45 protein-coding genes and 1 pseudogene (2 of these 46 only partly in view) are annotated in these 57,671 nt (G+C 72.8%); 18 read left to right on the forward strand and 28 right to left on the reverse strand.

The window, feature by feature from the left end; all coding sequences use genetic code 11:
- The 5 genes and pseudogenes from ABD785_RS11645 to ABD785_RS11665 all read right to left on the reverse strand — a co-directional run.
- A pseudogene (locus tag ABD785_RS11645) lies at nucleotides 1–463 on the reverse strand (TIM barrel protein) (its annotated part extends 1,133 nt beyond the left edge of the window); the annotation flags it as partial.
- A gap of 57 nt (nucleotides 464–520) precedes the next feature.
- Complete coding sequence (locus tag ABD785_RS11650) at nucleotides 521–1,186, reverse strand: TetR family transcriptional regulator (RefSeq protein WP_344826046.1); 666 nt, start codon at nucleotides 1,184–1,186, stop codon at nucleotides 521–523.
- Between the two features lie 53 nt (nucleotides 1,187–1,239).
- On the reverse strand, nucleotides 1,240–2,028 hold the full coding sequence (locus ABD785_RS11655) for a citryl-CoA lyase (RefSeq protein ID WP_344826049.1): 789 nt from the start codon (nucleotides 2,026–2,028) through the stop codon (nucleotides 1,240–1,242).
- A complete protein-coding gene (locus ABD785_RS11660) occupies nucleotides 2,025–3,182 on the reverse strand; it encodes a CaiB/BaiF CoA transferase family protein (RefSeq protein WP_344826052.1) in 1,158 nt (385 codons plus the stop codon). Before ABD785_RS11660 ends, ABD785_RS11655 begins: the two co-directional genes overlap by 4 nt.
- Before the next feature lie 46 nt (nucleotides 3,183–3,228).
- Nucleotides 3,229–3,990, reverse strand: a complete 762-nt coding sequence (locus tag ABD785_RS11665; RefSeq protein WP_344826055.1) for an IclR family transcriptional regulator — start codon at nucleotides 3,988–3,990, stop codon at nucleotides 3,229–3,231.
- A gap of 199 nt (nucleotides 3,991–4,189) precedes the next feature.
- Here ABD785_RS11665 and ABD785_RS11670 point away from each other — a divergent pair, with 199 nt between their 5' ends.
- From ABD785_RS11670 to ABD785_RS11710, 9 genes are all read left to right on the forward strand, one after another.
- On the forward strand, nucleotides 4,190–5,668 hold the full coding sequence (locus ABD785_RS11670; protein WP_344826057.1) for an aldehyde dehydrogenase family protein: 1,479 nt from the start codon (nucleotides 4,190–4,192) through the stop codon (nucleotides 5,666–5,668).
- Nucleotides 5,668–6,648, forward strand: coding sequence for a zinc-dependent alcohol dehydrogenase (locus ABD785_RS11675; protein ID WP_344826060.1), 981 nt, complete (start codon nucleotides 5,668–5,670; stop codon nucleotides 6,646–6,648). Before ABD785_RS11670 ends, ABD785_RS11675 begins: the two co-directional genes overlap by 1 nt.
- Nucleotides 6,645–8,387 carry a thiamine pyrophosphate-binding protein gene (locus ABD785_RS11680; RefSeq protein ID WP_344826063.1) on the forward strand — a complete coding sequence of 581 codons (1,743 nt, stop codon included), beginning with the start codon at nucleotides 6,645–6,647 and terminating at the stop codon, nucleotides 8,385–8,387. The genes ABD785_RS11675 and ABD785_RS11680 overlap by 4 nt, the downstream gene beginning before the upstream one ends.
- Complete coding sequence (locus tag ABD785_RS11685; protein WP_344826066.1) at nucleotides 8,384–8,758, forward strand: cupin domain-containing protein; 375 nt, start codon at nucleotides 8,384–8,386, stop codon at nucleotides 8,756–8,758. Before ABD785_RS11680 ends, ABD785_RS11685 begins: the two co-directional genes overlap by 4 nt.
- Nucleotides 8,759–8,804: 46 nt before the next feature.
- Nucleotides 8,805–9,944, forward strand: coding sequence for an ABC transporter substrate-binding protein (locus ABD785_RS11690; protein WP_344826069.1), 1,140 nt, complete (start codon nucleotides 8,805–8,807; stop codon nucleotides 9,942–9,944).
- A 64-nt stretch (nucleotides 9,945–10,008) separates the two neighbouring features.
- Nucleotides 10,009–10,878, forward strand: a complete 870-nt coding sequence (locus tag ABD785_RS11695) for a branched-chain amino acid ABC transporter permease (RefSeq protein ID WP_344826072.1) — start codon at nucleotides 10,009–10,011, stop codon at nucleotides 10,876–10,878.
- Entirely contained in the window at nucleotides 10,875–12,701 is a 1,827-nt protein-coding gene (locus ABD785_RS11700; protein WP_344826075.1) for a branched-chain amino acid ABC transporter ATP-binding protein/permease, read from the forward strand. Before ABD785_RS11695 ends, ABD785_RS11700 begins: the two co-directional genes overlap by 4 nt.
- Entirely contained in the window at nucleotides 12,701–13,414 is a 714-nt protein-coding gene (locus ABD785_RS11705) for an ABC transporter ATP-binding protein (RefSeq protein ID WP_344826078.1), read from the forward strand. The genes ABD785_RS11700 and ABD785_RS11705 overlap by 1 nt, the downstream gene beginning before the upstream one ends.
- 90 nt (nucleotides 13,415–13,504) lie before the next feature.
- Entirely contained in the window at nucleotides 13,505–14,443 is a 939-nt protein-coding gene (locus tag ABD785_RS11710) for a cyclase family protein (RefSeq protein WP_344826081.1), read from the forward strand.
- Here ABD785_RS11710 and ABD785_RS11715 read toward each other — a convergent pair.
- The 5 genes from ABD785_RS11715 to ABD785_RS11735 are packed head-to-tail and all read right to left on the reverse strand — an operon-like array spanning nucleotide 14,421 to nucleotide 31,125.
- Complete coding sequence (locus ABD785_RS11715) at nucleotides 14,421–14,642, reverse strand: MbtH family protein (protein ID WP_344826084.1); 222 nt, start codon at nucleotides 14,640–14,642, stop codon at nucleotides 14,421–14,423. The genes ABD785_RS11710 and ABD785_RS11715 overlap by 23 nt on opposite strands.
- Nucleotides 14,639–18,523, reverse strand: a complete 3,885-nt coding sequence (locus ABD785_RS11720; protein ID WP_344826087.1) for an amino acid adenylation domain-containing protein — start codon at nucleotides 18,521–18,523, stop codon at nucleotides 14,639–14,641. Before ABD785_RS11720 ends, ABD785_RS11715 begins: the two co-directional genes overlap by 4 nt.
- 1 nt (nucleotide 18,524) lies before the next feature.
- Nucleotides 18,525–18,917: an MmpS family transport accessory protein gene (locus ABD785_RS11725; RefSeq protein WP_344826089.1), complete on the reverse strand. Its 393-nt coding sequence runs from the start codon at nucleotides 18,915–18,917 to the stop codon at nucleotides 18,525–18,527.
- Nucleotides 18,914–20,350, reverse strand: a complete 1,437-nt coding sequence (locus ABD785_RS11730; RefSeq protein ID WP_344826093.1) for a condensation domain-containing protein — start codon at nucleotides 20,348–20,350, stop codon at nucleotides 18,914–18,916. The genes ABD785_RS11725 and ABD785_RS11730 overlap by 4 nt, the downstream gene beginning before the upstream one ends.
- On the reverse strand, nucleotides 20,347–31,125 hold the full coding sequence (locus ABD785_RS11735; protein WP_344826096.1) for an amino acid adenylation domain-containing protein: 10,779 nt from the start codon (nucleotides 31,123–31,125) through the stop codon (nucleotides 20,347–20,349). The genes ABD785_RS11730 and ABD785_RS11735 overlap by 4 nt, the downstream gene beginning before the upstream one ends.
- 263 nt (nucleotides 31,126–31,388) lie before the next feature.
- On the opposite strand from ABD785_RS11735, the gene ABD785_RS11740 reads away from it, so the two are divergent.
- The gene (locus tag ABD785_RS11740) at nucleotides 31,389–32,372 is read left to right on the forward strand and encodes an NAD-dependent epimerase/dehydratase family protein (RefSeq protein WP_344826099.1); all 984 of its coding nucleotides are present in this window, start codon (nucleotides 31,389–31,391) and stop codon (nucleotides 32,370–32,372) included.
- Here the strand turns inward: ABD785_RS11740 and ABD785_RS11745 are convergent.
- From ABD785_RS11745 to ABD785_RS11755, 3 genes are all read right to left on the reverse strand, one after another.
- Complete coding sequence (locus ABD785_RS11745) at nucleotides 32,369–32,680, reverse strand: winged helix-turn-helix domain-containing protein (RefSeq protein ID WP_344826102.1); 312 nt, start codon at nucleotides 32,678–32,680, stop codon at nucleotides 32,369–32,371. The two genes, ABD785_RS11740 and ABD785_RS11745, sit on opposite strands and share 4 nt — an antisense overlap.
- Complete coding sequence (locus tag ABD785_RS11750; RefSeq protein ID WP_344826105.1) at nucleotides 32,677–33,585, reverse strand: hypothetical protein; 909 nt, start codon at nucleotides 33,583–33,585, stop codon at nucleotides 32,677–32,679. Before ABD785_RS11750 ends, ABD785_RS11745 begins: the two co-directional genes overlap by 4 nt.
- A 155-nt stretch (nucleotides 33,586–33,740) precedes the next feature.
- Nucleotides 33,741–35,957, reverse strand: coding sequence for a M4 family metallopeptidase (locus tag ABD785_RS11755; RefSeq protein ID WP_344826108.1), 2,217 nt, complete (start codon nucleotides 35,955–35,957; stop codon nucleotides 33,741–33,743).
- 163 nt (nucleotides 35,958–36,120) lie between these two features.
- Between ABD785_RS11755 and ABD785_RS11760 the strand changes: the two genes are divergently transcribed.
- A complete protein-coding gene (locus tag ABD785_RS11760; RefSeq protein ID WP_344826111.1) occupies nucleotides 36,121–37,035 on the forward strand; it encodes a helix-turn-helix domain-containing protein in 915 nt (304 codons plus the stop codon).
- 57 nt (nucleotides 37,036–37,092) lie between these two features.
- On the opposite strand, the gene ABD785_RS11765 is transcribed toward ABD785_RS11760, so the two are convergent.
- Together ABD785_RS11765 and ABD785_RS11770 are read right to left on the reverse strand one after the other, a co-directional pair.
- Nucleotides 37,093–38,061: a TerC family protein gene (locus ABD785_RS11765; protein WP_344826113.1), complete on the reverse strand. Its 969-nt coding sequence runs from the start codon at nucleotides 38,059–38,061 to the stop codon at nucleotides 37,093–37,095.
- An 87-nt stretch (nucleotides 38,062–38,148) separates the two neighbouring features.
- Nucleotides 38,149–38,736, reverse strand: a complete 588-nt coding sequence (locus tag ABD785_RS11770; RefSeq protein ID WP_344826116.1) for a TetR/AcrR family transcriptional regulator — start codon at nucleotides 38,734–38,736, stop codon at nucleotides 38,149–38,151.
- A 154-nt stretch (nucleotides 38,737–38,890) separates the two neighbouring features.
- Here ABD785_RS11770 and ABD785_RS11775 point away from each other — a divergent pair, with 154 nt between their 5' ends.
- Nucleotides 38,891–40,138, forward strand: coding sequence for a cytochrome P450 (locus ABD785_RS11775; protein WP_344826119.1), 1,248 nt, complete (start codon nucleotides 38,891–38,893; stop codon nucleotides 40,136–40,138).
- Between the two features lie 26 nt (nucleotides 40,139–40,164).
- Here ABD785_RS11775 and ABD785_RS11780 read toward each other — a convergent pair whose 3' ends face one another.
- The gene (locus ABD785_RS11780; RefSeq protein ID WP_344826122.1) at nucleotides 40,165–40,737 is read right to left on the reverse strand and encodes a TetR/AcrR family transcriptional regulator; all 573 of its coding nucleotides are present in this window, start codon (nucleotides 40,735–40,737) and stop codon (nucleotides 40,165–40,167) included.
- 87 nt (nucleotides 40,738–40,824) lie between these two features.
- Between ABD785_RS11780 and ABD785_RS11785 the strand changes: the two genes are divergently transcribed.
- The 3 genes from ABD785_RS11785 to ABD785_RS11795 are packed head-to-tail and all read left to right on the forward strand — an operon-like array spanning nucleotide 40,825 to nucleotide 44,236.
- Entirely contained in the window at nucleotides 40,825–41,970 is a 1,146-nt protein-coding gene (locus ABD785_RS11785; protein ID WP_344826125.1) for a hypothetical protein, read from the forward strand.
- Complete coding sequence (locus tag ABD785_RS11790; RefSeq protein WP_344826128.1) at nucleotides 41,967–43,028, forward strand: hypothetical protein; 1,062 nt, start codon at nucleotides 41,967–41,969, stop codon at nucleotides 43,026–43,028. Before ABD785_RS11785 ends, ABD785_RS11790 begins: the two co-directional genes overlap by 4 nt.
- Nucleotides 43,025–44,236 (forward strand): sulfotransferase family protein, encoded by a 1,212-nt coding sequence (locus ABD785_RS11795; protein ID WP_344826131.1) that lies wholly within the window; start codon nucleotides 43,025–43,027, stop codon nucleotides 44,234–44,236. The genes ABD785_RS11790 and ABD785_RS11795 overlap by 4 nt, the downstream gene beginning before the upstream one ends.
- Here ABD785_RS11795 and ABD785_RS11800 read toward each other — a convergent pair.
- The 11 genes from ABD785_RS11800 to ABD785_RS11850 form a co-directional block, all read right to left on the reverse strand.
- On the reverse strand, nucleotides 44,221–45,615 hold the full coding sequence (locus ABD785_RS11800; protein WP_344826134.1) for a sensor histidine kinase: 1,395 nt from the start codon (nucleotides 45,613–45,615) through the stop codon (nucleotides 44,221–44,223). The two genes, ABD785_RS11795 and ABD785_RS11800, sit on opposite strands and share 16 nt — an antisense overlap.
- Before the next feature lie 257 nt (nucleotides 45,616–45,872).
- The gene (locus ABD785_RS11805; RefSeq protein ID WP_344826136.1) at nucleotides 45,873–46,148 is read right to left on the reverse strand and encodes a YciI family protein; all 276 of its coding nucleotides are present in this window, start codon (nucleotides 46,146–46,148) and stop codon (nucleotides 45,873–45,875) included.
- 53 nt (nucleotides 46,149–46,201) lie between these two features.
- Nucleotides 46,202–47,047, reverse strand: coding sequence for a fumarylacetoacetate hydrolase family protein (locus tag ABD785_RS11810; RefSeq protein ID WP_344826139.1), 846 nt, complete (start codon nucleotides 47,045–47,047; stop codon nucleotides 46,202–46,204).
- An 18-nt stretch (nucleotides 47,048–47,065) separates the two neighbouring features.
- Nucleotides 47,066–48,169, reverse strand: coding sequence for an XdhC family protein (locus ABD785_RS11815; RefSeq protein ID WP_344826142.1), 1,104 nt, complete (start codon nucleotides 48,167–48,169; stop codon nucleotides 47,066–47,068).
- Nucleotides 48,162–49,079, reverse strand: coding sequence for an amidohydrolase family protein (locus ABD785_RS11820; RefSeq protein ID WP_344826145.1), 918 nt, complete (start codon nucleotides 49,077–49,079; stop codon nucleotides 48,162–48,164). Before ABD785_RS11820 ends, ABD785_RS11815 begins: the two co-directional genes overlap by 8 nt.
- On the reverse strand, nucleotides 49,060–50,259 hold the full coding sequence (locus ABD785_RS11825) for a vWA domain-containing protein (RefSeq protein ID WP_344826147.1): 1,200 nt from the start codon (nucleotides 50,257–50,259) through the stop codon (nucleotides 49,060–49,062). Before ABD785_RS11825 ends, ABD785_RS11820 begins: the two co-directional genes overlap by 20 nt.
- Entirely contained in the window at nucleotides 50,246–51,115 is an 870-nt protein-coding gene (locus tag ABD785_RS11830; RefSeq protein WP_344826150.1) for an AAA family ATPase, read from the reverse strand. Before ABD785_RS11830 ends, ABD785_RS11825 begins: the two co-directional genes overlap by 14 nt.
- Nucleotides 51,112–52,128, reverse strand: coding sequence for a xanthine dehydrogenase family protein molybdopterin-binding subunit (locus ABD785_RS11835; RefSeq protein WP_344826153.1), 1,017 nt, complete (start codon nucleotides 52,126–52,128; stop codon nucleotides 51,112–51,114). The genes ABD785_RS11830 and ABD785_RS11835 overlap by 4 nt, the downstream gene beginning before the upstream one ends.
- Before the next feature lies 1 nt (nucleotide 52,129).
- Entirely contained in the window at nucleotides 52,130–53,509 is a 1,380-nt protein-coding gene (locus ABD785_RS11840) for a xanthine dehydrogenase family protein molybdopterin-binding subunit (protein WP_344826156.1), read from the reverse strand.
- Nucleotides 53,509–54,015 (reverse strand): (2Fe-2S)-binding protein, encoded by a 507-nt coding sequence (locus ABD785_RS11845; protein ID WP_344826159.1) that lies wholly within the window; start codon nucleotides 54,013–54,015, stop codon nucleotides 53,509–53,511. The genes ABD785_RS11840 and ABD785_RS11845 overlap by 1 nt, the downstream gene beginning before the upstream one ends.
- Nucleotides 54,016–54,038: 23 nt before the next feature.
- A complete protein-coding gene (locus ABD785_RS11850; protein WP_344826162.1) occupies nucleotides 54,039–54,839 on the reverse strand; it encodes an FAD binding domain-containing protein in 801 nt (266 codons plus the stop codon).
- 119 nt (nucleotides 54,840–54,958) lie between these two features.
- On the opposite strand from ABD785_RS11850, the gene ABD785_RS11855 reads away from it, so the two are divergent.
- Nucleotides 54,959–55,684, forward strand: coding sequence for a GntR family transcriptional regulator (locus ABD785_RS11855; protein ID WP_344826165.1), 726 nt, complete (start codon nucleotides 54,959–54,961; stop codon nucleotides 55,682–55,684).
- Here the strand turns inward: ABD785_RS11855 and ABD785_RS11860 are convergent.
- Nucleotides 55,667–56,317: a TetR/AcrR family transcriptional regulator gene (locus ABD785_RS11860; protein WP_344826168.1), complete on the reverse strand. Its 651-nt coding sequence runs from the start codon at nucleotides 56,315–56,317 to the stop codon at nucleotides 55,667–55,669. The genes ABD785_RS11855 and ABD785_RS11860 overlap by 18 nt on opposite strands.
- 166 nt (nucleotides 56,318–56,483) lie before the next feature.
- On the opposite strand from ABD785_RS11860, the gene ABD785_RS11865 reads away from it, so the two are divergent.
- Both ABD785_RS11865 and ABD785_RS11870 read left to right on the forward strand, forming a co-directional pair.
- On the forward strand, nucleotides 56,484–56,798 hold the full coding sequence (locus ABD785_RS11865; RefSeq protein ID WP_344826171.1) for a hypothetical protein: 315 nt from the start codon (nucleotides 56,484–56,486) through the stop codon (nucleotides 56,796–56,798).
- On the forward strand, nucleotides 56,795–57,671 hold the 5' portion of the coding sequence (locus ABD785_RS11870; RefSeq protein WP_344826174.1) for a spirocyclase AveC family protein. Its footprint extends 296 nt past the window's final position; only the first 877 of its 1,173 coding nucleotides appear in the window; it begins with the start codon at nucleotides 56,795–56,797; its stop codon lies beyond the right edge, outside the window. The genes ABD785_RS11865 and ABD785_RS11870 overlap by 4 nt, the downstream gene beginning before the upstream one ends.

Here is a 57,671-nt window from a genome sequence, read left to right on the forward strand (position 1 = left end):
CCATCTCCACGATCCGCCAGGAGTGCCGGTAGTCCGCCACGTGCCGGCCCCAGGCCAGGGCCTCGTAGGCGATCCGCACCCCGTGCTCGCTCGCGAGATCGGCGAGCCGGTGGAGCTGCTCGGCGGCGAGAGCGTCGTCGTCGATCGTGGGGCCGGAGACGTTCGAGCAGACCAGGAGGGTCGTGGCGCCGAGCCGCTCCATCACGCCGAACTTCTGCGCGGCCCGGCGCATCACCCGCTCGAAGTGCTTTTCCGGCAGCGCCTCGGCGTCCCGGAACGGCTGGTAGAGGTCGATGGACAGGCCGAGGTCGCGGGCCTGGTCCCGGATCGCCTCCGGTCCGAGCGGGCAGGTGAGCAGGTCGTTGTCGAACAGCTCGATCCCGTCGAAACCCGCGGCGGCGACGGCCGTCAGCTTCTCGACCAGGGTGCCGCTGAGCGAGACGGTGGCGATGGACCTGCGCACGAATGCCTCCAAAGGTACTAACTGGTTCGTACATTAGAGGCCCGCGGAAGCCGCCGTCTAGACGACCGGACGCCCCACGCCCGTCAGGTAGGCGACGACCATCTCGCCGATCATCGTCCGGTAGTGGGCGCGGCGATCGGCCCCGGCGAGATCGCGGTCGAACAGCGTCTGGAACGTGTGCCGGTTGGCGACGCTGAACACGCAGAACGAGCTGATCATCATATGGACGTCGATGGCGTCGACGTCGGTGGTGAAGCTCCCGTCGGCCTTGCCCGCGGTGAGGATCCTCGTGATCAGGTCGATGGCGGGGGCGCCGAGGTTCGCCAGGACCTCGGACGTGCGCAGGTGCTGGGCCTCGTGGACGTTCTCGATGCTGACCAGCCGGATGAAGTCCTGGTGGTCGAGGTGGTGGTCGTAGGTGAGCTCGGCCAGCCGCCGGATGGCGTCGAGGGGCGCGAGGTGGTCCACGTCGATCGCGGCCTCGGCCTTCCTGACCTCGGTGTAGGCGCGTTCCAGGACGGCCACGAACAGCTGCTCCTTGCCGCCGAAGTAGTAGTAGATCATCCGCTTGGTGGTGCGGGTGAGGGCGGCGATCTCGTCGACCCTCGCTCCGTCGTAGCCGAGGCGGGCGAACTCCCTGGCCGCCACGTCGAGGATCTCGGTCCTGGTGCGCTCGGGGTCCCTCTGCCGTTCCGGTGCGGACGCGGGTCGTGCGGCGGTCATGAGACTCCCCGTGTGGCCGTTGCGGTTCAGCGGCACAGTGTAGTCCGGGGCGTTCAGGGGCTGAGGCGGGCGGGCAGGACGGCGCGGGGGATCGGCCCCTTGTTGCGCGTGCCCTGCCCGGTCTCCTCCCAGGCGTGGGCGAGGATGCCGACACTGCGGCTGAGTACGAACAGCCCCCGGGCCAGCGGGGCGGGGAATCCGAGCTCGGCATAGATGATCGCTGTGGCGCCGTCGATGTTCATGGGGACCGGGCTGCTGCGGGCGGCGTCCAGGTGGGCCTCGACCGCGAGCCCGGCGCGCAGATGGCGTCCGGCGACCACGCCGTCGGCCGCGGCGCGCTCGGCGAGGGCCATCAGCGGATCCCGGCGGGGGTCGCGCGGGTGGAACCGGTGCCCGAACCCGGGCACGTACCGGGGGCCCTCGGCGACGGCGCGCGCCGCGGCCTCCGCGAGCGGCGCTCCCTCGTCCTCGAGCAGCAGGACCCGGTCGAGCAGCTCGACGCACTGCTGCCCGGCGCCGCCGTGGGCGTCGCCGAGCACGTTGACGCCGCTCGCGATCGCGCTGTTGAGCCCCACCCCGCAGGTGGCGGCCATCCGCGCGATCGCGATCGAGGGGGCCTGGGGGCCGTGGTCGACCCCGGCGACGAGCGCGGCCTCCAGCAGGGCCGCCCGCGCCGGTTCCGGCAGCTCTCCGCGGATCATCAGCCAGATCATCGACGCGAGGCCGGTGGTCCCGATCAGCTCCTGGACCGGACGGCCCCGCAGCTCGACGACGCCCGGTTCCATGTGCGAGACGTCGGTGGCCCACCACCGCGCGACGGCGCCCGTCGGATCGATCGTCATGACGCCGCCTTCCACAGCGGCTTGCCGGTGTGCTCGCCGAGCAGCGGCGGGGGAGCGCCGGGCCGCAGCGGGAGACCGTCGTGTAGGACCCCGCCGCCGCTGACCCGCAGGGTCCCGGGGCGATCGCCGGGGAAGGGCAGCTCGGTGAGGAATCCCCGGTGGGCGAGCTGCTCCAGCTCGAGGGCCTGCGGAACGGTGACGATCCGGGCCGAGGGCACCCCGGCCGCCGTCAGCTCGACCTCCCACTCCAGCGCGGTTTTCGCGGCGAGCGCCAGGTTGATCTCGGCGTTGAGGGCGTCCCGATGCAGCTTGCGGTCCTCCCGCTCGCGGAAGCGGGGGTCGGTGGCGAGGCCGGGCCGTCCGATGAGGCCGCAGAGCGCGGTGAACTGCTCCTGGCGGTTGGCGGCGATGTTCAGCGGGCCGTCCGCGGCGTGGAAGGTGCCCGAGGGGGCGGCGGTGGCGTTCTGGTCGCCCATCGGGACGGGCTCCACGCCGCTGACGAGGTAGTTCGAGACGGTCCAGCCCATGGCGGAGATCGCGGCTTCCAGCATGGAGACGTCCAGGAAGGTCCCCTCGCCGGTGCGCTCCCGTCCGGCCAGCGCCGCCGCGATGTGCAGGGCCGCGGTCATGCCGCCGACGGTGTCGCAGACGGGGAAGCCGACCCTCAGGGGCACGGTGTCCGGGGTCCCGGTCACCGCCATCATGCCCGACAGGCCCTGGATGATCTGGTCGTAGGCCGGAGCCCGGCTCATCGGGCCGGACTGCCCGAACCCGGAGATCGCGCAGTAGACCAGCCGGGGGTTCAGCCCGCGCAGCCGGTCCCAGCCGAAACCGAGCCTGGCCAGCACCCCGGCCCGGAAGTTCTCCAGCAGGACGTCGGCCCGGCACACGAGGTCCTCGAACTCCGCGCGGCCCTCCGGCGACTTCAGATCGATCTCGACGGACTTCTTGCCGGCGTTCTGCGCCAGGAAGGACGCGCCGAGACCGTCCCGGTTGAGGCCGGCGTCGGGGCCGAGCCGACGGGCGAGGTCCCCCTGGCCGGGCACCTCGACCTTGACGACCTCCGCGCCCAGGAGCATCAGCTGGTAACTGCAGTAGGGCCCGGCGAGCACGTTCGTCAGGTCGAGCACTCTGACACCGCTGAGCGGGGGCATCGCTTCTCCTCTTCGTCCGACTTGCCGAGGGGTACCGGGACGTCCGCTAGCCGGTGCTGAGCGGGTGGTCGAAGCCGCGCTCGGAGATCTGCCGGCCCACGTCCCCGAGGTCGGCGGCGAACCTGGCGACGGCCTCGTCCCCGAAGCGGACGGTGGGTCCGCTGAGCGAGAGCGCCGCGACGACCGCGCCGGAGCGCCCGATGACGGGCACCGCGACGGCGGACAGGCCCTCCTCGCGTTCGCCGTGGCTGACCGCCCAGCCGTCGTGCGCGGCCTCGCCGATCCACTCCCGCAGCCGCTTGACGTGGCCCTCACCGTAGGGGGAGGTCCTGGCGATCCTGGTCAGGAGCGCCTCGGAGGCGTCGCGGAGCAGGACCTTGGAGGAGGCTCCCGACCACAGCGGCAGCTCGTCGCCCACATGGACGACGTGCCGCAGCGGCTGCGGGCTCTCCTGCTGGGCCACGCAGACGCGGAAGACGTCGCGCCGCATGTAGAGGTTGACGGTCTCGCGCTGCCGGGAGCCGAGGTCGCGCATCTGCCGGCGGGTCTCGGGGGGAAGCTCCCAGCTGCTGCGCGCCAGATGGGTCCAGCGCCACAGGCCCGGGCCCGCCATGTACCCGCTCCGGGTCCCCCACAGCAGGCCGTTCTGCTCCAGGGTCTGCACCAGCCGGATCACGGTGGTCTTCGCCAGCCCGGTCGCCTCGGTGACGTCCCGGATCGACACCACGGGACGGTCCTCGGTCAGCAGCGTGAGGATGTCCAGCGCCCGCTGGACGCTGCGCACGCCGCCGTCGTTCTCAGTGCTCACCGACCGTACGTTACACAAGGTCCGCACAGCGGGCCAGCAGATCCGCTGAGCGGTCCGTACGGGCCGATGCCAAACCGTTGCCGGAGGGCCCTTCCCTCCCGCCGAAGAGGAAACTAGAACTAACTCACCAGTTCGTACATTATGGGTTCAGGGTCTCAGACGGCCTCGACGGTGTGGTCCTGCGGTGCTGGGAGGGTTGATGCTCGAGAAGATCCTGGGAATGTCCGCCGCGGCGGAAAGGGTGGAGGCGGCCGCGCTGGTGGCCGGAGCGTGGGTCGGCTCGGGTCCGCAGAACGAACGGATCGGACCGTTTTCGGCCCGGGTCGTCTCGTCCGCGCCCCGGGCGACGGCGGGGGACGTCGTGGCCGTCCGCGCCTTCGCCCGGGAGAACGCCGCCGGCGTCGCCCGCATGTCCCCCGCATCGAGGGCGGACGTGCTGGAGCGGGCGGCCGTCGCGGTCGCCCGGCACCGCGACGACCTCGCCCGGCTGCTCGCCCTGGAGCTGGGCAAGCCGGTCAAGGACGGCCGGGGAGAGCTCGACCGGGTGGCCGACACCTTCGCCGTGTGCGCCGCGGAGGCCCGGCGGATCGGCGGGGAGAACCTGCCCGTCGCCGGATGGGCCAGGGGAGCGGGGACCACCGCGCTGACCTTCCGGGCGCCGGTCGGCGTCGCGCTGGTCATCACCCCGTTCAACGCGCCCGCCAACCTGCTCGCCCACAAGCTCGGCGCGTCGTTCGCGGCGGGCAACACCACGATCGTCAAGGCGCCGCCGCAGGCGCCCGCGATCTCGACCGCCCTGGTCGCGCTGCTGGTCGAAGCGGGCATGCCCCTCGGCGCGGTGCAGCTGCTGCACGGTGGCGGAGAGGTCGGGGCCGCGCTGTGCGGCGCGCCCGAGGTGGCGGTGATCAGCTTCACCGGAAGCCCGGAGACCGGCGCGGCGGTGGCCCGGGCGGCCGGCGCCAAGCGGCTGGTCCTGGAGCTGGGCGGCAACGCCGCCACGATCGTCTGCGAGGACGCCGACCTCGAGGCCGCCGCCGAGGTGTGCGCCCGCACCGGATACAGCAACTCGGGGCAGAGCTGCGTCTCGGTGCAGCGGGTCTACGTCCAGGAGACGCGGTTCGAGGAGTTCCTCGCGCTCTTCCGCGACCGGGTGGCCGCCCTCAGGGTGGGGGATCCGCTGGATCCCGCGACCGACGTCGGCGCCATGGTCGACGAGAACGCCGCGGAGAGGGTCGTCGACTGGAGCGCCAAGGCCGCCGCGGACGGGGCACGGATCCTGATCGGCGGCACCCGGGAGGGCGCCACCGCGGCGCCCACGATCGTCGCCGACCCCGATCCGGCGGCCCTGGTCGTCACCGAGGAGGTCTTCGGCGCGCTGGTGGCGGTGCTGCCCTACCGCGGCTTCGCCGAGGTGATCGAGACCTGCAACTCCGGCCGCTACGGGCTCCAGGCGGGCCTGTTCACCCGGGACCTGGAAAGGATCATCACCGCCTGGCGGGACCTCCAGGTCGGCGGCGTGATCGTCAACGGGTCGTCGAACTTCCGGCTCGACCACATCCCCTTCGGGGGTGTCAAGGACTCCGGATTCGGACGCGAGTCGCCGCGCTGCATGATCGGGGACTTCACGCACGTCAAGACCCTCATGCTGCGCGGCACCTCGATCTGGGGCGAGAACTGATGCGGGCGGTCACCCTGCGCGCCCCCGGGCGGATCGAGGTCGACGAGAACTGGCCGGAACCGCTGCTGCGGCCCTCGGAAGTGCTCGTCGACGTCCGCGGGGTCGGGCTGTGCGGATCGGACGCCTCGGTCGTGGCCGGGCACCGGGCCGTGCCCGAACTCCCGTGGGTGCTCGGCCACGAGGCCTACGGGGTGATCAGCCGGGTCGGCTCGGCCGTCGCCGACCGGCACGAGGGCCAGACCGTGGTCATCGAGCCGAACTATCCCTGCTTCGCCTGCGACGCCTGCTCCGCAGGGGCGACCTCCGGCTGCCCGAACCGGCGGATCGTCGGGATCTCCGAACCGGGGATGCTGGCCGAACGGGTCGCGGTGCCCGCCGGGTTCGCCTGGCCGGTGCCGTCGGGCTGGGCGGCCGAGGACATCGTCTGCGTCGAGCCGCTGAGCGTCGCCTTCAACGCCGTCGGCCTCGCCGGGATCCGGCCGGGCGGCCGGTGCCTGGTGCTCGGCGCCGGATCGCAGGGCCAGTTCGTCTGCCTCGCCGCACGGCAGGCCGGGGCGGACGTCCATGTCATCGACCCGCACCCGGGACGGCTCGCGCTGGCCCTCGACCTCGGCGCCCGTCCCGACGACGGCGGCGACCACCCCGTCATCATCGAGACCTCCGGCGCGGTGAGCGCCTTCGAGCAGGCCGTCGACCGCGCCTCCCACGGCGGGATCATCGTCGTCGTGGGGCAGAGCAGGACCCCCGCGACGGTCTCGACCTTCCGCATCGTGCAGCGCCGCCTCACCATCCGCGGTTGCCTCATCTACGACCATCCGCAGGGCTTCGCCCGCACCATCGCCGCGATGACGGGCTCCGGCCTGCGCCCCGGCCGCGTCCTGCGGGCCAGGTACGGCCTCGAGGACGCCTCCCGCGCCTTCGCCGAGTCCGCCGGCAACCCCGGCAAGACCTGGATCAGCCTCGAGGAGAAGCCCGCATGACCCCATCGCATCCCACCGCCGCCGAACTGCTGGTCTCGCAGCTGGAGTCCTACGGCGTCGAGTACGTCTTCGGCACCTGCGGCCACACCAACATCGCCCTCCTGGACGCTCTCGGACGCAGCCCGGTCGAGTTCGTCATCGCCCGGCACGAGCAGGCCGCCGCGCACGCCGCTGACGGCTACGCCCGTGCTTCGGGCCGGCCCGGCGTGGTCCTCCTGCACGTCGGCCCCGGCATGATGAACGCCGTCACCGGCGTCGCCACCGCGGCGCTCGACTCGGTGCCGCTGATCGCGATCTCCGGCGACGTGCCGTCCTACTACTACGGGCGCCACCCGCACCAGGAGGTCAACCTCCACGCCGATGCCGACCAGACGGCCATCTACCGGCCGTTCGTGAAGCGCGCCTGGCACGTCCACCGGGCGGAGGACCTGGCCCGGTTCACCGAGCGCGCCTTCTGGACGGCGACGTCGGGACGGCCCGGCGCGGTCCTGATCAATGTGCCGATGGACCTGTTCTCCCGCCGGATCCCGGCCGTGGAGTTCCCGCTGCCCGCCGTCACCGCCGCACCCGCCCTGCCCCGCGAGACCGCCGAGCGCATCGCCGCCCGGCTGGCGGGAGCCGAACGCCCCCTGCTCTATGTCGGCGGTGGCCTGCGGGGACGCGCCTCCGCGCTGCTGGCGATCGCCGAGCACCTGGACATTCCCATCGTCCACTCGCTGATGGCCAAGGGCACCGTCCCCGACGCCCACCCGCTGCTGCTCGGCATGCCGGGCTTCTGGGGCCTGAAGACCACCAACGACCGCACCCGCACCGCCGACGTCGTCCTGGCCCTGGCCACCCGGTTCGCCGAGACCGACGCCAGCTCCTGGGACCCGGCCCACACCTGGGACTTCGCCCATACGGCGCTGCTGCAGATCGACCTCGACGCCGCCGAGATCGGCCGCAACCACCCCGTCGAGATCGGCGCCGTCGCCGACGTCGGCCTCGCGCTGGAGGCCGTCGCCGAGGCCGTCGCCGCCCATCCGGTGGTGGACCGGCCGGAGCTGCGCGAGGAGATCGGCTCCGCGCGGGCCGAGCTGTTCGCCGGCTCCCGCGAACGCGGCACCAGCGACCGGTTCCCGCTGCGACCGGAGCGGATCCTGGCCGACCTGCGTGCGGCGCTGCCCGCCGACGCCGTCCTCGTCACCGACGTCGGCTGGAACAAGAACGGCGTCGCCCAGTGCTACGAGCTGCCGGAGGAGGGCCGCTTCATCACCCCCGGCGGGGCCTCGACGATGGGGTTCGGCCCGGCCGCGGCCGTCGGCGTCCAGATCGCGCAGCCGGACAGGACCGTCGTCGCGCTGGTCGGCGACGGCGGGATGAGCGCCCAGCTCCCGGCCGTCCCGATGGCCGTCGAACGCGGCGCTCCGGTGATCTTCGTGGTGATGAACAACCGCGCCCACGGGACCATCGCGGATCTGCAGACCGGTCACTACGGAGCCGGGTACGGCTGCGAGTTCACCACCCCCGGCGGGGAGCCCTACAGCCCCGACTTCGCCGCTTTCGGGCGGGCCTGCGGCGCCGACGGGCACACGATCGGCGCCCCCGGGGAACTCCTCCCGGCACTCGCCGCCGCGATCCGGAACCGACGGCCGGCGGTCCTGGACGTACCGATGGTCAACGAACCGGTGCCCACACCCGGGCACTGGAACATCAAGGACATCTACCAGGGTGTCTTTCCCGAGGAGAGGATCCCATGATCCACGTCATCGACCCGTTCGCCGTGGAGAGACCGCTGTGGCTCGGTCTCGACGACGAGGGTCACCGCCGCAAGGTCTACAAGGTCGTCGACGAGCGGCTGCGCGGTGCGGAGTTCCTGACCGGCGGTCTTACGATCTTCGAACCCGGCGAGGCGAGCTCGCTTCACGATCATCCGGAGTCGGAAGAGATCAACTTCATCGTGAAGGGGAGCGGGGAGGTGGTCACCGAGGAGGGCGAGCGCACGCCCTTCGGGCCGCACACCTTCATGTACATCCCCAAGGGCGTCAGGCACCAGCACGTGAACACGGGGCGCGAACCGCTCTGGCTGGTGTTCGTCTACGGCCCGCACGGCACCCTCCCGGCCACCTGATTTCCCCGTCCCCCTTTCACCACCACCCCCCCCTGAAGGTGATGCAATGCCCAGAATGTCCGCCGTCGCCGCCCTGCTGGCCACGGTCCTCACAGCCTCCGCCTGCGGTTCGCCCGGCGGGTCCGACGAGAAGAAGGACCCCGGCACGGGCCCCATCAAGATCGCCGTCGTCAACGCGCAGAGCGGCCAGCTCAGCTCGCTGGGCGCCTGGGAGTACAAGGGCGCCAAGCTCGCCGCGGACGAGTGGAACAAGAACGGCGGGATCAACGGCCGCCAGATCAAGCTGGACGTCTTCGACGACCAGGGCGACCCCACCGTCGGCACGAACCTCGCCCGCAAGATCGACAGTGAGGGCTACATCGCGATGATCGGGACGGCGGAGAGCGCCGTCACCCTCGCGATGGCGCCCAGCCTCAAGGACGCCGAGATCCCGAACATCACCTCGGGCCAGTCGCCCGCGATGCCCGCCCTGGGCACCGGATTCCTCTTCCTCAACGGCCCGACCAGCACCACCTACGACGAGACGCTCGCCAAGCACATCGTCGACGACAAGGGCATCAAGAAGATCGCGGTGATCACCAACAACGGGTCCTACGGCAAGGGCGAGCACACCGCCTTCCTCGAGGCGCTGAAGAAGCGGAACGTCACCCCGGTCGCCGACCAGGTGGTGACGACCGACCAGAAGGACTTCTCGGCCGCGCTCACCGACATCCGCTCCAAGAAGCCCGAGCTGATCTTCCTCGGCGCCGAGGAGGTCGAGTCGGGCCTCATCGTGAAGCAGGCGCGGGACCTGGGCATCAAGGTGCCGTTCGCGGGGGCCGCCCCGCAGGGCACCCCGGTCTTCGCCGAGACCGCCGGCAAGGCGAACGTCGAGGGCACCATCGTCAGCACCCCCTATCTGAGCAACGAGGCCGGTGACGCGGCGAAGAAGTTCGCCGCCGCGTACAAGGCGGCCTACAACGAGGACGCCGAACTCCACGGCGCCAAGGCCTACGACGGCACCAACATCGTGCTCACCGCGCTGAAGACGTCCAACGTCGCCACCGGCAAGGACCTGGCCGACGCCATCCGCGCGACGAAGTACAAGGGCCTGCTCGGCGACTTCGCCTACGACCAGACCGGCGTCGGGATCTTCGCCACGCAGATCGGGGTCATCAAGGACGGCGCCCTGACGGCCGTCGGCTGACCAGCGTCTGCGACGGGCCGCCGGAACCTTGCCCCGGCGGCCCGCTCCAGTACCGAGGAGAACCATGCAAGTCTTCCTGCAGACCCTGGTCGGCGGCCTCAGCCTCGGCGCGATCTACGCACTGGTCGCGATGGGGTTCTCGCTCGTCTACCGCACGATGGGCCTGGTCAACTTCGCGCACGGCAACGTCGTGATGATCGGCGCGTACGTGGCCTCCACCTTCTACCTGACGGTCAAGCTCCCCTTCGTCCCGGCCATGGTGATCGCGCTGGTGATCACCGCGGGCATCGGCCTCGTCATCGAACGGGTGCTGCGGCCGCTGGAGAACAAGGACTTCGACCTGATGCTCATCGGGACGATCGGCTTCGGCATCGTCCTGGAGGCCCTGGCCACCCTGATCTGGGGCGCCACCGGCCGGGCGGTGCGGAACCCCGTCCAGACGGCGCCGCTGGACGTCCTCGGCGTCCGGATCCGCACCTACGATCTGGTCGTCCTCGGCGTCACCGCGCTCGCGATGGTGCTCCTGGTGCTGTTCCTCCAGCGGACCAAGCGCGGTGCCGCCATGCAGGCCGTCGCCATGGACCACGAGGCCGCGACCGCGGTCGGCATCCACGTCGGGCGCAGCAACGCCATCGCCTTCTCCATCGGGGCGGGCCTGGCCGCGCTGGCCGGCGGGCTCGCCGGGCCGCTGCTGTACGTCAGCCCGACCATGGGCGGCTCCCTCGGCATCAAGGGGTTCGCCGCCGCGATCCTCGGCGGCTTCGGCAGCATCCCCGGCGCCATCGTCGGCGGCCTCGGTATCGGCGTCCTCGACTCCTACTCCGCCGGCCACTTCGAGGGCTACTCCGACCTCGTCACCTTCCTGGTCTTCACCGCCGCCATCATGATCCGGCCGACCGGGATCTTCGGAGAGAGAACGGTGAACCGCGCATGACCTTCCGCTCCCGGCGCACGCTCCGGCTCGGCTCCCTGGCCGCCGCGGGCGTCCTGCTGTACGCGCTGCCCTACGGGCTCGGCTCCTACGCCATCCACGTGGTCGACGTCGCCATCATCTTCGCGCTCCTGGCCATGGGCCTCGGCCTGGTCATGGGCATCGCCGGGCAGGTCAACCTGGCGCAGATCGCCTTCTTCGGCGTCGGCGCCTACGCCACCGCGCTGTTCACCACCCAGGCGGGCTTCGGGTTCTGGGTCTCGGCGGTCCTGGCGATGCTCGCCGCGGTCGTCGCGGGTCTCGTGGTCGGGTTCCCCGCGCTGCGCGTCCAGTCTCACTACCTGGGGATCGTGACCCTCGGCCTGGCCCTGGCCTTCCTCAACTGGATCATCAACACGCCGATGGCCGGGGGAGCCGACGGGATCTCCGGCATCCCGGTGCCCCCGCTCGGCGCCGTCGACCTGCGCGACGAGTACCTCTACTACTACCTGGAGATCGTCGCCTTCCTGATGGCGCTCGGCTTCGGCCTGTTCGTCGTGCGGACCCCGCTCGGGCGCCGGATGAAGGCGATGCGGGACGATCCGCTCGCCGCGGGCGCGATCGGCGCGGAGATCCCCAACCTCCGGATGACGGCGTTCGTGCTCGCCAGCCTCTACGGCGGCCTCGCGGGCGTGCTCTACGCCGGGCTGATCCGCTACGTGGCGCCCGAGAGCTTCAGCATCGCCAACATGTTCCTGCTCCTGGCGATGGTGATCGTCGGCGGCCGGCAGAGCCTGTGGGGGTGCGTCGTCGGCGCGGTCGGCCTGTCGCTGATCCGCGAGTGGCTGGTCGACTTCTCCACCTACGCCCAGCTCGGCTATGGACTGGTCGTCGTCCTCATGGTCGTGTTCGCGCCGACCGGCCTCGCCGGGGTGCCCGTCCGGGTCGCCGAGCGGATCGACCGCAGGCGCTCCGCCGACCGGGCCGTTCTGCGGCCGTTCCGGCCCTACGAGCCCCTGGACGGTGCCGAGCACGCGGGGCCCGAGGTCGTGGGGCTCGAGGTCGTGGGGATCAGCAAGCACTTCCGCGGGGTCAAGGCGCTCAGCGAGGTCGCCTTCACCGTGGAAGCCGGCGCCATCCACGGGGTGGTCGGCCCGAACGGCTCGGGCAAGACGACCCTGTTCAACGTCATCAGCGGGCTGTACAAGGCGACCGCGGGACAGGTCGTCATGGACGGCCGCCGGATCACCGACGCCCGTCCCTACCGGCTCTCCCAGGCGGGGATCGCGCGCACGTTCCAGAACCTGCGGCTGTTCGGCGCGCTGACCGTCCGCGACAACGTCCTGGTCGCCCTCGACCGGACCCGCACCCGGTTCATCTGGCGGTACGCGCTGTGGCCGGTCGGCGTCTGGCGCTACGACCGCGAGCTCCGGCACCGGGCCGACGCCCTGCTGGACCGCTTCGGCCTGGCCGACTACGCCGGCGCGACGCCCGGCGCCCTGCCCTACGGCATCCAGCGGCGCATCGAGATCGCCCGCGCGATGGCCTGCGCCCCCCGGCTGCTCCTGCTGGACGAGCCCGCCGCCGGGCTCAACGGTGAGGAGGTCCGCCAGCTCTCGGAGATCGTGCGGTCGATCCGTGACAGCGGCGTCACCGTGATCGTCATCGAGCACAACATGGGATTCGTGATGTCCCTGTGCGCCCGGGTGACCGTCCTGTCCGGCGGCCGGGTCATCGCCGACGGCACCCCCGCAGAGGTGGTGGCCACCCCGGCCGTCATCGAGGCCTACCTCGGCGACGAGTCGATGTCCGACGCGCCGCTGGACCTGCCCACGGAGGTGAAGTGATGATCGGCGAGTACTCCGTCAGGGACCTGTCGGTGCACTACGGCGGCGTCTGCGCGGTGAAGTCGATCAGCTTCACCGTCGCGGAGGGACAGTCGATCGGGGTGATCGGCGCCAACGGCGCGGGCAAGAGCTCCACCCTGCGCGCCCTGATGGGCCTGGTGCCGCGCAGCTCCGGCACCGTCACCTTCGACGGCAAGGACATGTCGGGGGTGCCGGCCAGGAACATGGTCCGGCACCGGATCGGCTACGTCCCCGAGGGACGTCATGTCTTCGGCGGGCTGCCGGTGGAGAAGAACCTGCTGCTCGGCGCCTATGCCCGGAAGTGGAACGCCGAGACCCGCGCGAGCCTCGAGGAGGTCTACGCGCTGTTCCCGGTGCTCGGGGAGATGAGCGACCGGCTCGCCGGCGCCCTGTCCGGCGGCCAGCAGCAGATGCTCTCCATCGGCCGCGCGCTGATGGCGGGGCCCCGCCTCCTCCTGCTGGACGAACCCTCGATGGGGCTGTCGCCCAAGCTCGTGGACGACATCCTCGCCGCCCTCCAGAAGCTCCGCGACCAGGGTCTCAGCCTCCTGCTCGTCGAGCAGAACGCGAAGCTGACCTTCGAGGCCACCAGCGAGTGCCTGGTGATGGAGAACGGCGAGGTCGCCATGACGGGCACCTCAGAGGAGCTCCGCAAGGACCTCCGGGTCCGCAAGATCTACCTCGGCCTGTGAGGCGGGCGAGGGTGCCGGGCCCCGTGGGGCAGGATGGGGTGCGTCCCATGCCGAAGAGGGGGTCGATGCGAGATGGCGGCAGAGCGGCGCGTGCCGACGCAGGATGACGTGCTCGGGTACTTCGAGACGCTGTCGAACTGGGGGAGGTGGGGCGAGGAGGACGAGCGCGGCACGCTGAACCACGTCACCGACGAGGTGCGGCTGGCGGCGGCGCGGGCCGTGCGCCACGGCAGGAGCGTGTCGTGCGCGTGGGAGGTGGCCGTGCCGGGGGAGATGGAGCGCTCGACGATGAGCTGCCCGTGCGCCGCCGACATGCCGGGCGCCGAGAACATGCCGTCGCCCGTGTTCGCCAACGACCGGCGCTGGGGCTTCTCCTCCGAGCGGCTCGGCCTGACCTTCCACGGCAACACCGTCACCCACCTCGACTCGCCCTGTCACCTCTTCTGGGACGGCCTGATGTACAACGGGCGGCCCCACGCGCTGGTCGACCCCGAGAAGGGATCGGCGTGGGCGGCCGTCACGGCGGCGGCCGACGGGATCGTCACCCGGGGCGTCCTGCTGGACGTCGCGGCCGTCCGCGGTGTGCCGTGGCTGGAACCGGGGGAGGCCGTGCACCCCGGCGATCTGGAGGAGGCCGAGCGCCGCCAGGGGGTACGGGTGCGCTCCGGTGACGCCGTCCTCCTGCGCACCGGCCATGGCCGTGCCCGGCACGAGGCCGGTGCCTCCGGCGGGTTCACCCAGGCGGGGTGGCACGCCTCCTGCCTGCCGTGGCTGCACGAACGGGAGGCCGCGCTGATCGGCGCCGACACCCCGCAGGACGTCCAGCCGTCGGGGTACGACGACGTGCTGATGCCGGTCCACGCTGTGAGCCTCGTCGCCATGGGCCTGTGGCTGCTCGACAACTGCGACCTGGAGGCCTGCGCCGCGACGGCCGCCGAGCTCGGCCAGTGGGACTTCCAGCTCGCCGTCGCCCCCGTCCGCTTCGCCGGAACCTCCGGCAGCCCGGTCAACCCGATCGCCACGTTCTGACCGCGATATCCCGCCAGGCTGATGGGTGCAGGCCGGTCCAGGTCCGTTCGACGTAGGCGAGGGCGTTCTCGCGGGTGTCCTCGTGGTGGGCGACGGTCCAGCCGGCGGGGACGTCGGCGAACGCGGGCCACAGGGAGTACTGGCCCTCGGCGTTGACCAGGACGAGGAAGCGGCCGGGCGGGTCGTCGAAGGGGTTCATGGTTTCCTCTCCTGGGGGTGCGGCTCGGGGCGGATCTTCCGCGCGATCACTTCGGCGATCACGGCGAGGGACGCGGGCTCCATCACGAGCCGGTGCTCGACGTCCAGGTCGTGGTTCTCGACGGTTCCGCCGATCAGCGGGCCCCAGTCGTCCGCGCCGGCCGGGGAGCCGGGGGCGCGGCCGCGCAGGGCCGTGAAGAACACGATGTCGCCGTCGGCGGGGCCCGGTGTGTAGGCGTCCGCGATGCGGAGGCCGTTCTCGTAGTTGCGGTACATGGCGACGAGGCCGTCGTCGTCGAGGCTCGCGAAGACGCTGCCCCTGTCGCGCAGCGCCGCCATGATCCGGGGGACGTCCGTGGCGGCGGGGTCGCCCGCGATCTCCTCGGAGATCCCCGCGGCCTCCAGCAGTTCCGGGACGATCTCCCGGTGCGCGGCGTCCAGGTCCTGGGAGTGGAAGGCGTCGATCAGCACCAGCAGGGCGACCTCCTCGCCCGCCGCCCGCAGCTGACGGGCCGCCTCGTAGGCGAGCAGGCCGCCGAGGGAGTAGCCCGCCAGATGGTAGGGGCCGCGGGGCTGGACGCTCCGCAGATGCGCGACGTGGTCGCGGGCGGCGTCCTCCACCGACGTGTGGAGCGGCTCACCGGGGTCGGCGAACCCGCGTCCCTGGAGGCCGTAGACCGGCTGGCCCCCGGGGAGGTGCGGGAGCAGACCGAAGTAGGGCCAGGCCAGGCCGCCCGCGGGATGCAGGCAGAACAGCGGGGGCCGGTCGCCCTCGGCGCGGATCGGCAGCAGCACGCCCGTGCCCGCCTCCGCCCCGGTGGGCGCGGCCGCCAGCGCGGCCACGGTCTGGTGGGTGAAGATCGCCCGCGGGGTCAGCTCGAGGCCGTCCTGCCGGGCCAGCCCGGCCAGCCGCATCGCCGCGATGGAGTCGCCGCCGAGCTGGAAGAAGCTGACATCGGCCGGGACCGACGGCCGCCCGAGGGCCCGGGCGAACAGCGCGGCGAGCCGCTCCTCCGCCGCCCCCTCGGGGTCGCGGCCCGCCGGCCCGCCGCCGGGGGCGGGCAGCGCCCCGCGGTCCAGCTTGCCGGTGGGGGTGAGCGGGAACCCGGGCAGGAACACCGACGCCGACGGCACCATGTACGACGGCAGCCTCGCGGCGGCGAACGCGTGCAGCTCCGCCGCGAACTCCCGGCCGGTCTCCCGGCCCAGCACCGGCACGACGTAGGCGACCAGCCTGCGCTCACCCGGCCGGTCCTCGCGGGCGATGACCGCGCTGCGGGCGACGCCGGGATGCAGGTCGAGACACGTCTCGATCTCGCCGGGCTCGATCCGGAAGCCGCGGATCTTCACCTGGTGATCGGCCCGTGCCACGTACTCCAGCAGTCCGTCCCCGGTCCGGCGGACGAGGTCGCCCGTCCGGTACATCCGCTCGCCGGGCGCCCCGTACGGATGGGCCACGAACCGTTCCGCCGTCAGCCCCGGACGCCCCGTGTACCCGCGCGCCAGGCCGTTCCCCGACAGGTACAGCTCGCCGGTGACACCGGCCGGGACGGGCCGCAGCGCCTCGTCGAGCACATGGGCACGGCGGCCGTCCAGCGGGGTTCCCAGCGGGACGCTCTCCCCGGCCCCCTCGCGCACCGGATGCAGGGTGGCGTAGGTGGTGGTCTCGGTCGGCCCGTAGGCGTTGAGCAGCTTCAGTCCCGGGCAGGCGGCCAGCACCGCGCGCACGGCCGTCGGTGAGGCGGTCTCGCCACCGGTGTGGACGGTCCCGAGCGGGGCCAGGGCGGCGAGATCCTCGGCCGCGATCAGGTTGAACAGCTGGGTCGTGATGAGGGCGAGGCCGACCCGCTCCCCGGCGAGCAGCCGGGCCAGATCGGTGACGTCGGGATCGCCGGGCGGGGCGACCACCGCGACCCCGCCGTTCAGCAGCGGGGCGAACATCTCGAAGGTGGAGGCGTCGAAGGCGTGCGGAGCGGAGACCAGGACGCGTTCCGGACCGGAGCAGACCCTCGGGTCGGTGACGAACCGGACGACCTCGCCGTGCACCAGCCCCACGGCCTTCGGCTCGCCCGTCGACCCCGAGGTGAAGAGCTGGAGCGCGAGCTGGGAGGGGTGCACGTCGACGCCGGGCGGATCCGAGGGAAACCCGGCCAGGGCCGGGTCGGCGTCGACGACCACGACATGCGCAGGACGCCGGAGCCGGCGGCCGCTCATCGCCCGGTCGGTGAGCAGGACCGCCGCGCCGGTCCGGTCGAGGATCCGCCCGATCCGCTCGGCGGGATGGCCGTGGTGGAGCGGGACGCAGCAGCCACCGGCCTTGAGGACCGCCAGCGACGACACGAGCACCTCGGGCCCGCGCTCCTGGAGGATCGCGACGGCGCTCTCCCGGCCGACGCCCAGCCCGATCAGCCGGTGGGCCAGCCGGTTCGCCCTGGACTCCAGCTCGGCATAGGTGATCGACCGGCCGTCGGACCTGATCGCGACCTCCCCCGGACGGGCGGCGGCGATCTCGGCGAACCGGGTGACGACGCTCTGGCCGCCGGGGAGCCGGACGGCCGTGTCCCCGCCGGAGACCACCGGTTCCCGCTCCCCGGGATCGAGCAGATCGACCCGGGCGACGGGCGTCTCCGGATCGTCGGCGATGGTACGGAAGGCCCGCTCCAGCCGCCGGACCAGGCGCCGTGCCTGCCCGGCGTCGAACAGGTCGGGCCGGTATCCCAGGCGCAGCGACAGCCGCTCGCCCGGGACGGCGGCCAGCGCGACCGGGTAGTGGGTGGCGTCGTGGCCGCCCGCGCCCCTGACCTTGAGGCCGTCGAGGTCGGTGGCCTCGGCGGCGGGGTCGTAGGGGTAGTTCTCCAGCACCGTGATCGTGTCGAACAGGACGCCCGCCGGGGTGAGCCGCTGGATCTCGGAGATCGCGAGATGGTGGTGGGACATCAGCCGGGCCTGCTCGTCCTGGAGCCGCGTCAGGGCCTCCCCGAGGGTGTCGGACGGCCGCACCCGGACCCGGACGGGCAGCGTGTTGATGAGCAGGCCCACCATCGAGGCGACCCCGGGCAGCTCGGGCGGGCGCCCCGACACCACGCCGCCGAAGATCACGTCGGTTCTGCCGGTCTCGCATCCCAGGACCAGCCCCCAGGCGAGCTGCAGGACCGTGTTCAGGGTGACGCCCGCGGCACGGGCGCGGGCGGTGAGCGCGGCGGTGGTCCGCGCGTCCAGCAGCAGCTCGGCGGTCTCCGGCCGGACGGCGGGCCCGGACGCCCTCGGCCGGATGAGCGTGGGCTCCTCCACTCCCTCCAGCGCCCTGGTCCAGGCGGCGACGGCGGCCGCACGGTCCTGTCCGGCGACCCAGGCCAGAAAGGACTTGTAGGGAATGAGCGGCGGCAGCCCGGCGTCGTCGCCGGCACTGAGGTAGAACGCGAACAGCTCGGTGTTGAGGATCGGGGTCGACCAGCCGTCCAGCAGGAGATGGTGGTGGGTGCAGATCAGCTGGTGCTCGTCCGGCGCGACCCTGGCCAGGACGAACCGGAGGAGCGGCGGCCTGGTGAGGTCCCACCGGTGCCCCTTCTCCCGCTCGACCAGCCGCGGCAGCGCCTCGGGATCGTCCGAGAGGTCGACCTCCTCCCAGGGCGCCCGGACCTTCCGGTGCACGACCTGCACGGGGTCGCCCTGTCTGCGCTGGCGGAAGGAGACCCGCAGGTTGGCGTGGCGGCGCAGCACCGCCTCGACCGCGGACCGCAGCCGCGCCGGATCGAGGGGGCCCGTCAGTTCCAGGACGAGCTGGGCGGAGTAGACGTCCGCCGCGCCGTCGTAGAGGGCGTGGAAGTACAGGCCCTGCTGGAGCGGGGCCAGCGGCAGCACGTCCTCCAGGTTGGTGGCCATCTCAGCGGGTCACGGCCGAGGAGCCGAGCCTCCAGTCGCAGGTGGCGAGGGCCGATCTGCCGTCGCCGGTGGACCGCTCGACGATCTTCCCGTCGACGGCGATCGAGCAGGAGACCGTCCCGGCGTCGCGGGCGGTGATCGACACCGACACCGGGGAGCCGGTCTTCAGCTCGAAGCTCTTCTCCCAGGGGAGGGCGGCGTCCTTCTCCTTGCCGACGCCGCCCGCCGTCCAGAAGGAGACCGTGCCGCCGGGAGCGGTGCCCTCCGCCCGGTAGACGACGTGGTGCAGGGCGTTCGCCGGCTTCGCGGGCGGAACGGGTTCCGGTTCCCCGGATCCTCCTCCGCAGCCGGCGAGGACCAGGGCGAGCAGGACGAGGGGGAGGTGACGGTTCACGAGAGTTCTCCTGGAAGGGCCGGATGCCGGCTCGGTCGAACGTGGAGGTCGTCGCTCGCGACCACGAAGGCCTGCGCCACGAGCGGATGGCGCTTCAACGTCTCCTCGATCTCGCCGGGCCCGATCAGCGGGCCGCGCAGCGGTGGCGGGTCGAGGGAGGCCAGCGGCCGGCCGGGATCGGCGACGGACGCCCGCAGGAACCGTTCGACTCCGGCCAGCAGCGCGGCGGCCTCGGCCCCGGTGAGCAGGCCGGCCCGGTGGTGCAGGCGCAGCGACGGCCGGGAGCCGGGAACGACCACGAACGCGATCGGGAAGGCGAAGGAGTCGTGGGTCTCGGAGCCGGTGATCCGCAGGCCGCCGGGAGATCCGTCGAGGGTTCCGAGGCCGGACGTCCCGTCCTCCATGACCATGAGCGTGTCGAAGAGCCCGGCTCCGCCGGAGGCCGGCCGGACGCGGGAGGGGCCGAGCGGGTGGTGGGGCAGCAGTTCGGCCTGCTCTTCCTGGAGCCGTGCCAGGAGCCCGGCGAGGGTGTCGCCGGGGCGGATCCGGACCCGGACGGGCAGCGTCCCGAGGAACGCCCCGATCATGTTCTCGACGCCGGGCAGGCCGGGCGGACGTCCGGAGACGGCCTGGCCGAACACCACGTCGTCGAGGCCGGTGAGCCCGCCGAGCACCACCGCCCAGGCCGCCTGGAACAGCGTGTTGACCGTCACGACGAGGCGGCGTGCCAGAAGGGTGAGCCGCCGGGAGAACCCCTCGTCCAGGTCGAGGCGGGCCTGCCGCCGCGCCCCCGGAGGCGGGCCTGCGCGCCTCCGGACGGCGAGGGTCGGCCCGCCGAGCCCGGCCAGCGCCCGCCGCCAGGCGGCCTCGGCGGCCCGGCCGTCCTGGCGGACCAGCCACGCCGGATAGGTCCGGTACGGGACGGGCTCGGGCAGCGTCTTACCGGATCCGCCCGCGAGATAGAGGGCGAACAGCTCGGCGACCAGGAGCGCCCTCGACCGGCCGTCCATGAGGATCTGGTGGTGGGTGAGGATCAGCCGGTGCCGGTCGCTCGCCGAGCGCAGGAGGGCGAACCGGAGCAGCGGCGGCCGTGCCAGGTCGAACCGGCGGGACCGCTCCGCCGCAGCGTGGAGGCCGGCGTCCCGGCCGGCGAGCTCGATCTCGGTCCAGTCCGGAGGGACCTCGCGCGGGATCAGCTGGACCGGACGGCTGATGTCGCGGTCGGTGAAGGCCGCACGCAGGTTCGCGTGCCTGGCCGGAAGCGCCTCGGCCGCCAGGCGCAGCGTCGCCGCGTCCAGGGGGCCCGCCAGGTCGAGGACGAGCTGGGCGATGCCGCCGCCGTCCTCGCGGCCGTCGTCGAGGAAGAGGTCCCGCTGGGCCGGGGAGAGGGGAAGGATGTCCAGCAGGTCCCTGCCGTCCGCCGTCCCGCTCATGTGTCACCTCCCCTCTTGCGCCAGGTCGCCTGCAACGCGTCGATCTCGGACTGCTCCAGTTCGACCAGGAGGTCGGAGCTGGTGAAGGTGCTCGCCGCGCCGTCCCGGGCGTGGGCGGCCAGGCCGCGCAGGGCGGCGAACCAGGCGTCGGCGAGCCCGGCCACCTCCTGCTCGGTGAACAGCCCGCCCGGCCAGGTCCAGATGACGGTCAGCTCGGGGCCGCCGGGACCGTCGTGGACGATCGCGCCGATCTCCAGCGGGTGGGCGGCGGGCAGCGCGGGGTCCTCTCCGGAGGGGAGCGGCTCGGCGGCGGGGCTCCAGCCGGACGCGTCCCTGGCGACCCGGCCGAGGTAGTTGAAGGCGATCTGCGCTCGCGGGAGATCGGCCAGCTCCTCGGCGGTCTCCTCGTTCAGGTACCGCAGGAGGCCGAAGCCGATCCCGCCGTCCGGCACCCGCCGCAGCTGCTCCTTCACCTTCTTGACGGCTCGTCCGGCGGCGTCGCCGCCCGCGAGGATCTCGGCCCATTCGGCCCGCCCGGGGTCCAGCCGCACAGGGTGCAGCGAGGTGAACCATCCGACGGTCCTGGACAGGTCCATGCCGGGGAACAGCTCCTCGCGGCCGTGCCCCTCCAGATCGATCAGCACGTCGGTGCCGCGCCCGCCCCGGACCCGGCGCCAGTGCGCGACGGCCAGCGCGAGGCCGGTGAGCAGCACGTCGTTGACCCGGCCGTGGAACGCCGCCGGGACGGTCGTCAGCAGCGGTTCCGTCGTCCCGGCGGGCAGGCTCACGGTGAGGTGGACGGCGGTGTCGGCGGTGTCGGTCCTGGCGTCGAGCGCCCGTCCGGCCAGGCGCGGGTTGGGTCCCTCGACCAGTTCGAGCCAGGTGTCGAGCTCCCCGGTCCGCCCGGGGCTCGCCGCCTCGGCGGTGAGGCGCTGCGCCCAGCGGCGGAAGGAGGACGGGACCGGCTGGAGGTCGAGGCCGACCAGGGCACCCACGAAGTCGGGCAGGACGATCCGCCAGGAGACCCCGTCGACGACCAGATGGTGCAGGACGAACAGCAGGCGGCCCTGCTCGTCGTCGGCGTCGAACCAGATCAGGCGGCCGGTGCGCCCGGCGGCCGGATCCAGCCGGGCCGCCGCGGCGCCGGCCTCGGCGTGGATCACCTTCAGGAGGGTGGCCTGGTCGAGTCCCGCGACGCGGACCCGGGTGACCAGGCCTTCGGCGGAGGCCTCGGCGGGGATGACGGGGCGGCCGTCCTCGAGACGGAGGCGGAGCACGTCGTGGTGGTCGAGGACCTTCTGCCAGGCGGCGGTCAGGGCGGCGACGTCCTGGCCCGGTGGGGTCCGCAGGAGCATCGACTGGTGGAAGCCTTTGGAGGAGCCGCCGCGTTCCCGCAGCCACGCCATGATCGGGGTGAGGGGGACGGGGCCGGTGCCCGCGCCCTCGGGTTCGGTCTCGATCTGCTCGTCGGCGGTGTCGCGGGCGTGGGCGGCCAGCGCGGTGACGGTCTGGTGCTGGAACACCTCGCGGGGGGTGATGAGCAGGCCGGACTGGCGGGCCCGGGCGACGAGCTGGATGGCGATGATGGAGTCGCCGCCGAGGTCGAAGAACCCGTCGTCGGCTCCGGCGCGGGCGGGCAGCGCGAGGACCTCGGTGAACAGGTCGGCGAGGAGTTCCTCGCGCTCGCTCGCCGGGGCTCGGCCGGAGGCCCCGACCGTGATCTGCGGGGCGGGCAGGGCACGGCGGTCGAGCTTGCCGTTGCCGGTCAGCGGGAGGGCGTCGAGGAGGACGACCGCCGAGGGCACCATGTGCGCGGGCAGTTCCGCCGCGGCCAGCGCCCGGACGGCCTGGGCGTCCAGGTCGTCATCGGCGGGCACGACGTAGGCGACCAGGCGCCTGTCGCCGGGACGGTCCTCGCGGTCGATGACGGCGACGTCGCGGACGGAGGCGTGCCGGGAGAGGACGGCGTCGATCTCGCCGAGTTCGATCCGGAAGCCCCGGATCTTCACCTGGAAGTCCGAGCGGCCGAGGTACTCCAGTTCGCCGTCGCGCGTCCACCGGGCGAGGTCACCGGAGCGGTACATGCGCGTGCCCGGGGCGCCGAACGGGTCGGCGACGAACCGTTCGGCGGTCAGGGCGTGCCTGCGGTGGTAGCCGTGGGCGAGTCCCGCTCCCGCGACGTACAGCTCGCCGGTCACGCCCGCCGGGACCGGCTGGAGACGTTCGTCGAGCACATAGGTCCGCAGATCGGGGAGGGCGGCGCCGATCACCGAGCCGGGCGCGGTCTGGCAGGCCACCTCGTCGAGCGCGATGTGGGAGACGTGAACCGTGGTCTCGGTGATCCCGTACATGTTGACGAGGACGGTCCCGGGGCGGCGGGCGGCGAAGGCGGTGAGGCGCTTCAGCTCGAGCGCCTCGCCTCCGAAGATCACGAAGCGGAGGGAGAGGACGGCGGGGGCGGCGGCGTCGGCGGCCATGAGCTGGTAGAACGCCGACGGCGTCTGGTTGAGGACCGTCACCCGCTCGGCCTCGAGCAGCTTCAGGAACTCCACAGGCGAACGCGAGACCCCGTAGGGGACCACCACGAGACGGCCGCCGTACAGCAGAGGACCCCACAGCTCCCACACGGAGAAGTCGAAGGCGTAGGAGTGGAAGAGCGTCCACACGTCGTCCGGGCCGAAGGAGAACCAGTGCTCCGTCGAGGTCATCAGCCGGATGACGTTGGAGTGCGGGATCACCACGCCCTTCGGCTTCCCGGTCGACCCCGAGGTGTAGATCACATAGGCCGGGTCCGCGGGATCGATCACCACGCCCAGGTCCGAGCCGTCGGTCTCGGCGGCCTCCGCCAGCACGCCCTCGTCGACGGTCAGCACCGGGGCGGCGTCCTCGAGCGTGGAGGCGATCCGCTCGGCCGGGTAGCCCGGATCGATCGGCACATAGGCCGCGCCGGTCTTCAGGACCGCCAGCACCGCCATGACGAGCTGTTCCGAGCGGGGCAGCCGCAGCGCCACCGACGTCCCGGGGCCCGCGCCGAGGACGCGCAGATGCCGGGCGAGCCGGTTGGCCGCCGCGTTGAGCTCGCCGTAGGTCAGGGACGCGCCTTCGAAGGTGACGGCGGGGGCCCGCGGATCCCTGGCGGCCTGGGCCTCGAACGCCGCGACGATCGTCGGCGGCAGCGTGGCGGGCGCGTCCGTCGCCGGCGCGCTCCAGCCGGTCAGGACGGTCTCCCGCTCGGCGGGGGTGAGCAGGCTCGTCGCGCCGAGCGGGGCGTCGGGCGCGGCCAGCAGCGCGTCCAGGATCCGGGCGAAGCGGCCGAGGAACCCGGCCGCCGTGGCCGGGTCGTACAGGTCGAGCGCGTACTCCAGTTCGCATCCCACCCCGGCGGGGGCGCCGTCGGCGGAGAACCGCTCGGTGAGGATGAGGAGCTGGTCGAAGCGGGCGACGCTTCCCGGCAGCGGCTCGATCTCCGCGGTGAAACCGTCGTGCGACAGGCGGGCGGCGGGGTTGTTCTGGAAGGTGAGGCCGTTCTGGAACAGCGGGTGGCGGCCCATGTGGCGCTCGGGGTTGAGGACGTCGACGAGGCGTTCGAACGGCAGGTCCTGATGGGCGTAGGCGGCCAGGTCGGTGTCCCTGACGCGGGCGACGAGCTCGCGGAAGGTCGGGTCTCCGGAGGTGTCGGTGCGCAGGACCAGCATGTTCACGAACATGCCGACCAGGTCGTCCAGTGCCTCGTCGGTGCGGCCCGCGATCGGCGAGCCGACCGGGATGTCCGTCGCACCGGACAGCTTCGCGAGGAGCGTCGCGTAGGCCGCCTGGGCGACCATGAACGGCGAGGCTCCGCTCGCGCGGGAGAACTCCAGGAGCCGGGCGTGCGTCGCGGCGGGCAGGTCGAGACGGGCGGTGCCGCCCCGGTAGGAGGCCTGTTCGGGGCGGGGCCGGTCGGCGGGCAGGTCGAGCTGCTCGGGCAGCCCGGCCAGCGCCGCGCGCCAGTAGGCGATCTGGCGGTGGAGCGGGCTGTCCGGATCGTCCTCCGCGCCGAGCAGCTCCCGCTGCCAGAGCGCGTAGTCGGCGTACTGGACGGGCAGCGGCTCCCAGGCGGGGGCCGTTCCGCCGAGCCGGGCGGCGTAGGCGGTGAACAGGTCGCGCGCCAGGGGCGCCATCGACCAGCCGTCGCCCGCGATGTGGTGCAGGACCAGCACGGCGACGTGCAGTTCGGGCGCGAGCCGGAACAGGTGGACGCGCAGCGGAGTCTCCACCGCGAGGTCGAACCCGTACCCCGCGGCCCGGGCGAGGGCGACCGGAAGATCCTCCGCACCGATGCCGGCCGCCTGGACGTGCGGAACGGCCGCCGCCGCGTCGAGGATCTGCTGGCGGGGCGTCCCGCCGGAGTCCGGGAAGATCGTCCGCAGCGACTCGTGCCGTCCGACCACGTCCGCGAGGGCCGCCTGGAGCGCGGCGGCGTCCAGTGGTCCCGTCAGCCGCAGCGCGATCGGCAGGTTGTAGGTCGCCGAAGGGCCCTCGAACCGGTTGAGGAACCACAGCCGCCGCTGGGCGTAGGAGAGCGGCAGCACCGCGGGGCGCTCCGCGGCGGCGAGCGAAGGCCGCTCCGCCCGTGCCGCGTCCTCCAGCAGGGAGGCGATCGCCGCGACCGTCGGACGCTCGAACAGCGCTCGGATCGGCAGCTCGATCCCGCGCGCGCGGCGCAGCCTCGCGGCCAGCCGGACGGCGGCCAGCGAGTCCCCGCCGAGGGCGAAGAAGTCGTCGTCGAGACCGACCCTGTCCCGGTCGAGCAGCTCCGCGAGAACGTCGCAGAGCAGGCGCTCCGTCGTGGTCACGGGGGCCCGGTATCCGGAGACCGCGATGGTGAGCCGCGGCTTCGGCAGCGCCGTGGTGTCGACCTTGCCATTGGGGGTCAGCGGCAGGGCGTCCACGACCATGAACACGCTCGGGACCATCGAGGCGGGCAGATGCGCCCGGGCGTGGGCCCGCAGCTCCTCGGCGTCGATGGCGGCGTCGGGGGCCGCGACGACATAGGCGACGAGCTGCCGGTTCTCTCCCCGAGGCCGTGCGGGCGGGGCGGCGGCGGCCAGGGCGTCGAGGGCGGTGCGCAGCGCGGCGGGGATCTCGGGGGAGAACGCGGCGAGGGGACGATCGAGGCCCTCCGCGGCGGCCTCGACCAGCGTCCTCAGGACGTGCAGAAGCCCGCCCGCCGCCTCGGCCGTGAACAGGTCGGCCCGGTACTCGAGCCTGAGCTGGAGGGTCCTCCCCGGGATCGCGAGCAGGGTGAGGGGGTAGTGGGTGGCGTCCTCGAGGTCGGCGCGGACCAGGCGGACGCCGTCGACGGCGCCGTCCATCGCCGAGGCGTCCAGCGGGTAGTTCTCGAACACCGTCATCGTGTCGAACAGGACACCAGTGCGGAGCAGGTTCTGGATCTCGCCGAGGCCCAGATGGTGGTGGTCGAGGAGGCCCGCCTGCTCCTCCTGGAGCCGGGTCAGCGCCGACAGCAGCGACTCCCGCGTCCGCGGGCGGAACCGGACCGGCAGCGTGTTGATGAACAGGCCGACCATGCCCTCGACGCCGGGGAGCTCGGCCGGGCGGCCGGAGACCGTAGCGCCGAACACGACGTCGTCGCGGCCCGTCAGCCGGGCGAGCACCAGCCCCCACAGCCCCTGGACCAGGGTGTTGGCCGTGAGCTGGTGGCGGCGGGCCTGGTCCAGGAAGGCCGTGGACAGCTCCTGCGGCAGGTCCAGGACGAGCCGCTCGGGCGGGGCCGCGCCCGTCATCGGAGCGCCGGGGGCCAGGACGGTCGGTGCGGGCGGCCCGGACAGGGCCTCCCGCCAGGCCGTGGCCGCGGCGTCGCGGTCCTGTGCGGCGAGCCACTCCAGATAGCCCTCGTAGGAGGGGACGGCCGTGGGCTCGATCCCCGCGTAGAGGGAGAAAAGCTCACCGGCCAGGGTCGGTGCCGACCAGCCGTCCAGGACGATGTGGTGGCTGGTGACGAGCAGCCGGGTGCGGCCGCCGCCGGGCCGGAGCAGAAGGAACCGGATCAGAGGCCCGTCGGCGAGGGAGAACGGCCGGATCCGCTCGGCCGCGGTCGCCTCCTCGAGGTCCGCCTCGGTGGTCTCGGCGACCGTGAACGGCATCTCGACCCGTCCCGGGACGAGCTGGACGGGGCTGCCGTCGCGGAGCTGCCCGAACCGGGCGCGGAGCGGGGCGTGCCGGTCCAGCAGGGTCTGCGCGGCGGCCCTGAGCCGGTCGTGGTCGGGTTCACCGTCCAGATCGAAGATCAGCTGCCCGGTGTAGACGTCGGTTCCGCCGAGATTGAGCAGGGACTGGAAGAAGAAGCCGTACTGGAGCGGGGTGAGCGGCCAGATCTCGGCGAGGCCGGGATCGGCCGCCTCCAGCTCGTCCACGTCCTCCTGGGTGAGCCGGACCAGCGGGAAGTCCGACGGGGTGCGTCCGCCCTCGGCGTCGGACAGCTCGGCGAGCGCGTGCTCCCAGGCGTCGGCCAGCTCAGCGGTCCGCTCCTGCGGCCACAGGCGCTCGGCGTGGACCCAGGTGATCCGCAGCCGCGGGCCCTCGGCGGTGTCGTGGACGATCGCGTTGATCTCCAGGGCGTGGCCGAGCCGCGCGTGCGGCGCGGCTCCGCCGGCGGCCGCGCTGACCGACCAGTCCCCCGAGTCCTCGATCGGGGCCCGGCCGAGGTAGTTGAACACGATCCCGGGAGCGGGCAGGGCGGCGAGCTCGGGGCCCGCCTCGGGGTGGAGATGGCGGAGCAGGCCGTAGCCGACGCCGTCGCCGGGCACCCGCCGCAGCCGCTCCTTCACGAGCTTCACCGAGGCGGCGGCGCCGGCGGCTCCGATGCTCAGGCGCACCGGATAGAGGCTGGTGAACCAGCCGACCGTCCGCGACAGGTCGACGCCGGGAGCGAGCTCGTCACGGCCGTGGCCCTCCAGGTGCAGCAGCAGGTCGCCGTCGCCCTCGGCGGAGCGGAAGGCCCGGGCGAGGGCGGCGAGCAGCACGTCGGTGGTCCGCCCGTGGAAGGCGGCCGGGACCGGGCCGAGCAGGGCGCGGGTGAGCCCGACGGGCAGCTCACGGACGACGCTCCGCGCCGTGGCGGCGGTGTCCGGCGGACCGGGGACGGCGGAGGCGACGGCGGGCCCGGTCAGGGTCTCGCGCCAGGCGGGCAGCTCGCCGGTCCGCCGCGCGGCCTCCTCCCGCAGCAGGCCCGCCCAGCGGCGGAAGGACGTGCCGACCGGCTCCAGGGTCCCGCCGGCCAGCGCGGTGACCAGGTCGGGGAGCAGGATGCGCCAGGAGACGCCGTCGATGACCTGGTGGTGGGCCAGGAGGAGGAGCAGGCCCTGGTCGTCTCCGGCGTCGAACCAGACGAGCTGGATGTTCCGGGCCGTGGCCGGGTCGAGCCGGTCCCTGGCCGCATCGGTGGCCTCGGCGACCGCCGACGCGCGTTCGGCGGCCGTCAGCGCGGAGACGTCGACCCGGTGGCACAGCGGGGCGGCGTCGATCGCGGGCAGGACCTCGTAGCCGCCGTCGCGCCGGGCCAGCCGCAGCGCGTCGTGGTGGTCGACGACCGCGGCCAGCGCGCCGGTCAGGTCGCCGAGCCCGGCCGGGGTGCGCACGAGGACGCTCTGGTGCAGGCCCTCACCGGCGCCGGACTCCTCCGACCAGCGCAGGATCGGGGTCGCGGCGACCGGTCCGACACCGGCCCCCGCGGGCTCGGCCGGGAGCTCCGTCTCGGCCGGGGTGCGGGCGGCCGTGGCGAGGCCCGCCGGGCTCTGGTGGCGGAAGACGTCCTTCGGGGTGATCACCAGGCCGTGCGCGCGGGCGCCGCTGACCAGCCGCATCGCGGTGATCGAGTCGCCTCCGGCATCGAAGAAGGCGGCGTCGGCGCTGACCCGCTCGAGGCCGAGGATCTCGCCGAACAGCGCGCAGAACACCTCCTCGCGGGGGTCGCCGGGAGCCCGGTGGGCGGCCGCCGTGAGCGCGCCGAAGTCGGGGGCGGGCAGCGCCGCCCGGTCGAGCTTGCCGTTGGGGTTGAGCGGCATCTCCTCGAGCACGACGACGGCGGCCGGGACCATGTGGTCGGGCAGGCTCCGGCCCACGTGCTCGCGGAGCTCGGCGGCGAGCCCGTCGGCCCGCTCGGCGACCACGTAGGCGACGAGCCGGGCGGCACCGGTGCCCTCGGTCCGCGCCATGACGACCGACCGTGCGACGGCCGGATGCCGGTCCAGCACGGACTCGATCTCGCCGGGCTCGATCCGGAAACCGCGGACCTTCACCTGGTGGTCGAGCCGGCCCAGGTACTCGATCGTCCCGTCGTCCCGCCAGCGGGCGAGGTCGCCCGTCCGGTACATCCGCTCGCCGGGCCCGGCCGCAGGGAACGGGCAGGCGACGAACCGCTCCGCGGTGAGCGCGGGACGGTCGTGGTAGCCCTGGGCCAGCGAGGCGCCCGCCAGGTAGAGCTCGCCGGGAACGCCGGGCGCCACCGGGCGCAGGGCCGCGTCCAGGATGTAGGCGCGGGTGTTGCGGAGCGGGCGGCCGATCGGCGCCTCGCCCTCGGGGTTGCCGTCGTCGCGCCAGCCGACGGTGTAGACGGTCGCCTCGGTCGGCCCGTAGATGTTCCAGATCCGGGCCTTCGGGGAGACCTCCCGCAGCCTGCGCACGAGCCGGGCGGGCAGTGCCTCCCCGGCCAGGACGACGTCTCCGGCGTCCAGGTCCAGACCGGGTTGCGCGAGCAGCACCGCGACGGCCGAGGGGACCCCGCTCATCAGCGTGCCGCGCCAGCCGCCGCGCTCGGCGATCTCCAGCAGGTCCCGGACGATCTCGATCCGGCCGCCGACGGTCAGCGGGGCCAGCCACTCGAACACCGAGACGTCGAAGTTCAGCGACGTCGACCACAGGACGTGCGCGAGGCGTTCGGGCCCGAAGTCGGCGCGGGCCCACAGGCAGAAGTCCGCGACGGCGGCGTGGGAGACCACGACGCCCTTGGGCCGCCCGGTCGAGCCGGAGGTGTAGATGATGTAGGCCGGGTCCCGGGGATGGACGGAGCGGCCCCGTTCGGCGGCGGTGAGCGGGGCACCGGACAGGCCGTCCAGCGGGCCGATCCCGCCACGGAGCACCGCGGACGGCGCCGCGTCCGCGATGATCATTTCCTGGCGGTCCCGCGGATAGGCGGGGTCGACCGGAAGGTAGGCGGCGCCGGTCTTCAGCACCGCCAGGGCGGCGACGGCCAGGTCGGCGGTGCGCGGCAGGCAGAGCGCGACCGACGTGCCGGGACGGGCGCCGCCGGCGATCAGGCGGCGGGCCAGCCGGTTGGCGCGGGTGTGGAGCTCGGCGTGGGTCAGGGTGCCGTGGGCGTCGGTGACGGCGGGCGCGTCCGGGGCGGCCTCGGCCTGGGCGTCCAGCAGGTCCAGGACGGTGCCGGAGGGAGGCTCGGCGGCGGTGTCGTTCCAGGTGCGCAGGACCAGTTCGCGTTCGCCCGCGCCGAGCAGGTCGATCTCACCGAGCGGGGTGGACGGGTCGGCCGCCGCCATGGCGGTGAGCAGCCGGACGAACCGCTCCTGGTGGGTCTCGACCTCCCGCTCGGTGTACAGCTCGGAGTGGGCGTCGAAGTCGACCCGGGCGCCGCGGCCCCGGTCGTCGTCGTAGATGACGATGGACAGGTCGTCGACGGGACCGTTGCCCAGGTTGTGCTGGACCGTCGTCACGCCCTCGAACTCGGGCGCGAAGTCGTAGGCCATGATGTTGACGGTCGGCCCGTGGATCCGGCGGCCCACCAGCTTCAGGTCGCGGATCAGGTCCTCGCGCCGGTAGCGCTGGTGGCGCAGGAGCCGGGCGGCGGCCCTGGACGTCCGCCGGGTGAGCTCCTCGACCGTCATGCCCGGCCGCACCGTCACCCGCAGCGGCAGCACCGTGGACATGTGGGTGAGCGTCTCGCGGGCCAGCGGGGTGACCCGGCCGGTGACGGCGACGCCGAGGACCACGTCCTCGGTCCCGGTGGACTTGGCGACGAAGGCGGCACAGGCGGCCAGCGCCAGCCCGGGGGTCGCGGTCCGCAGGCGGCGGGCGCCCGCGGCCAGCCCCGCGGTCGCGGCGTCGCCGAGCCTGACCGTCCGGCGGCGGAAGTCGCCGGTCGGCGGGGCGGTCCGGTCGGTGAGGCTCACGACGTCGGGACGGTCGGCGAACCGCTCCGTCCAGTAGGCCCGGTCGGCCGCGTACCCGGCGGACTCGCGGTAGGCGGCGTCCTCCGCGAGCAGCGCCCGGTAGTCGCCCTGCCGCCGGGGACGGTAGTCCTCGCCCCGCGCCAGCATCGAGTAGATCTCGGCGGCCCGCCTGCCGAGCATCGCGCCGGAGTAACCGTCGATGAGGATGTGGTGGGCGCGCAGGAACCACCAGTGCAGCTCGCGGCCCAGCCGCAGGATCCGGGCGGTGTAGAGCTCGCCGTCCGCCAGGTCGATCGGCCTGCGCCGCTCCGCCTCGATCCAGGCCTCGGCCGCGGCCCGCGGATCCGGCTCCCCGCTGAGATCGATCTGAACCAGCTCGGCCCGCGGCGCGTCCTCCAGCACCTGGAACGGCAGGCCGTCCCGCTCGCCGAGCCTGAGGAACAGCGCCTCGGCCTCGTGCGCACCGATCTCGGCGGCCCTGTGCAGCAGCTCCGGCTCGAACGGCCCCTCGATCTCGACGTACTGGGCCACGCAGATCGAGGTCGCAGGACTGAGTTGCTGCGCGTACCAGACGCTCTGCTGCGCCGACGACAAGGGAAGGGGACCTGAGAGAGGCATGTGGGGTGCTTTCACGCTGGCAGCGGCCGTCGCTGATACGATGAAACACTAAATGCATCTGTGTTTCATCACGACGGACCCATGAGAGCACACGGGGCTGAGGCCCGCAAGCCCCTGCCGCACCTGCCCCGATCGCCCCTCGGGCTTGCGGGCGGCTCGGGCGTTGTGGGAACGTCGCCGGGCCGGAGGGAAGATCCAATTCGGCCGTCCGTGGTGTGGGCGTGAGGCGAGGAGCCGGCATGAAGGTGCTGATCACCGGTGGTACGGGGTTCGTCGGATCCCATGTGACGCGGGAGCTTCTGGGGGAGGGGCACGAGGTGCGGCTCCTCGTGCGGGATCCGGCCAAGGCCGGCCGGGTGCTGGGCGGGCTGGAGGGCCCGGCGGCGGAGATCGTGGTCGGCGACATGACCGACCCCGCCGCCGTGGCGCGGGCGCTGGAGGGATGCTCGGCCGTGGTGCACTGCGCCGCCGAGATCGGGGTCGCTGGGGGAGGGACGCCGCGCGGCACCGCGAACGTCGACGGTGCGCGGACCGTTCTCGGGCAGGCCGCGGAGCTGGGGCTCGATCCGATCGTGTACACATCCAGCATCGCGGTGCACCTGCCGACGCCCGACCCGGTGCTGACCGTCGGCTCCGCGCTCGCCGAGCCCCTGTCGGAGTACGGCGCGCAGAAGCGCGACGTCGAGCTGCTGGCCGCCGACCTGCAGAAGCGGGGCGCCGCGCTCACGGTCCTGGTCGTCGGCGGCGTCTACGGCCCCGAGAGCCCGCATCTGAACGACAGCCACATCGCCCTGCTCGCGGCCCTGGAGACGGGGATGGTCGCCCCCGAGAGCGGGCTGGGCGTCCTGGACGTCCGCGACCTGGCCACCGTCATCGCGGGCTCGCTGCGTCCCGGCCTCGGCCCGCGCCGCTTCCTGGTCAGCGGCCGCTACGTCACCTGGAAGGAGTGGGCGGAGCACCTGTCCGAGGCGTCCGGCCGCGACGTCCCCTACACGCCCGTCACCGCCGAGGAGATGATCGAACTGGGCCGCCAGTTCGACCACCTCCGCGCCTCCGGCGAAGACGTCCCGCCCCTCTCCGAGGAGGCCGCCGTCATCATGTCCGAGGGCCGCCCCGCCGACGACACCGCCACCCTCCGCACCTTCTCCCTCACCTACCGCCCCACCACCGACACCTTCCGCGACACCCTCACCTGGCTGACCAGAGAGGGCCACCTGGCCTAGGGTGTGCGGTCCTCCAGGGGCGGGCGGAGAGGGCGGCCGACGAGGGCCTGGAGATGGGTGACATAGGTGTCGAAGGCGTCGCGGCCTTCTTCGGTGAGGGAGAACCAGGTGCGGGAGCGGCCGGCGAGGGTGCGTTTGCGGATCTCGAGGTAGCCGGCGGACTCGAGGGCGGCGGCCTGCTTGGACAGGACCGAGTCGCTGACGTTGATGTGGTCGCGCAGGAAGGCGAACTCGGCCTCGGTCAGCGGATACAGCAGCGACATCAGCTGGAGGCGGTTGGGGGCGTGGATGACGGGATCGAGGGTCATGCCGGTGTCTTGGCCCTGGTCCTCAGCCTGTTCTCCAGGCGGCCCAGCGGAGAGGCGATGACCATGACGAGTGCCGTGGTCACCAGGTAGGTGAGGACGGCGGGGAGCGGTGCCCGAAGGGCCGAGAAGGCCCCGGGCAGCGCCTGGACGCAGAACAGGGCGACGAAGATCCAGGCCATGCCGGCGAGGCGCGCGGTCAGCGGCATCCCGGGCAGCGGACGCCGGATCTGCGGGGTCCGCCGGACGGCGAGCACGAGGACGAGGGCGAACAGCGGGATCAGCAGGGCCCCGTAGGCGAGCGCGGGCAGCAGGTCGTCCTGGCCGACCGCGGTCTCGACGAGCATCAGGGCCAGGATCGTCAGCGGCCAGCTCCACAGCGGGATCCCGAGGGGCCGCAGGGAGATATCGCGGGTGCGCTCGATCTCGGCCAGGGCGTCGGCGGGCGACAGCTCGTTCAGTGACGCCCCCTCGAGGCGGACGTCCGGCCGGGGTCCGGCCCGGGGAGCGGGCACGGGCCGGGCGCCGAGCCTGGCCTTGAGCCGGTCGAACGGCCCCGTCGCCGCGGCAGCCGACCCGATCAGCACCAGCCCCGCGAGCACCGCGGGCACCGGCAGCCCCAGCGCGTCGAAGCCCCGGGTCAGCCCGACGACCGAGCCCACCAGGACGCCGATCCAGACGGCGAAGGCCAGCAGCAGCCCGGCCCGCGGCATTCGCGGCTGCGGATCACGCCTGGACAGCCGCGCGAGCGGCCCGACCACCAGGCCCGCCAGCAGCAGTTGCGCGAGCGGCATCAGCACCAGCCAGCCCGTGTCCTCCCGCTCGAGCGCCACCTCGTGCATCACCACGGCCACCACGAGCAGCGCCCAGCTCCACACCCGTGTCCGTCCGGTACCGAGCTCTTCCACGAGACCTCCCCATCATGACTTTCCCTCATGGAAAGTGAAGCCCATGACTTTCCATGATGTCAAGTCAGCACCGCAGGGAACCGTCCCGGGGTCCGGCCCGGTGACAGGGAGAACCCGCGGGCCCCGTGATGGGGAGGCCCGCGGGTCGTGGAGTGCTACAGGTCGATGGTCCAGGTGTTGAGCCTGCCGGTGTCGATGCTGGCGTTGTCCCTCACGCGGAGGGTCCAGGTGCCGTTGGCGGTCTCGGAGGAGAGGTTGACGGTGAAGGTCTGCTTGACGTTGTCGGTGCTGCCGCCGCTGCCGTTGGCCTTCAGGTTGTAGGAGGTGCCGTCAGGGGCGATGAGGTCGATCGAGAGGTCGCCCTTGTAGGTGTGGTCGATGTCGACCGCGACGGTGGAGGTCGCCGAGGCGTTGCCGGAGCATCCGGTGACGGCGATCGTGCTGTTGATCGTCGTCAGGTCGGGGATGTTCTGCGCGGTCGCGTTGGTGAACGGCGGGCAGCCCGGGGGCGCGGTGCCCACGGTGAGGGTGTAGGTGGCGGTCCGGTCGACGGTCGCGCCGTCGGCGGTGACCGTCAGCGTGTAGGTCCCGCTCGCGGTGCCCGCGGGAACGTTGACCGTCATGGCCGAGGTCTGACCCGAGGTGATCGAGGCGGGGGAGAACGAGGCGGTCGGGCCCGCCGGTGAGCTGGTCGCGGACAGGGCCACCGACTGCGCGCTGCCGCCGGTGACCTGGGTGGTGACCGTGGCCGTCGCCGAGCCTCCCGCCTGGGCGCTCCCCGAGGCGGGGGAGAGCGTCAGGGAGAAGTCGTTCTGCTGGGAACCGCCGCAGGCGGCCTCGCCGGACTGCGCGGGCACGCTGACCGCGGCCCAGGCCGCCTTGACCGCGTTGCACTCGGTCGCCGAGCCCGGGTAGAGCGCGTTGGCCGCGTTGACGGTCTCGATGCGGGCCCTCGCGTGGCTCCACGCCGTCACCTTGCGGTTCAGGCCGCCCTGGAAGATCGCACCGGCCTTCTGGATGCCGATGCCGGTCACGGTCGTGCCGTTGCAGGTCGGGCTGGACGGCTTGCCTCCTCCGGGGTTCGAGCCCTCGGCCAGCAGGTAGAACCAGTGGTTCTGCGGTCCGGCCGCCGCGTGCACCTCGGTGCTGGGGATCGAGGAGGTGTAGCAGTTCGGGTCGCCCACGGCCGACGGGTTGTACATGTTGCGGATCGGGCCGCCGCCGACGAGGTCGACCTCCTCACCGACCAGGTAGTCCGGCGGGTCGAGCGCGGCCGGTTCGTTGGCGTAGTGCTCGGTCAGCGCGCCGAAGATGTCGCCGGCCGACTCGTTCATGCCGCCCTTCTCGTTGCCGCTGCCGCCGCTGGAGCCGCCGGGAGTGGTCTGGAAGATCGCATGGCCGAACTCGTGCGCCACGACGTCCACCGAGGTGGCCTGACGGGTGTTGGCCTGGTTGTGGCCGAAGTTGGTGTAGCTGCCGTTCCAGTAGGCGTTGACGTCGGCGAGGCCGACCCGGGCGGGGAAGCCGCTGCCGCTGCCGTTGATGCCGCTGCGGCCGAGCCACGCGCCGAGCATGTTCCACTCGGTCTGGACGGCGTACAGCACGTCGACGCAGGCGGTCTCCAGGTTGGTGCCGCTCCCGTTGCCCCAGGCGCTGTCGGTGCCGGTGTAGGTGCTGCCGTTCTGGCCGCCGCACCGGATGCCGGATCTGGCCGGGTCGGCCATCGAGGTCGCCTGGGTGCTGAGGTCGACGGTGCCGTGGTAGTAGCTCACGTCGTCGGCGGCGTCCTGCACCTCGTCCCACGTGCCGGCGACCTGGCCGCCGGCCGCGTCGACGAAGACGTGCAGCTTGCTGGGCCGGGTGCCCTTCGCACCCGAGACCACGGTCTCGTACACCAGGCGTCCGGTGCCCTCGGCGAGCACCGTCAGCCGGGCCTCGGACGCCTCGTCGACCCGGGTGAGCTGGTCGCGGGAGGTCTGGACGGCGGCGGACGCCTGCACCTTCGGCGTCGTGGCGACCGACAGGGGAGCGGCCTGGGAGACCGAGGTCCCCAGCACACCGCCGGTCGCGTTGGTCGTCACGACGAAGTCGCCGCCGTACACGGGCAGGCCCGCGTAGGTGCGCTCGTACGAGACGTACTGCAGCCCGCCGGCTCCGGACACGACGTCCTTGCGGGCGATCCTGTCCTTGCCGGACACGCGCAGCCGGGCGGGCTTGGTCGAGACCAGGCGGTCGGCCGCGGCGGCGGCCTGCGCTCTGGGCTCAGGGGGGGTGGGTGCGGAGGGGGCGCTCGCGCCGAGGGCGGGGGTAGTGATCGCGACGATCAGGCCGGCGGCGATCGCCAGGGCCCCTGTCACGGTCGGGTGTTTCACTACGGCACTCCTTTGCACAGGCGGGTCTTGCAACGGAGTTGATCCCGTGCGAAAAATGATGTCAATGCCGCAGTTGATACTGAATTTTCAGGAACGTTCCCTCAACTACTGAAAGGTTTTCGACGAGGGCGGCAGCGGAGATCTACGGCTTCCTGGAGTGACGGTGCATCAGATCCACGGGCCGGGGGCGACGCTCGACGACGTGCTGCGCACGGGCCCCTTCCACCGCGCGCTCCACCTGGCGATCCAGGCGCGCGGACTCACCCTTGAACGTCTTCACGCCCGGCTGCGCGGCCAGGGTCTCCAGGTGAGCGTGTCCAGCCTGAGCTACTGGCAGCGCGGCCGGTGCCGACCGGAACGCGCCACCTCGCTGCGCGCCGTACGGGCGCTGGAGGACATTCTCGAATTGCCTTCCGGATCACTCATCGCCCTGCTCGGTGCCGGCGCCGACCGCATTCCCGGCTCGCTTTCCTACAGCGACGTCTGCCCCGTCCACGCCGAGCTGGACGATCTGCTGAACGAGATCCAGAATCCGGTCGACGGCCGGCTCGAGACCCTGTGCCACCACGAGTCGGTGACCATCGGTGCCGACCGGGGCGAGCGGTCGGCCCACTCCCGGGTCGTCTTCAGGGCCCGGGCCGACCACGTCGACCGGTACGTGGCCGTGCACCACTGCGAGGACGGCCCGGCCTTCGAGGGGTTCGAAGGGCGCCTGTGCCGGCAGGGCCGGGTCCGGTCCCTGCCGGCCGAGGGCCTGACGGTCGTGGAGCTCGTCTTCGACCATCCGCTGGCCAAGGGGGAGACCTACGTCCTCGAATACGAGTTCTTCCACACCGCGGACCTCCCCGAGTCGACCCGTTACGTCCGGGGCTTCCGGTTCCCGGCCCGCGAATACCTCCTGCACATAGCCTTCGACACCGCCGCGGAGCCCAAACGCTGCTACCAGACCCACCAGGCGACCCTCCGGTCGCCGTCCACCGACCTCCGGTCCCTGCGGCTCGACAACTGGAACACCGTCCACCAGCTCTCCCAGGACCTGACGCCCGGCATCCACGGAATCCGCTGGGAGTGGGACTGATCCAAGGGGACTGATCCAAGGGGACTGATGCAGTGGGTCTGATGCGGCGGGTCGGATTCAGCGGGTCTTCGCCATCTCGTCCGGTTCCTCGGAGGGGGCCGGGCGGAGCAGGCTCAGGACCACCGAGCCCGCCAGGACCACGACGATCACGGCCAGGCTGACCAGCGACGGGATCTCGGGGATGGACGCGCTGATGGTCTTGTGCGAGGCGAGGAGGACCAGCTTGACGCCGATGAAGGCGAGAATGATCGCCAGGCCCTTGCTGAGGTAGTGGAAGCGGTCCAGCATGCCCGCGAGCAGGAAGTACAGCGCCCGCAGGCCCAGGATGGCGAAGGCGTTGCTGGTGTAGACGATGAAGGCGTCGTCGCTGACGGCCAGGACGGCGGGCACGCTGTCGACGGCGAAGACCAGGTCGGCGGCCTCGATCGCCACGACGACGGCCAGCAGCGGGGTGGCCACGCGCCGCCCGGCCTCCATGACGAAGAACCTCGTCCCGGCGTACTCCTCCCGGACGGGAACGAACTTCCGGAGCATCCGGACGGCCAGGCTCCGGCCCGGATCGAAGCTCTCGTCCTCCTCCTTGAGCAGCTTGTAGGTGCTCCAGAACAGGATCGCGGCGAACACGAAGAGGATCGCGGTGAACTTGCTGACGACGGCCACGCCCAGCGCGAGGAAGATCCCGCGGAACAGCAGCGCGCCGATGATCCCGAAGAACAGGACCCGGTGCTGGTAGGCGCTGGGGACCTGGAAGTACCCGAAGATCAGCGCGAAGACGAACAGGTTGTCGACCGACAGGCTCTTCTCCAGCAGCCACGCGGTCGTGTACTCGGTCGCCGGATCCGCCCCCAGGACGATCCAGACGACCACGCCGAAGGCCAGCGCCAGCCCGACCCAGAGCCCGCTCCATGCGGCGGCCTCCCGGAATCCGATGACATGGGCGTCTCGGTGGGCGAGCAGGTCCACGGCGAGGGCGATGACCACGGTCGCGGCGAACACTCCCCACAACCACAACGGGACGTCGATCATTGGTCTCCTCCAGTAGTCGCGATAGGTCTCGACCCAACGAACGAGTCCTCTGATTCGAGCCCCATCGACCGGAAATGTTCCGAAGGGTCAGTAGCCGAGGCTGCGGCAGGCCAGGTGAGTGAGGTGCCCGGCGGCGGCCCGGGGGTCGGGGGAGGGCTGGAGCAGGTGGCTGACGGCCAGGCGGATCAGGGAGTCGAGGGTCGCCCGGACGGCGCCGGGGTCCAGTTCGGGGGCCAGGCGGAGGATCTGCTCGGCGATGGTGGCGGAGGTGGCCGAGATCAGCGGGGCGGCGTGCAGCGTGATCAGGGACAGGAGGCTGTCGCCGTGCCGCGAGGTGCGCGGGATGGTGGTCAGCAGCGGGTGGCCGGGCACGACGGTCAGGGCGAACTCCACCAGGGTGGCGATGAAGGAGGGCACGTCCGGGCAGCGGTCGGTGATCGCTCGCAGGTCGGTGGACATCCGGTCGGCCTCGCGGAGCAGGAGGGCCTCGCCGACCTGGAGGCGGGTGCCGAACTCCTTGTAGATCGTCTGCCTGCTGATGCCGACCTCCTGGGCCAGCGAGGTGTTGGTGACCGCGGCCCAGCCCCGCTCGCAGGTGATCCGGTGGGCGGCGTCGAGGATCTCCTCGCGCAGCCGCCGCCGGAACCGTCCGTGGAATCCCTGGCTGGTGTCCATGCCGGGACACTAGGGCCGTATCTGTCGCGACGCTGACATATATGGGCTATTTGACCGCCTCTGGACGGGTTCCGTCCTTCTGGCGCGGGCGGCCGGGTGCGACCGTGGCCTCATCCGCACGACGCTCCTCAAGACGCTCCTCGGAGGGACGCCCATGGCACCGATCGCCGCGACCGAGACCGCCCGGACCGATCCCGAAGCCGAACTGCTCTTCTACGCCGCGCTCGGCGACCCGACCGCCGAGAACCTCCGCCCCGCCTACCACGCCCTGCGCGACCGCGCCCCCGCACTGCTCCTCGAGGACGGCACGCTGGTGCTCAGCGGGCACGCCGGCTGCGACGCCGCGCTGCGCCACCGCGCCCTGGGCAAGGGCTCGGACATGCTCGGCTTCCAGTTCACCGGCCTGCCGCCCGAGCGCCTCGAGGAGCTCATGAGCAACGTCGCCGACAGCATGATCTTCGCCAATCCGCCCGACCACACCCGGCTGCGCCGCCTGGTCAGCTCGGCCTTCACCGGACGTCACGTCCAGGAGCTGCGCGGGGCGGTGCGGGAGCGCACGGCAGCCCTGCTCGACAGGCTCGCCGACGGCCCCGGCACCGACTTCATGACGACCGTGGCGCTGCCCCTGCCGCTGAACGTGATCGGCGACCTGCTGGGCATTCCCGACTCCGACCGCGCCGTGGTCCTGCCGCTGGCCGGCAGCATCGGCGCCGTGGTCAGCCCCGACTCCACCCCCGAGGCCCTCGCCGATGCCGTCGAGGCGACCCGCGCGATCACGGACTACATCACGGACCTTCTGGCCCACAAGCGCCTGCACCCGGGCGACGACCTGCTGTCCCGCCTGGCCCGGTCGGCCGAAGAGGACGCCCTCCGCCCCGAGGAGGTGGTGTCCACCGCGATCCTGCTGTTCGGCGCCGGCTTCGAGACCACGACCAACCTGCTGGGCAACGGCCTGCACGCCCTCCTGGACAACCCCGCGGAACTGGCGGCGCTCCGCGCCGACCGATCCCTCATGCCCACCGCGATCGAGGAACTGCTGCGCTACGACGGCACCGTCCAGATCGACGCCCGCACCGTCCTGGAACCCGCCGTCCTCCAGGGCGTGAACCTGGAACCCGGCACCATGGTCATCACCCTCCTGGGCGCCGCCAACCACGACCCCGCCCGCTTCACCGACCCCGACCGCCTCGACCTCTCCCGCACCGACAACCCCCACCTCTCCTTCGCCATAGGCATCCACTTCTGCCTCGGCGCCCACCTCGCCCGCCTCGAAGCCGACATCGTCTTCACCCAGCTCCTCGACCGCTTCCCCCACCTGGAACGCACCACCCCGCCCACCCGCCGCTCCGGCCTCGCCCTCCGCGGCTTCACCCACTACCCCCTCACCACGGCCCCCGCCTGACCCCGGCTCGTCCCCGGCCCGCCGGATCAGCGGGTGGTCAGGGTCCGGGACAGGAGGCGGGCCTGGGCCAGGAGACGGGAGGGGGGATGGGCGGCGGGGGCGGTGAGGCGGAGGCGGACCAGTTCGTCGGCGACGGCGTGGAGGATGCGGATGCTGAGCTCGGGGTCGGTGTGGTGGCCGGTGATGCGGGAGAGATGGGAGCGGGTGACGGCGCGGGCCCGGGCGAGGCGCTGGTGGAGTTCGGGAGGGCCGCCCTCGGCGGGAAGCATGAAGAGACGCCAGGTGGTGGGGGCGGCGTCGACGGCGTCGAGGACTCCGGCGACGGCGTGGGTGAACGGGTCCTCGCCGGGAGGGAGGGGACGGGCGACGGCCTCGCGGAAGCCGGCGAAGGCGTGCTCGATCTCGCGGTCGATCATGGCGACGAGGAGGCCGGAGAGGCTCTCGAACTGCTGGTAGATGACGGTCCTGGTGACCCCGCACGCGGCGGCCACGCGGTCGTAGGTCACCGCGTGGTAGCCCTCCTCGACCACGATCAGCCGGGTGGCGTCCAGGATCTGGGCGCGCCGCTCGGGGCCGCTCAGCCGGCGGCGGGTCGTCATCTCCGGGTCGCTCCTCGGCTCTTGCCCTCATAACTTGCACTATGTAAGTTATCGCTCGTCCGAGCAGGAGTCCACCCTGGAGGAGCGATGGGCACCACCTACCGAATGGTCATCTGGGGTCCGGGAGAGGTCGGGGGAGCGGTCGCCCGGGCCGCCCATCACAGCCCTGACGTCGAGCTCGTCGGCGCGAAGGTCTTCAGCGGGCGCAAGCACGGGGCCGATCTCGGCGACCTGGTCGGGATGGGGCCGATCGGCGTCACCGCGACCACGTCCGCCGAGGAGATCCTCGCGCTCGACGCCGACTGCGTCGTGGTCACGCCGCGGGCGGACGTGCTCGGCGAGAGCCTCGACCGGGACGTGATCGCGCTGCTCGAGTCGGGCAAGAACGTCATCTCGACCGCCTCGTACCACAACGCGGCGATGCCGAACTGGCTGTCGGCGACCCGGCCGCCGCCGTCCCGGCTGCTGGAGGCCTGCCGCACCGGGAACGCGACCCTGCACGGCACCGGAGTGCACCCGACGTTCATGGTCGAGCGGGTCGCGATGACCATGGCCCGCGCCCTGACCGACGTCACGCACGTCCGGTGCGTGGAGGCCGTCGACTTCGGCGCGGCCAGGGGCGACATGTGGGGCGGCCTGCGGCGCATCGGGTTCGGCTCCGACCCCGCGGACCTGACGGCCGGAAAGCCGCTCGCGCTGTTCGGCGACCTGTACTACGGCGACCTGACCGGCAACGTCGCCCACCATCTGTTCGGCGCGCGCATGGACGAGGTCAGGGTCGTGCACGACCTGCGGGGCATCCCGGCGAAGGAGGTGTTCACGGCGGCCTCCGGGTTCGTGGTCGAGCCGGGACGGACCGCGGCGATCCACCTCACCCACCGCGGCTACCTGGGCGACCACCACTTCTTCACCAACGAGGAGTGCTGGTACCTCGGCGCCGCCAACGCCTACCGGGGCGACGACCTGCCCTACCCCGACCGCGACGGCCCCAGCCCCATCGACTACACCCTCGAGATCACCGGCGATCCGTCGGTGCTGCGGACCCGCCTGACCTTCGACCCCAACCCGGCCGCCGTCAACGCCGCCCGCACCAACCCCGTCACCGGCGGCTCGGTGCGCGCCATCCTCGACGCCCTCCCGGCCGTGTGCGCGGCCGGGCCCGGAATCCTCATCGACGATCCCCGACCCCACTACGTCCACGACGAACGCGTCCTCAGCGGCGGGAAGGCATGACGCCGGAGGGACAGGCCTGGGCCGGGCTGGTGGAGGCGCTGGGGGCCGCCGGGCGGAGGCTCGAGGAGGAGACCGCGGAGCTGGGCGCCGACGAGCGGGCCGACGGGTACCGGGCCCTGCTGCGGGGGCTGCACAACCAGCTCGGACGGTTCGAGGTCGATCGCGACCGGCCCGAGCTGGTGCCCTTCAACGGGTGGCGGCAGAAGTTCTTCATGGACAATCCCGACACCCGCTACTGGGTCGCGGACGTCCGCGGCGACCGGCGGTACCGGATCACCGGGCATCCCGGTGACGCCGTCTACCTCTCGGTCACCGCCTACTCGGGCGGCGGAGGGAACGTCGCGGCCGCGTCCCGGATCGACCTCGACGACCTCGTCCTGGACGGTTCCGGCGGCTACACGCTGGCCGTCGGCGGCCCGGAGCCCGAGCGAGGGCCGTGGCTGCCGCTGCCCGAAGGCAACGGGCAGCTCTGGGTCCGGCACTTCCACGACGACATCGCCTCCGGCGACCCGGGCCGGTGCGCGATCGAGCCCGTCACGGCACCGCCGCCGCCCCCGCCGATCGAGGCGGCCCGGTTCGGCCACCAGCTGGGGCGCCTCGCCAAGAGCGTCGAGATGATGCCGGTCGTGTTCTCGGCCGTCCAGGGCCGGGTCGAGCCGAACTCCGTGCACCACTGGGCGGAGATGGCCGGCGGCGCCGCCTACACCGAACCCGGCATCCACTACCTGCGCGGCGCCTGGCGGCTCGGACCCGGCGAGGCGCTGGTCGTCGAGGGGGAGACCGTGCCCTGCCGGCACTGGAACGCCCTGCTCTACAGCCGGTACCTCAACTCCCTCGACTACCGGCACAGGACCGTGTCGCGCACCGGGGCCACCGCCGGTGTCCGCGACGGCCGCTACCGGCTCGTCCTGGCCGCCGAGGATCCCGGCGAACCCGGCTGGCTCGACACCGAGGGGCGCCGGGACGGCTCCTTCGTCCTGCGCTGGCTGCACGCCGCGGAGGAACCGCCGCTGCCCTCGGTCAGGGTCGTCCCCCTCGCGGAAGTGAGGCCGTCATGACGGCCTGGAGCCCGCCGCGGCGCACCGGGCCGGCACTGGAGGTCCACGCGGCGGCCGAGGCCGACCGCGCCGCCCGCCCCCACGCCTACGCCCTCGACCCGGACGCGGTCATCGCCCGGGCCGTCCGCGACGCCGATCCCGCCGGCCTCGGCGACCCCGCGCTCTGGCGCGAGGGACTGGACCGCTACCTGGAGTCGGCGGACACCGACGGGCACCTCAACGCCGTCGGAGCACGCATGATCCGCGGCTCCGCCGTCGCCGCGCTCCGCGCCCGTCTCGCCATGTCCCGCCTGACGGGCCGGGACCGGGCTCCGGAGAGCCCGCCGATCATCATCACCGGGGGATGGCGCACCGGGACCACGTTCCTGTTCCGGCTGCTCGCCGCCGACCCGCGGCTCCGCGCGCCGGTCTCCGCGGAGCTCGCGCTGCCCTGGAAGTTCGCCGGGGCCACCGCCGCCCGCCGCGAGGAACTGATCGACGCGAGCGCGGGTGCCCAGGACCTGCTGCACCTGCTGAACCCCGGCCTCGCCGCGGTCCACGACTTCGGCCCGCGCCTGCCCGAGGAGTGCGTCGTGGCGATGGCCCCGACCTTCCGCAACTGGGGTTTCAGCGCCACGGTCCGGCTGGACGGCTACAGCCGCTGGCTCGCCGGCCAGGACCTGACCGGCACCTACCGGCACCACCGGCGGGTCCTGTCCGCCCTCGACGCCGCGGACGGGCGCCGCTGGCTGCTCAAGGCCCCCGCCCACACCGCCGAGCTGCCGGCCCTCGCCGCGGCCTTCCCCGGCGCCTGCGTGATCTTCCTGCACCGGGACCCGGTCGAGACCGTCGCCTCGGGCAGCAGCCTGTTCTGCACCTTCCGCTCCACCTACAGCGACCGGGTGGACCCGGCCGATGTGGGCCGCTTCCAGTCCGCCCAGACCGAACTCTGGCTCCGCCGCGCCCACGCCTTCCGCCACGGCCCGTCCGCGGGCGACGTCACCCTCGTCGACCTCGCCTACGACGACCTCGTCGCCGACACCGCGGGAGTGCTGCACCGCGTCTACGCGGCCGCGGGCCTGCCACCGGGAGACCCTCCGGCCCTGGTCGGACGGTACAACGCCGCCCACCCCCGCCCCGCCGCGAGCGCCCACCGGTACACCCCCGCCGACTTCGCCCTCGACGAGGCCGACCTCCGCGACCGCCTGACCCCCTACGTCCCGGCCTGATCGCCGGGCCGCGTTTCGGGAGCCGCGGCGCTCGGGGCGGAGAGAGGGAGGCGGAGGACGAAGCGGGCGCCGGCGGGGCTGTCGGCGAGGGAGAGGGTGCCGTGGTGGGCGCGGGCGATCTCGAGGGCGATCGGCAGGCCGAGGCCGGTTCCGCCGGAGTCCAGGCGGCGGCCCTCGGGGAGGCGGGCGAAGCGTTCGAAGACGCGCTCGCGGTCGGCGGGCGCGATGCCGGAGCCGTCATCGGTGATCTCGATGACGGCCTGGCCCGCCCCGGGATCGGTGGTGAGGAGGACGCCGACGCGGGTGGCGGCGTGCCGGTCGGCGTTGGCCAGGAGGTTGTTCAGCACGCGCGCCAGCCGGACGGGGCTGCCGGTGACCATGACGCCCTCCTCGAGGACCGGCTCGACCGCCACCCGCCAGTCACGGCGGCCGAGTTCGGCGGTCACGAGGTCGTGCAGGTCGATCGGGCGGGTGGGCTGGACGGAACCGGCATCCAGGCGGGCGAGTTCGAGGAGGTCGTCGACGATCGCGTGGAGATGCTCCGCGCCGTGCAGAGCCGCCCGGGCCTGGTCGCGCCAGTCGGTGCCGTCCGGTTCCCCGACGAGGACCTCCAGGCGGGTCATCAGCCCGGCGATGGGGTTGCGGAGGTCGTGGGAGGCGTCGGAGACGAAGCGCCGCTCGCGTTCGGTGGCGTTCTCCAGCCGGTGCAGCGTGTCGTTGACGGTCTCGGCCAGGCGCTGGATCTCCCCGCCGGTGGGCGGGACGGGCACCCGCCGGGCGAGGTCGACGGTGGTCGTGATGTCGGCCATGCGCTCGCGGATCTCCTCGACCGGGCGCAGGGTGAGCCCGATCGTGGCCCAGGTCCGGTTCGCGACGATCAGCAGGGTCAGCAGGAACTGGGCCAGCAGGAGCACCGCGAGAGAGGGCCCGTAGGCCAGCATGGGCAGTGGCGCGGCCGCGTACACCATGACGGGCTTCCCGTAGGCCGAGTGGCGCACCTGGTAGCCGATGAGCTGACGGCACTCCCCGGTGTCCGCCGGGCAGACGGTCGAGGCCACCCGGATCTCCGGCGACACCGGGCGCTCCCCCGACAGGGGCGGTTCGCCCTGCAGCCGCGCGGTGGCGTTCAGCACGGTCCCGTCACCGTCGACGATCTGGACCAGGTCGCTCTCACCGGGCCGTACCGCGATCGGCCGGCCCGGAACCTCCTCGCGGACCAGGACCGCCACCCGCTGGGCGGTGGCATCGGCCTGGCCGGTGGCCTCATCTCGCAGCTGGGACGTCACCAGCAACCACGCCAGCACCGCGCACGCCCCCGCGACCACGGCGGTGAGCGTCACCGCCACGACGGTGGCCCGCCCCCGCACCGAATCGAACATCCGGGCCCGTGCTCGCCCCCACCGCCCGCTCCCCGCCACCATCATCTCCGTGTCATCACCCGGGCATCCGACGCCGAGTCATCACAGCAGGTCAGGGCACCGTCCGGCGGCGATGACAGGCAAAGCCGCCCCCCGCTCTTCCCCGGGGGCCGGGGCGCACGATGCCGGCCCGGGGTTCGCGGGACGCGTCGAAGGTCCCCTCGCCGACGGGGGAGCGGTCGACGGGCGCGTCGCCGGGCGGCACCGTGCGGGCTCGGTCAGGCCGGGAGGCCCACAGTGATCTTCCACTCCTTCAGGGAGCGGTCCCTGGTGACGTCGAGGCGGGTGTAGGGGTCCTGGTCGACGAGGGCCTGGGCGGCGTCCTGGTCTTCGGCGGACAGGACGATGATCCCGCCGGTCAGGTCGGCGAGGGGGCCCGCGAGGACGAGGGAGCCGTCCTTCTGGAGCCTGGCCAGGTGGTCCAGGTGGTCGGGGCGGTGCTCGGCGCGGAGCGGGGTGTCGTTGTAGCCGTAGGTCAGGATGAAGTGGGCCATCGGTTCGTTCCTTTCGGGTGGGCGGGTGTCCGGCGGGGCCGGGGGATACGGGGTCAGCCCGTGCTGACGGACTGGCGCTGGCGGCCGAGGCCGTCGATCTCGATCTCGATGACGTCGCCCGCCTTCAGGTAGGGGAAGCGGCCGGAGAGCGCCACGCCCTCGGGGGTGCCCGTGAAGATCAGGTCGCCGGGCCGGAGCGTCATCGCCTGGGAGAGGTACCAGACGAGATGGCCGACGCCGAAGATCATGTCCTTGGTCGCGGAGTTCTGCCGGGGCTCGCCGTTGACCCAGGAGCGGATGCCGAGGGCGCCCGGATCCACCGGGCCGATGACGAGGGACGGGCCGAGCGGGCCGAAGGTCGGGAAGGACTTGCCCTGGGACCACTGGCCGCCGTCCTTGCCGAGTTGCCGGTCGCGCTCGGACACGTCGTTGCCGATGGTGTATCCGGCGATGACCGCGGGCGCGTCGCCGGGCGAGGCCAGCCGGCCGGCCTGAGCGCCGATCACGACGACGAGTTCGGCCTCCCAGTCCGACCGGACGCTGCCCGGCGGCAGGACCACGTCGTCGCCGGCGCCGGTCAGGCAGCTCGGATGCTTGAAGAAGAGGATCGGTTCCCGGGGCGGAGCGCTGCCCGACTCGGCGGCATGGGCCGCGTAGTTCTGGCCGATGCACAGCACGGCGCCCGGACGCGCGACGGGGACGCCGGTCCGCAGGCCGGCCGCGCCCGGCAGCTCCCGGAGCCCGCCCGCCTCGTAGGCCGTGCGGACCCGCTCGATCCCCCCGGAGCCGAGGAAGTCCGGATCGATGTCGCCGGTCACGGGGCTCAGGTCGTAGATCGTTCCGGCCGCTCGCAGCGCCGGGATCTCGGCGCCGGGCGGGCCGAGCCGCAGTAGTTCCATGGTCGTGGTTCTCCTGGATCAGGAAGGGACGGGGGCGTGGATCGGGGTGCTGAGACCGGTGAGCGCGCGGCCGCTGCCGCCCTGGGCGTCGGCGATGAGCTCCGCCGCGATGGAGACGGCGGTCTCCTCGGGCGTCCGGGCGCCGAGGTCGAGCCCGATGGGGGAGCGCAGGCGGGCGAGCGAGGCGGGCGGCACCCCGGCCTCGCGCAGCCGTCTGAGCCTGTCCTCGTGCGTGCGGCGGCTGCCCATGGCCCCGACGTAGGCGGCCGGGGTCTCCAGCGCGGCCGTGAGCAGCGGGATGTCGAACTTCGGATCATGGGTGAGGACGCACAGAGAGGTCGAGGAGTCCACCTCCGCGCGTTCGAGGTAGCGGTGCGGCCAGTCGACGACGATCTCGTCGGCCTCCGGGAACCGGGTGGCCGTCGCGAAGACGGGACGGGCGTCGCAGACGACCACGTGGTAGCCCAGGAACTTCCCGATCCGGGCCACCGCGGAGGCGAAGTCGATCGCCCCGAAGACGATGAGACGCGGCGGCGGCGCGAACGACTCGACGAACACGGTCAGGTCGTCCCTCCGTCGCTCGCCGTGCGGGCCGATGCCGAGGGCGGCGCTCATGCCCCGGGCCAGCAGGCCCCGCGCGTCGAGGGCGACGGCTTCGGTGAGCCGGTCGTCCCCGAGGCCGCCCAGGACCTCGCCGGGGGTGACGATGACCTGCCGTCCGGCGCCGGGTCCCGCGACCACGGTCGCGACGCAGACCGCCGTGCGCTCCCGGACGGCCGCCGCGACCCGGGAGACGGCCGTCCGGAGCTCCCCGGTGACCGGCCGCACGAAGACGTCGAGGATCCCGCCGCAGGTCAGCCCGACCGCGAACGCCTCGTCGTCGGAGACCCCGTAGCGGAGCAGCCGCGGCCGCCCGGTCGCGATCGCCTCGACGCACTCCTCGTAGACCGCCCCCTCCACACAGCCGCCGGACACGCTCCCGACGGCCTCACCGTCCGCCCGGACGGCCATCGAGGCTCCCGGACGGCGCGGAGCCGAGCCCCACGTGCCGACGACCGTCCCGACGGCGAAGCCGTCACCGGCGGCCGCCCAGTCCTGGAGGGAGGGAAGGATGTCACGCATCGCGATCCCCGAGCCCGTAGACGCGGCGCGCGGTGCGGGAGAACACGTCGGCCTGCTCCCCGGCGCTCCGGTGGGCGAGGGCCTCCCTCCACGCCCCGGTCAGCTCGGCGGCGGACGTCCACAGCTTCTCGACCGGCAGGTTCGTGCCGAACATCGCCCGCCCGGACCCGAACGCGCCGAGGACCTCGTCCGCCACGAACCGGAGCAGCCCGGGGTCGACCCGGTGGACGAAGGTCCCCTGCCCGGTCAGCTTGACGACGACGTTCGGAAGGGCGGCCAGCTCCCGCATCCCGGCCCGCCATCCGGCGACCGTCGCCGCGTCCTCGGGGTCGGTGAGCATCCCGGCGTGCACCAGGACGAAGGTCACCTCGGGATGCTCCGCCACCAGCTCGGCGGCGTCGCGCATCTGCCCGGGGAAGACCTGGAGCTCGAACAGCCAGCCCAGCTCCCGGAGCGCGGCGATGTTGCGGCGGAAGACCGGGTCCCTCATCCGGTCGGGGCCGTCGGCGAAGCGGAACTCCGGGCGCTCGTGCCAGTGGAGCTGGAGCCGGGTCCCCACCACGAGCGGGCTGATCTCCCGCTGGGCCCGCATGACCTTTACTGCGTCCGCGGAGAACAGGTCGGCACAGCCCACCATCGCCGTCGGCCAGCCGGTCTCGGCGTGGAGGCCGGCGATCCAGCGCACCTCGTCGACGACGCGGTCCATGGGCCAGTTCGGCTGCACGTACACCGAGGAGACGATCCCGGCCGACGCGGCGTCGGCCCGGTACTCACCGATCAGGTAGTCGCGCCGGATCGGCTCGTACGGCCCGAAGATCCGGGGGACCATCGGCCCGGACAGCCAGGGCATGTCGGCCCGCCGCCAGACGTGGTGGTGGGAGTCGACGATGTCACCCGAGTACTCGGACACGGCTCTTCTCTCTGTTCGTCGGGGCATGGGCGAATCCCTCCCGGACGGCCGCGAGCGCCGTCTCGAGGTCCCGGACCCCCGTGAGCGCGTCGAGGTCGCCGAGGATCGCCGACATCCCCCTGGTCAGCGGCCGGTAGTCGGGATGGCAGGCCGGCGGGGACCACCAGTCCAGCCGGTGGGAGAGCCGTGCCAGCCGGTGCACGGCCCCGGCCATGGCCGCGCAGTCCCCGCGTTCGAGCCCGTCGGACAGGACGAGGACCAGCGCCCCCCTGGCCATGGTCACGAACCGGTCGTCGCCGAGGAACGCCCGGAGGTTCTCGCCGATCAGGGTGCCCCCGTCGGCGTCCAGCACCAGCCGGGCGAGGGAGGCCAGCGCGGTGTCCACCCCGGGGTCGCGGAGCGTCGAGGTGACCCTGGTCAGGCGGGTGCCGAAGGTGAAGACCTCCGCACGGTCGCAGGACGCGACCACCGCGTGGGCGAACCGCAGGAGGTCGGGGCTGTACCGCTTCATCGACCCGGACACGTCGATGAGCAGCAGCACCCGGCGCCGGCGCGGCGGCCGGTGCCGCCAGTACAGATGGACGAACTCGCCCTGCGTCCGCCGGGAGGCGCGGCAGATCGCCCGCAGGTCGAGACGGACCCCGCGGCCGCCCCTGCGGTGGCGGCGCGAACGCACCCCCGGGACCGCCGCGGGCAGCTCACGGCGGATCAGCCGCAGCAGCGCGTGGGCGGGGGCGCCGGTCGGGGCGAACACGCGCACCGCGTCGAGGCGGGACGTGCTCGCCTCGAGCCCCGGCCCGCCCGCCTGCGCGGCCGCGAGGTCGCCCGGCTCGTCCCCGCTCTCGGCGGGGCCCGGTTCGCCGCGGTCGTCCTCGGTCTCGCCGGGCGGCTCGTCCGCGGTCACGACGGCGTCCTCGGCCGTCCCGAAGTACCGGTGGAACACCTCGTCGAAGGCCGGCAGATCGGATCGCGCGGTCACGAGCGTCGCTACCGCGATCCAGTACAGCCGGCCCGTCGTGGACGGCGCGAGGAGCTCGACGCCCGACAGGAAGTCGAGCTGTTTGCCCGCCGGGACGCCGACGCCCCGTGTCCGCAGCGCCCGCAGGAACCCGAACAGATGGTCCTGCGCCCGCGCGACCAGCCGGGAGTCCGGTCCGGCGCCCATGTCAGAGGCCGTCATCGGGGAAGACCTCGGCGGAGTGGGCGGCGACCAGGGCGCCGTCCTCCTCGTTCTTCAGGACCAGCCCCAGCGACGCGCGCAGCGCCTCGGTCCAGGCGGTGCCCTCCCCGGCGAGGGCGAGCGAGCCCTGCGCCCAGGCGATGGTCTCGGCGATGCCCGGCCGCTTCATCGGCCCCAGGGAGCGGATGACGTTGACCGAACGGACGAGCTGCGCGGCGGCGCGGGCGCCGAGCCCCGGAGCCTGCGCCTCGACGATCATCCGCTCCCGCTCGGGATCGGGGAAGGGTATCCAGTGGTAGAGGCAGCGCCGCTTGAGCGCGTCGTGGAGTTCCCGGGTCCGGTTGGAGCTGAGCACCACGACCGGGGGGACGGCCGCCGTGACGGTGCCGAGCTCGGGGATGGTGATCTGGAACTCGTCGAGGAACTCCAGGAGGAAGGCCTCGAACTCGCTGTCGGCCCGGTCGATCTCGTCGATGAGCAGCACCGCGCCCGAGGGCGAGCGCAGCGAGCGCAGCAGCGGACGCTCCTGGAGGAACCCTGCCGAGTACAGGTCGCCGATCGCGCCGTGCTCGCCCTCGGCGGCCCGCAGGCTCAGGAGCTGCCGGGGATGGTCCCACTCGTAGAGCGCCTGGGAGACCTCGATGCCCTCGTAGCACTGGAGCCGGATGAGCTCACGGCCGAGGACTCCGGCCAGGACGTGCGCGACCCGGGTCTTGCCGACCCCCGGCTCCCCCTCCAGCAGCAGGGGGCGGCCGAGGCCGATCGCCAGCCGGATCGCGGTCAGCAGGCCGTCGTCGGCGAAGTACCCGAGCTCCCGCAGCCTCCGGCCGATGCTCTCGTGGTCGATCAGCGTCACGGGCGGTCCTCGTCGTCCAGGGCGTCGAGTCCGCGCAGGATCGACTCCGGGGTGAACGGCATGGTCGTCAGCCGCACGCCGCAGGCGTCGAAGATGGCGTTGGCGATCGCGGGGATGGGGGCGTTGGCGGTCATCTCGCCGATGCCCTTGGCGCCGAACGGCCCGTCGGCCGCCGGACGTTCGAGGATCACGCTGGTCTGCACCGGAATCTCCGCGGGACCCGGCATGAGGTACTCGCAGAAGTCGATGGGCCCGTGCGCCCGCGACGCCGGGTAGTAGGGCTCCGTCGACTCGAAGATCGCGTGGGAGACGCCCATCCAGGCGCCGCCCTCGACCTGCTGGGTCGCCATCGCCGGATTGAGGGCCCGGCCGATCTCGTAGGCGTTGTGCAGGCTCAGGACGGTGACGACCCCGGTCTCGTCGTCCACCTCCACCTCCGCGACGGTGCAGGCGTGGGCCTGGCAGGAGTCGGGGTCCATCTCGCCGGTCTCCGGGACGGGATAGCTCCGCTCCTTGAGGAAGATCCCGCGGCCGGAGATCGTCCTGCCCTGCTTGAAGTGGGCGGCCAGGGCGACGTCCTGGACGTGGATCCGCGTCTCGGGGCTCCCCTTGACCAGGACGTAACCGGTGCCGTCGGTCTCCAGGTCGCCCGCGTCGACCTCCAGCTCGTCGGCCGCCACCCGGAGCATCACCTCGCGGGCCTCCCGGGCCGCCATGATGACGGCGTTGCCGACCCGGTGGGTCCCGCGGCTGGCGAAGGTGCCCATGCAGTGCGGGCCGGTGTCGGTGTCCGCGGTGTCGACGATGATGTTCTCCATCGGGACGCCGAGGACCTCCGCCGCGCACTGGGCGGCGATGGTCCTGAGCCCCTGGCCGAGGTCGACCGACGAGAGGCTGACGACGAATCCGCCCATGGTCGTCGCGTGGATGAGGGCCTGGGACGGGTCGCCGCCCAGATTCATGCCCGTCGGGTAGTTGACCGAGGCGTAGCCGCGGCCGTGGCGCAGGGTCATCTCAGGCTTCTCTCGGCAGGTCGGAGGACAGGGCCAGGTACTCCTCGGGCAGCTCGTGCCCGACGAGGGCCGCCGCCCGCTGGATGACCTCGATCAGGGCGGTGCCGGAGGCGACCTTCCGGTGGGCCTTCATGTCGCCGTCGCGGTAGGCGTTGCGCAGGCGGAACTGCAGCGGGTCGATGCCGAGAGCGCGGGCGATCCGGTCCATCTGGGACTCGATGGCGAAGTCGGCGATCGTGACCCCGAATCCGCGCATCGCGCTCGACGGGGTCCGGTTGGTGTAGACGCAGTGGCAGTCGGCGTGGACGTTGGGGATCGTGTACGGGCCGGGCAGATGGGCCGAGGCCTTGGTCGCCCCGTAGGGGGAGTGGCGGGCGTAGGCGCCCGCGTCGACATAGAGCATGATCTTGCGGGCGACGATGCGGCCGTCGTCCATGACGCCGTCCTTGATGTAGATGCGCTCGGCCGCCCGTGGTGAGGAGACCTGCATCTCCTCCTCGCGTGTGTAGACGAACTTCACCGGCCGCCGGGTGAGCGTCGCCGCGATGCAGGCCAGCGGCTCGACCATGACGTCGACCTTGCCGCCGAACCCGCCGCCGACCGTCCCGCCCTTGACCCGGAGGTCGGTGAACGGCCGGTCGAGGATGAGGGCGGTGTTGTCGAGGGTGAAGAACGCCGCCTGGGTGTTGGTGTGGATGAGAAGGCGGCCGTCGCTCTGCGGGACGACCACGCAGCCCGTCGTCTCGGTGGGGGCGTGCTCGATCGGGGCGGAGGAGTACCGCCACTCGAAGACGTGGTCGGCCTGGGCGAAGCCCGCCTCGACGTCGCCGAAGCGGATCCGCCGAGCATGGTGGCCCTCGTAGACGAAGTAGTTCGTCCCGGCCTTCTTGATGATCGGCGCGTCGGGGGACATGGCCTCCTCGACGTCGAGGACGGCGGGCAGCTCGGTGTAGGTCACCCTGACCCGGGCGGCCCCCTCGATCGCGGCCGCCTCCGAGTCCGCGACCACCGCGACGATCGGCTCGCCCACGTAGATGACGCGGTCCTCGGCCAGGACGGGCTCGTCGTCGGGCCCGATGCCGATGAGCCGCAGGACGGTGTACCAGTTCGCGGGCACGTCCTCGTGGGTGATGACCCGCAGGACCCCGGGCACCCGCAGCGTCTCGGAGCAGTCGACGCCGGTGATGAGCGCGTGGTGGTGGACGGATCGGTGGATCTTGACATGGGCGAGGTCGGGGAAGGTCCGGTCCTCGAAGAACTCCGTCCGGCCGGTCACGTGGCCGAGCGCGTCCGAACGCTGGACGGTGGTGCCGATGACGGTGAAGTCCGCGGCGCGCTCGTCCTTGAAGTACTCGCCGTCGATCGGGTTGACGCGTGCCATCAGACCTGCGCCTCCCGGCTCCGGGCGGGGGAGGCGGCCCGCCGGACCGCGGCGGCCGTCCGGATGGCGCTGACGATCGGCTCGTAGCCGGTGCAGCGGCAGACGTTCCCGCTGATCGCCTCGTTGATCTCCTCGTCCGTCGGATCGGCGTTCCGTTCCAGCAGGGCCTCCGCCGACATGATCATCCCCGGGGTGCAGAAGCCGCACTGCGTGGCGAACCCGTCGAGGAACGCCTGCTGGACATCGCTGAGCCGCTGCCCGTCGGCGAGGCCCTCCACCGTGCCCACCGAAGCGCCGTCGACGGTGACGGCGGGCACCAGGCACGACACGACGGGCTCGCCGTCGAGCAGGACCGTGCACGAACCGCAGGCGCCCTGGGCGCAGCCGCGCTTGGCGCCCATGAGCCCGAGATGCTCGCGCAGCGCGCCGAGCAGGGTCGTCCCGGGCTCGGCCATGAGCGCCTTGCCGACGCCGTTGACCTTCAGACTGACGATTCTGATCGTCATGGCCGCTCGTCCTCGCTCTCTTGTCAGTGGCCGAGCAGCGCTCGGCGGAGGTGCACGGGGAAGACCCGCGCGCGGTACCAGGCGGAGGCGTAGGCGTCGTCCGCGGGGGAGATCTCGCCGAGCCCGGCCTCGGCGGCCCGCCGCACGGCCGGGACGTCGAGCGGGGAGCCGATCAGCGCCCGTTCGACGGCGACGGCGCGGACGACCCCGGGTCCGACGCCGCCGAGGGCGACCCTGGCGGCGGAGACGACGCCGTCCACCTCGGTGACGGTGGCCGCGACCGTCACCAGGGACGCGGAGTTGAAGCGGCGGCGGGAGGCCTTGAGATACCGGAAGGAGCCGGCCGCGGGGAGCCCGAAGACGATCTCGGTGACCAGGGCCGGGGGAGCGGTGCCGGCGAGGAGGTCCTCCACCGGCAGCTCATGGGTCCCGCCGGAGTCGGCCAGCGTGACCCGGGCGTCCAGCGCGACGAGCGCGACCGTCAGGTCGCCGTGGGGCCGCCGGGCGAACAGGTTGCCTCCGGCCGTGGCCAGGGTGCGCACGGGGACCGAGGCGATCGACCGCACGACGGGACGCAGGACCGCGAGCCTTGCGTCGCGTTCGATCCGGGAGAGCGTCGCCGCCGCTCCCAGCCGCACGACTCCGCCGTCGACCCGGATCCCGCCGAGGCCCGCGCGGCGCAGCGAGATCAGCTCGGTCTCCGGCGACGCGTGGTCGTTGAGCGACGGCATCAGGCTCGTGCCGCCGGCCAGGACCCGCGCGCCCGTGGCCATCAGGCCGACGACGGCGGCGGTGCCGTCAGGGACGTGAACCTCGGTGAGCATGGGGGCGGCTCCTTTTATCGATATCGATAATTAGACTAAGGAGGTCTCACTATGATGGTCAAGACCAGATCCGCGAACCGTCGCCGCGACGGTCCGCCCGAGCTCACGGAGGACGGCGCGTGACCACCGAAGGACCGGCCGGCGGCACCCCCGCACCCCGCCGGGCGAAGCCGCTCCTCAGCTCGAACATCCGGGACGGCCTGGTGGAGATGATCGTGTCCGGCCGGCTGGAGGCCGGCGAGCGCCTCGTCGAGACGAGGATCGCCGCCGACTTCAACACGAGCCAGGCCCCGGTGCGGGAGGCCCTGCGGGAGCTGGAGGGCCTCGGGCTCGTCGAGAGCAGGCCGCGGCGGGGACGGCACGTGGTGCCGTTCGTCGAGCAGACCATCCGCGAGGCCTATGTGGTCAGGGCCGCGCTGGAGGAGACGGCCACCCGGCTGGCGATGCTCGGCGGACGCCTCCCGCTGGAGGCCATGCGCCGCGACGTCGAGGAGATGTACCGGAACGCGGCGGCGGGGGACGTCCGGGCGATGGGGCTGGCCAGTACCCGGTTCCACCGCCGGGTGATCGTGGCCGCCGCCAACCGGCTCCTGGAGCGGGCTTGGGAGAGCCTGCAGATCGAGGCGCGGACGGCCATCGCCCTCGTGGTGACCGATCCCGACCTCACCCATGTGGCCGACGAGCATAGCGAGCTGCTGGCCGTCCTGGAGGAGGGCGACCTGGAGGCGGCCTGCCTGCACGCCCGCGTGCACCAGTGGGCCTACGCCGATCTCCCGCACGACATGCACGGCACGGAACGCACCGTGCGCCACCCCGGCGGGGTCCTCTCAGCCCCCGGCTCCTGAGGGGAAGCCGGGCCCGGTGATCAGACGCCCCTGGAACAGGAGCTGGAGCGCCTGGACGGTGGCGCGGAAGTCACGGGCGCCGGTCAGCGCGGCGTCGTCGTAGAGCCCGCGCATGATGGCGAAGACGGCGTTGGCGGCGCCCCCGGGCGTCACGTCCGGGTTCAGCTCGCCGTCCCGGTGGGCCTGGACGATCACGGCTTCCACGATCTCCCGCAGCGACGCGAAGATGCTGTCGCTGATCTTCGACAGCACCGCCCGGTCGGTGCCGGGCGCGCGCACGGCCCGGTCGAAGGCGACGGCGTGGGGGTAGTCCTGCACGATCTGGGCGCCCTGGTCGATGAGGGCCACCAGCTTGCCGACCAGGCCGTCGGCACGGTCCACGGCCGCGGCCAGGCCGGGCATGGTCGCCTGGCCGACCTCCAGGTAGGCCGCCTTGACGATCTCCGCCTTGTTGGGGAAGTAGTGGTACAGGCTGCCGCTCGTCATGTCGGCCGCGCGGGCGATCTCCCGGATCGTCGCCCGGGCGTACCCCATCTCGGCGACGCACTGCATGGTCGCCGCGATGATCCGCTCGCGGGTGTCCTCGCCGCGAGAGCCCACCGGCCGCCCGAGCGACGCCACACCTTCCGACACCGCGTCCCCCTCGACCAGCCGACCTCGGGCCATGGTACGCCGCGGACGACGGCCCCCGGGGCGCGCACGCCCGGATGAGGGGCCCTTGACGACCTCCGGCACCGAACCCATACTTACGAATCAATCAACTGATCAATTAATTCCAGAGGGCCCGGGAGGCCGTGCCGTGAGCGAGCCGTCAGAGGGGCTGCCGCTGTACGTGCGGATCCGGAGCACGTGCTTCTTCGTCTTCTACGACGTCCCCGCGCAGTGGATCGGCATGCACGCCGATCCCTGGCCCGCCGATGTCCAGAAGCGCTCGTACTTCAGCGGGCCCGTCTGCGGCGAGGGTTCGGATCGGCCCTGCCCCGATCCCGCCCTGCCGCTCCCCACCAAGCGCTCCGGCCACATCGGCACCGACGGCGGGCTCGTCCTGCCGTCCGGTGCGGAGCTGCCCGGGGCCGTCCCCTTCGAACGACCGGAACAGGAGAGGGAACCGTGAGTGGACAGCAGGGAGAAAAGCGGCCGTCCGTGGTGACGGAGCCGCCGGAGGCGGTGGCCGCACTCGGATCGAGGGTCCGTCCGAAGAGCAGGCCCGTACGGATGTGGGCCCTGCTCGGCGGCGCGATCCTGCTCTTCCAGATCTCCGTGTGGGCCCGGTGGATCTCGGGGCCCAACTTCGAGCGGGTGCCCGCCGGACCGAGCGATCCGCCGACGCTGATGAAGGCGGTGCTCATCACCTGGACGGTGGTGATCATCCTCGGCCTGCCCGCCGGCGTCTACTTCTTCATCGTCCGGCCCTGGCGGCGGGAACGGCGGATCACGCTGGACGGCATGCTCCTGGTCTCCTGCGGCCTGCTGTTCTTCCAGGACCCGCTGCTGAACTACTTCAACACCTGGAGCACCTACAACACCTGGATGTGGAACCAGGGTTCCTGGGTCCTGGACGTCCCCGGGTGGCGGTCCTTCGGGGAACCCGGCCGGATGATGGCCGAACCGCTGCTCATGAACGCGCCCGGCTACTCCTACGGGGTCCTGCTGTGCACGATCCTGGGCTGCTGGGTCATGCGCCGGGCCAAGGCCCGGTGGCCGGGCATCAGCAACGCCGGGCTCATCGGCGTGCTCATCGTCTGGACGTTCTTCTTCGACCTCGTCATCGAGGGCCTGTTCCTGATGCCGATGGGCCTGTTCACCTATCCGGGCGCGATCAGGTCGCTGTCGATCAACGCCGGCACCTACTACCAGTGGCCCGTCTACGAGGGGCTGATGTGGGGCGGCGTCCAGGCGGGCCTGTGCGCGTTGCGGTACTTCACCGACGACCGCGGCCGGACCTTCGTCGAACGGGGCCTCGACCAGGTCAGAGGCGGTTTCCTTC

The sequence above is a fragment of the Actinocorallia longicatena genome (assembly GCF_039534125.1).
Classification (GTDB): Bacteria; Actinomycetota; Actinomycetes; order Streptosporangiales; family Streptosporangiaceae; genus Actinocorallia; species Actinocorallia longicatena.

Excerpts from the sequence above, each read along its gene's own strand:
- ABD785_RS11650 (WP_344826046.1), bottom strand. The coding sequence starts at position 1,186 with ATGACCGCCGCACGACCCGCGTCCGCACCGGAACGGCAGAGGGACCCC.
- ABD785_RS11655 (WP_344826049.1), bottom strand. The coding sequence starts at position 2,028 with ATGACGATCGATCCGACGGGCGCCGTCGCGCGGTGGTGGGCCACCGAC.
- ABD785_RS11660 (WP_344826052.1), bottom strand. The coding sequence starts at position 3,182 with ATGCCCCCGCTCAGCGGTGTCAGAGTGCTCGACCTGACGAACGTGCTC.
- ABD785_RS11670 (WP_344826057.1), top strand. The coding sequence starts at position 4,190 with ATGCTCGAGAAGATCCTGGGAATGTCCGCCGCGGCGGAAAGGGTGGAG.
- ABD785_RS11675 (WP_344826060.1), top strand. The coding sequence starts at position 5,668 with ATGCGGGCGGTCACCCTGCGCGCCCCCGGGCGGATCGAGGTCGACGAG.
- ABD785_RS11680 (WP_344826063.1), top strand. The coding sequence starts at position 6,645 with ATGACCCCATCGCATCCCACCGCCGCCGAACTGCTGGTCTCGCAGCTG.
- ABD785_RS11685 (WP_344826066.1), top strand. The coding sequence starts at position 8,384 with ATGATCCACGTCATCGACCCGTTCGCCGTGGAGAGACCGCTGTGGCTC.
- ABD785_RS11690 (WP_344826069.1), top strand. The coding sequence starts at position 8,805 with ATGCCCAGAATGTCCGCCGTCGCCGCCCTGCTGGCCACGGTCCTCACA.
- ABD785_RS11695 (WP_344826072.1), top strand. The coding sequence starts at position 10,009 with ATGCAAGTCTTCCTGCAGACCCTGGTCGGCGGCCTCAGCCTCGGCGCG.
- ABD785_RS11700 (WP_344826075.1), top strand. The coding sequence starts at position 10,875 with ATGACCTTCCGCTCCCGGCGCACGCTCCGGCTCGGCTCCCTGGCCGCC.
- ABD785_RS11705 (WP_344826078.1), top strand. The coding sequence starts at position 12,701 with ATGATCGGCGAGTACTCCGTCAGGGACCTGTCGGTGCACTACGGCGGC.
- ABD785_RS11715 (WP_344826084.1), bottom strand. The coding sequence starts at position 14,642 with ATGAACCCCTTCGACGACCCGCCCGGCCGCTTCCTCGTCCTGGTCAAC.
- ABD785_RS11720 (WP_344826087.1), bottom strand. The coding sequence starts at position 18,523 with ATGGCCACCAACCTGGAGGACGTGCTGCCGCTGGCCCCGCTCCAGCAG.
- ABD785_RS11730 (WP_344826093.1), bottom strand. The coding sequence starts at position 20,350 with ATGAGCGGGACGGCGGACGGCAGGGACCTGCTGGACATCCTTCCCCTC.
- ABD785_RS11740 (WP_344826099.1), top strand. The coding sequence starts at position 31,389 with ATGAAGGTGCTGATCACCGGTGGTACGGGGTTCGTCGGATCCCATGTG.
- ABD785_RS11745 (WP_344826102.1), bottom strand. The coding sequence starts at position 32,680 with ATGACCCTCGATCCCGTCATCCACGCCCCCAACCGCCTCCAGCTGATG.
- ABD785_RS11765 (WP_344826113.1), bottom strand. The coding sequence starts at position 38,061 with ATGATCGACGTCCCGTTGTGGTTGTGGGGAGTGTTCGCCGCGACCGTG.
- ABD785_RS11770 (WP_344826116.1), bottom strand. The coding sequence starts at position 38,736 with ATGGACACCAGCCAGGGATTCCACGGACGGTTCCGGCGGCGGCTGCGC.
- ABD785_RS11775 (WP_344826119.1), top strand. The coding sequence starts at position 38,891 with ATGGCACCGATCGCCGCGACCGAGACCGCCCGGACCGATCCCGAAGCC.
- ABD785_RS11780 (WP_344826122.1), bottom strand. The coding sequence starts at position 40,737 with ATGACGACCCGCCGCCGGCTGAGCGGCCCCGAGCGGCGCGCCCAGATC.
- ABD785_RS11785 (WP_344826125.1), top strand. The coding sequence starts at position 40,825 with ATGGGCACCACCTACCGAATGGTCATCTGGGGTCCGGGAGAGGTCGGG.
- ABD785_RS11790 (WP_344826128.1), top strand. The coding sequence starts at position 41,967 with ATGACGCCGGAGGGACAGGCCTGGGCCGGGCTGGTGGAGGCGCTGGGG.
- ABD785_RS11795 (WP_344826131.1), top strand. The coding sequence starts at position 43,025 with ATGACGGCCTGGAGCCCGCCGCGGCGCACCGGGCCGGCACTGGAGGTC.
- ABD785_RS11800 (WP_344826134.1), bottom strand. The coding sequence starts at position 45,615 with ATGTTCGATTCGGTGCGGGGGCGGGCCACCGTCGTGGCGGTGACGCTC.
- ABD785_RS11805 (WP_344826136.1), bottom strand. The coding sequence starts at position 46,148 with ATGGCCCACTTCATCCTGACCTACGGCTACAACGACACCCCGCTCCGC.
- ABD785_RS11810 (WP_344826139.1), bottom strand. The coding sequence starts at position 47,047 with ATGGAACTACTGCGGCTCGGCCCGCCCGGCGCCGAGATCCCGGCGCTG.
- ABD785_RS11815 (WP_344826142.1), bottom strand. The coding sequence starts at position 48,169 with ATGCGTGACATCCTTCCCTCCCTCCAGGACTGGGCGGCCGCCGGTGAC.
- ABD785_RS11825 (WP_344826147.1), bottom strand. The coding sequence starts at position 50,259 with ATGACGGCCTCTGACATGGGCGCCGGACCGGACTCCCGGCTGGTCGCG.
- ABD785_RS11835 (WP_344826153.1), bottom strand. The coding sequence starts at position 52,128 with ATGACCCTGCGCCACGGCCGCGGCTACGCCTCGGTCAACTACCCGACG.
- ABD785_RS11840 (WP_344826156.1), bottom strand. The coding sequence starts at position 53,509 with ATGGCACGCGTCAACCCGATCGACGGCGAGTACTTCAAGGACGAGCGC.
- ABD785_RS11845 (WP_344826159.1), bottom strand. The coding sequence starts at position 54,015 with ATGACGATCAGAATCGTCAGTCTGAAGGTCAACGGCGTCGGCAAGGCG.
- ABD785_RS11850 (WP_344826162.1), bottom strand. The coding sequence starts at position 54,839 with ATGCTCACCGAGGTTCACGTCCCTGACGGCACCGCCGCCGTCGTCGGC.